Raw genomic sequence first — 56,493 nt, forward strand, 5'->3', positions numbered from 1 at the left:
GCCGACAGCTCCAGCGCGGCGTCGATGATCCGGTCCTTGGTGACCGCCGGCCGTCCGGAAGCCACGCGTGACCGCGGCCGGGAGCCCGTGTCTTCGGAGAAAGTCGGCATGCGGGCTACCGTATCCGCATTCCGGTGGTACTGAAGTGGGGGCTTCCGGCAGGATCGGGCCATGCCCCGCGCGCGTGTGAACGGTCTCGAACTCGAGTACGACACCTTCGGTTCCCCCGCGGACCCGCCGCTCGTCCTGGTGATGGGCCTCGGCGCCCAGATGGTCACCTGGGAGATCGGCTTCTGCGACCTGCTCGCCGAGGGCGGGTTCCACGTCGTGCGGTTCGACAACCGCGACATCGGTCTCTCGTCCTATCTGGACGACCTCCCCGCGCCGGATCTGGCCGCGCTCGCCGCGGGCGACCTGACCTCCGCGCCGTACCTGCTCTCGGATCTCGCGTCCGACATCACCGGCTTGTTCGACGCGCTCGGGTTCGTCCGCGCGCACGTCGTCGGCGCGTCGATGGGCGGGATGATCGTCCAGCAGCTCGCGATCGACTCGCCGGACCGGCTGCTCAGCCTCACCTCGATCATGTCGACCACCGGGGATCCCTCGGTCGGGCATCCGGAGCCCGCCGCGCTCGCCGGGCTGACCCGGCCGCCCGCCGCCACCCGCGAGCAGGCCATCGAGGACGGCATCGCGTGGTTCAAGCTCGTGGGCTCGCCGGGTCACCCCTCCGACGAGGAGTTCCTGCGGATGAAGGCCACCCGCAACTACGACCGGGCGAACCATCCGGCGGGCGCGTTGCGGCAGGCCGCCGCCGTCGTCGCTTCGGGTGACCGCACCGCGAAGCTGCGCGAGGTCCGCGTCCCGACGCTGGTCATCCACGGTGAGAGCGACCCGTTGATCAACGTCAGCGGCGGGAAGGCCACCGCGGAGGCGATCCCGGACGCCGAACTGCTGCTGTTCCCCGGAATGGGTCACGAACTGCCGAAACAGCTGTGGCCCGCGCTCGCCGAGGCCGTCGTCACGCACGCGCGCAAGGCCTGACGCGCCAGGATTTCGCCAAAGGTACCGGCCTTTCGCCGGCCGGTGGGTTCAGCGGGCGACGACCATCGCGACCACGGTCGTGAAGGATCCGCCGACGTTCAAGGTCAGCACGTTCCGCACACCGTCGATCTGAAGCGGCCCGGCGGTCCCCGCGACCTGGCGCGCGGCGTCGTGCACCATCCGCACCCCGGTCGCGCCGACCGGATGCCCGAGCCCGAGCAGCCCGCCGCCCGGGTTCACCGGGAGGACGCCGTCCCGCGCGATCCCGCCGGATTCGATCAGCCGTCCCGCCGCCCCCGGCGGGGCGGCACCGAGGTGTTCCAGCGCCACGAGCGCGGTGATGGTGAAACAGTCGTGCAGCTCGACGACGTCGATCTCCTCGGCGCTGGGGACCTTCGCGCGCCAGTACGCGTCGAGCACCGCGCCCCGCAGATGCGGGAACAGGTACTCGTGCCCTTCGGCGCGATCCAGCTTGCCCCGCAACGACAAATGCGCCGTCCGATGGCCGAAGCCCGCCAGCCGGGGGACGGTCGAGAGGTCACGGCCGACGCGTTTCGCCCAGTCGGCGGCGAATTCCGGTGAGGCGAGCACGATCGCGGCGGCCCCGTCGGAGATGCGGCCGCAGTCGTTCTTGCGCAGGACACCGGCCACGACCGGGTTCAGCCGGTCGTCCTGCTCGAACGAGCCGTCGGGAAAGCCCCAGTCCCGCGCCTGCGCCATCGGGTTGAGCGCGGCGTTCGCGAAAGCGTTGCGGGCGAACAGGCCGAGGTGCGCGGGATCGAGTCCGTACCGCCAGTCGTAGACGTCGGCGATGTCGGAGAACAAGGCGGGCCAAGGGAATTCGGCCGATCGAGCCTCCTCGCCGACCCAGGCCGCGGAGCCGAGATGACCGGCCGCGGACCGCGCGTCGGTGTTGCGCATGAGCTCCAGCCCGGTCACCAGCGCGACGTCGTACCGCCCGGACTCGATGTCCGAACTCGCGGCGAGCACCGCCGTCCCGCCCGAGGCGCACGCGGCCTCGTGCCGGACGCTCGGCACGCCGTCCAGATCGGGGATCGCCGCCACCAGCAGCCCGCCGAGGTGGGCCTGGCCCGCGAACAGCTCGGCGGCCAGGTTGGCGACGTGGGCGACACCGATGTCGCACGTCTCGACCTGCGCGTCCACCAGTGCGTCGGGCACGACTTCGGCGAGCATCTCGAAGAGCCCGCCGCCCTCTTTCGCGAAGTTCCGCGCGAAATCGGTCTGTGCCCCGCCCAGTACGAAGACCGTCATCGGCCCGTTCCGCCTTCTGCCTTCTGGTTCTGGTGCCGTGCCCGGGTCGCCCCACCCCCTGGAAGGGGCGACCCGGACGGCGGCTTTTCCGGCCCTTCGCCGCCTGCCCACACCCCTCTGGTGGGCGGGCGCGAAGGGGATCACTCAGTTACAGGAAGGTTCCAGCTGATCCGCCCGTACCCAGGTCGCGTGAAAACCGAGCGGGACACGCTGGGGCAACAGGACCCTGGCCACGGGTCCGGCAGTGAGATCGGCGGCGTCGAAGATGTCCAGCTCCGAGCGCCCCTCACGCTCGTCCTGGACGAAGGTCACCAGATAGCCGTCATCGGAATCGGCGGCCGCGCCGTCGCGGGGTGCGAACGGCGCCTCACTGCCCCACCGGCCCGGACCGAACCGATGTTCGGTCTTGGTGCCGGCACGATTGTCGTAACACACCAGGCCGTCGAACTTGAGCGTCGAGTCCGGCGAGATGTGCACCGCGTAGGAGAAGCGATTCCGGCCGCCGACCACCCTCGAGTCGACGGACGGAAATTCGGTGTTGTCGTCGTCGAGCTGGTTCTCCAGGCACTGCCCGGTCCGCAGGTTGAACCGGTAGCGGTGCAGCGAAGCGTCCAGCCGCAGGTACGAAAGCATCTTGGCGAGCGGTGTGTGCGCGTCTGCTCGTGGCTGCGGACGCTGGACGCGGCAGACGTCGAGGACGATCTCCTCGCCCTGCTCCCAGGCGTTGACGACGTGGTAGATGTAGCACGGGCCGGCTTCGAACCAGCGGATCTGGCTACCGTTGCCGTAGCGAGGCAGCACCCCGAACCGGCTCGGCAGCGAGCGGTCGAACAGCAGCTTGTGCCTGCCGTTGCGCGCCGCTTCCAGGTCCTGGATCAGCGGCAGGTCCATCAGGACGGCGTAGTTCTCGGTGATCGCCATGTCGTGCGGCAGCCGCGGTCCGGGGAGTTCGATCTCGGTCGTGCTCGCGACCTTGCCGTCCGCGCTGATCACGCCGTAGCGCAGGTACGGCGGCCGCGGCCCGTAGTCGAACCAGAACATCTCGCCGGTGCGCTCGTCGACCTTCGGGTGGGCCATCATGTCGCCGACCAGCGTGCCGAGGAAGTCTTCGGCGCCCAGCGTCTCCAAGGAGAGCGGGTCGACCGCGTACGGCGTGCCGCACATGTACCAGGTGGAGAGCACCTGGCCGCGATGGAAGATCAGGTCGGTGTTGGCGCTGTCCTTGGCTTTCAGCCCGTGCGTGTTGCCGAACGGGTTGCCTTTGGGCGACTCCATGACGCCCTTCCAGAGCGCCTTGCCCGCCTCGGATTCGGCCTCGAAGGCCTTGGTGCGGATCCAGCGGTTGCGGTAGCGGGCCTTGCCGTTCTCCAGGTGGACGGCGTGGATCATGCCGTCGCCGTCGAACCAGTGGTAGCGGCCCTCCGGCTCGAACCGGGGGTTGGGCCCGTTGCGCAGGTACACGCCGTTGAGGTCGTTGGGGATCTTGCCGATGACCTCGAGATCGCTCGCGTCGATCTCTTCGCCGACCGGGGCGTAGACGCCCATCAGGTACGGGTTGACCTCGGGTTCCCCGGTGGCGGCGGCCACCAGGATCGGCTGGTCGGAGGTGCTCGTCATCGGTTCTCCCCGGTTGGTTCGCGTTGACCGATTGGCTGAGACACTATGATTTCTGTAGTCAGCTGTCAATAGGCTTCTTTTGCTGTAGTCAGTAGTACGCTGACGGCGACACCACCCTCGGAAGGAACCACGTGACAGAGGCGACGGCGCACCGCGTCAGGCCGGCAGGCGATCCGCTGCGCCGGGCGCTCGAACTGCTCGGCGACCAGTGGACCCTGTTGATCCTGCAGAGCCTTTTCCTGCGCTTCCGCCGTTACGAGGAACTCCGGCTGCGGCTGGGCATCTCCCCCACCGCGCTGTCCGGGCGGCTGCGCGAAATGGTCGACGCGGGCATGCTCGTCCGCACGCCGTACCGCGACGCGCGGCGCACGCGGCACGAGTACCGGCTCACCGAACGCGGCCTCGAACTGTGGCCGCTGCTGATCTCGATCTGGGCGTGGGAACGGGAATGGGTCGAAGGACGGCGGGCCGTGCTGCCGACACTGATCCACCTCGACTGCGAACTGGCCACCTCGGCGCCGCTCGGCTGCGCCACCTGCGAACGCCGCGTCGACGCCCGCGACGTCCGCGCGCGACGGCTCGACGACACCGGCGTCGTCGAAGCGACCGCGACGAAACGCTTCCGCCGCAAAGACGCCGAGTCCCTCGCGGGCGATCCGCTGATGTTCTTCCCGGACACCATGGAACTCCTCGGCGACCGCTGGTCGACCGGCCTGGTCGTGAGCGCGCTGCTCGGGGCACGGCACTTCTCGGAGTTCGAACGCGAGCTCGGCATCGGGCCGAGCGTGCTCTCGGGCAGGCTGTCGAAACTCGTGGAGGTCGGCGTGCTGCGGACCGGGATCGCGAAGACCCGCACCGACGCGCACGACTACCGGCTGACGGCGAAAGGCCTCGCGTTCTTCCCCGCCCTGGCCTTCATCGCCGAGTGGTCACGGGGGTTCGAGGCGCCGGGGCAGGAACCCGACATCACGCTGGACCACGTGGACTGCGGCAACCGGCTGAAGCCGATCCTGCTGTGCGACCACTGCTGGCGGCCCCTGCGGCGGAACCGGATCCAGTTCGGCGGCCCGGTCCAGCTGCCCGCCCCGCCCAGGTGACGTAAATCGACTCGCCAAGCCGTTCCGTTCCTGACAGGCTGACGTGGTCACACGTCGTCACCTCGGAGGTAGCAATGACTGAACCGGCACCGTCCCCAGCGGATGGCGAAGAGGACGACACGAAGCGCAAGTTCCGTGAGGCCCTGGAGCGCAAGCAGGCTCAGGCCCGCTCCGGATCGGCCCACGAGAACGGCGGCGGGAAGAACCTGCACGCGCACGGCCCGGCCGCGAACAAGCGCACCTTCCGCCGGAAGAGCGGCTGAGTTCCCGGCCCGCAAGCGCAATGAAGGGGCCTTTCATAGCAAATTTTGCTATGAAAGGCCCCTTCATTGCGCTTGAGTGACCTACACCGTCAGGATCGACCGGAGGCCGCCGACCTCGGCCATCCGGCGCTCGGCCAGCCGGTCGGCCGCCGTCGACGGCGGGACCCCGTCGGCCTTGGCCAGCGCGAACACCGCCTTGGTGGTGTCGAAGATGGCCGTCGTCTTGCGCTTCGCCCGCGCGAAGTCGAAGCCGTGCCGCTCGTCGTCGACCTGGATCACGCCACCGGCGTTGACCAGGTAGTCCGGCGCGAAGAGGATGCCGCGATCGTCGAGCTGCTTGCCGACGCCGGGGTGCGCGAGCTGGTTGTTGGCCGCGCCGCAGACGATCTTGGCGCGGAGCAGGCCGACGGTCTCGTCGGTGAGCACCCCGCCCAGCGCGCACGGCGCGAAGACGTCGAGTTCGGTGCGGATCAGCGTGTCGAGGTCTTCGACGACCTCGACGGCGGGGTACGCCGCGCGGGTGCGTTCGATCGCCGCGGGCGAGACGTCGGTGATGACCACCTGCGCGCCCGCCTCGATCAGATGCCCGACGAGGATGTGCCCGACCTTGCCGACCCCGGCGACGCCGACCTTGCGGCCCGCGAGGTCCGGCACGCCCCAGACGGCGTCCGCGGAGGCGCGCATGCCCTGGTAGGTACCGAAAGCGGTGAGCACCGAGGAGTCGCCGGCGCCGCCGTTCTCCGGCGAGCGGCCCGTCACGAACTCCGATTCACGGGCGACGATGTCCATGTCCTGCACGTAGGTGCCCACGTCGCAGGCGGTGATGTAGCGGCCGCCCAGTGTCTGGACGAACCGGCCGAAGGCGCGAAGCAGTGCTTCGGTCTTGTGCTTCTGGGGGTCGCCGATGATGACGGCCTTGCCGCCACCGAGGTCGAGCCCGGCGAGCGCGTTCTTGTAAGCCATCCCCTTCGACAGCGCGAGGACGTCCGCGAGCGCGGCTTCCTCGGACTCGTACGGGTAGAACCGGGTCCCGCCCAGCGACGGCCCGAGCGCCGTCGAATAGATCCCGATGATGGCCTTCAGGCCGGTGGCCTGGTCCTGGCAGAAAACGACCTGTTCATGGCCGGTGCCATGGCCGAACACTTCGGTCACTGTGGTGACTCCTTGTCATGGAGTGCACGCTGCTTGTGGCTCACGTGCGAAGTTCCTGGAACAGGCACAGTCCCTGCACGAAGGTCATCCGGCGGCGACGGTGCCACATCCGCAAACCTAGATCGCCCCGGTCCGTTCGCCAAGCCGGGGGCGAGCCGTCTCAGCCGTTGACGACCTCACGGAGGACGCGGAGCGAGGAGTCGAGCTGGCTGTCGGACAGATACGGCGCCGGGCCGAACCTCAGATACGCGCCGCGGCTGTCGGTCCGGACGCCGCGTTCGGCGAGCGCGGCCTGCAGGGCGCCGGCGTCGGCGCACCGCAGCGACAAGAAGCCGCCGATGCGGTCCAGCGGGGTCTCCCGGTCCCGGGTGACGACGTCCTCGGGCAGTCCGAGCTTGTCGAAACCCTCCGCGAGGAAGCCGACCTGGTGCCGCGACACCTCCCGCAGGAACTCGGGGGTGAGGCCCTGTTCGGCGAAGAACCGGAAGACGCGGGCGCCCCGGTAATGGCTCGTCGGGTCGTAGGTCGCCCCGGCGAACCGGTCCGATCCCGCGGCGTAGGCCACCTGGCCGGGACGGCGCTCGTCCGCGAGCGCGCCGAATTCGGCGTACCAGCCGGTGACGACCGGCCGCAGTTCCTGCGCGTGCGCGGGCATCCGCAGGAAGCAGTTGCCCTCGCCGAGCTGGAGGTACTTGTAGCCGCCGCCGAGCACCCAGGCGTTGGTGAGCCCGAGGTCGTGCAGCGCGAACGGGACGACGCCGAGCGCGTGGTACGCGTCGACGACGAGGTTCACCGACTTCGAGAGGCAGACGTCGGCGAGATGGGCCAGCCCCGGCACGAGCCGGGAGGTCTCGAACAGCACCGCCGAGACGAGCACGGCGGCGGTGTCCTCGGTGACTTCGGCCGCGACGCGTTCGGCCAGCGTGCTGACCGGCGACGCGGGGACGCGGACGACCTCGACGCCTTCCTCGGCGAGCCTGCCGAGCTGGCGGCGCAGCGTGTGGAACTCCCCGTCGGTGGTGACCAGTCGCGGACGGCGAGGCAGGTCCATCGCCGACAGGAACCGGATCACCAGGTCGTGTGTGCTGGCGCCGAGCGCGATACCGCCGTGCGGGTCACCGAGCAGCGCCCGGAACCCGGCCCGCATCTCCTCGGCCTTGATGAACGCGCGGTCCCACTTCGTATCGACCTCTTCGGCCGCGTCGGCGAAGGCCTCGAGAATGCCTTCCCGTGCGACGTCCGGCCATGCCTGGTGCGAATGCCCCGTCAGCAGGATCCGGTCCGCCACACCGAATTCCGTGTAGTGCGCCGCGAGCGCGTTGGGGTCGCGGCGGAGTTCGTCGAGAGTCGTCACAGCCTGCTCCGCACCGCCCAGAGGTCCGGGAACATCGGGGAGAAAAGCGTCGTACGCAGGTAGTGCGCGCCCGACGAACCCCCCGTCCCGGTCTTGTCTCCGATGGTGCGCTCGACCATCTTCACGTGCCGATACCGCCACTCCTGCATCCCTTCGTCCAGATCGACCAGGTGCTCCGCCACGACGGACGGCCCGGTGTCGTCGCGGTAGACCCGCAACAGAACCTCTTGGAGCCCCGGAGAAGGTTCGAGTGGCTTGGTGACATCGCGCCCGGTCGGGACGTCGTACCCCTTCACCGCGAGGTAGGTGGTGAAGGAGTCGAAGAGCGACGGCCGTGACATCGCGTCCGCGATCTGCGCACGCTGGTCACCGCCCTCGGGGTAATGCGCGAACACCCGCTCGTCCCGGCGGCCGAGGACGGCCTCCAGTACGCGGAATTGAGCCGACTGGAACCCGCTCGAAGCGTCGAGTCGCGCACGGAAACTGGTGAACTGGCTCGGAGTCATCGTCTCGAGCACATCGATCTGCGCGACCACCACCTTGAAGATAGTCAGGATTCGGCGCAGTGTGCGGACAGCGTGAGCCGTGTTACCCGCTTCGAGTTGCTCCTGCAGGTAAAGCGCCTCGTGGAGAACTTGTTTGAACCAAAGTTCATACACTTGGTGGATCACGATGAAGAGCAATTCATCGTGTTCGTCGGACCGGGGATGCTGCGCGTCCAGCAATTCGCCCAGCGAAAGGTAGGACGTGTAACTCAATGCGGCCTGGGTGTCGTCGTTCATGATTCTGTCACTCCATCGAAATGGCGTTGGGCCGCCGGGGCCAGTGTCTGGTAGAGGTCGTGGAACAGCTCGACCGCGGCCGCCCGGCTCGGCGGAGCGGGCACCAGCTCGACCGGGAGCTCCGGATCGAGCGACGGGAAGGCGCGGAAGGTGTGCGTCAGCCAGGTTCGGGCCTGGAACGCCTCGGCGTCAGGCAAGTCGCCTGAATACCCGCCGAAATCTCGGACGAACGCGTCGTAGCGCGCGGCGAGGCCGTCGAGGTTCCAGGCCCGGCCGGCGAACCGCCGGACGTCGAGCGCGGCCGACGGTGTGCCGAGCATCAGCCCGGCGTGTTCGGAGACGTCGAGTTCGGTCAGCAGGGCGAGCACCTCGGCCTCGCGGTCGTGCGGCGCGATCCAGGTGCCGTCCTGCACCGGGCCGAAGCCGAGGAAGCGCAGCCGGCGCACGAGCCGTTCCCGTGCCTGGCGACGGCTTTCCGGGATGCTCTGCCACAACACGGTCCACTCCCCGACCTCGCGTTCGCGGCGGCCGAAGGAGAAGATCCGGCGGTCGCCGTCCTCCAGCAGCGCGATCGTGCGGCGGGTCAGCGAGTAGTGGACGAGCCTGCCCGCCTTGTGTCTGGCGAGCAGGTCGCGGCGAGCGAGCCTGGCCAGCGCGATGCGCGCGGCGCCGTCGGAGAAGCCGAGCCCGGCGAGCACGGCGACCAGGCCGCCGGACCAGACACGGCGGCTCTCGCGCGGCGACACGTAGGTGCCGAGCAGCGTCATCACCAGCTCCTGGGGACCTGGGTCGCCGTGGGGCGTGGCGGATTCGGGCATGCGCGCAACTCTATACACCTCAGGCCGCTGCGGTGTAGCTTGATTCGAGTGACGTACTTCGCGGATTTGAGCTCGCCCCAGGTGGCCGCGCTCGCGTCCGGCGCGCGCGTTCCCGTGCTTCTCCTGCCGGTGGGCGCCGTCGAACCGCATGGGCCGCACGCGCCGCTGGGCACCGATCCCCTGATCTCACGAGGGATGTGCGAACGCGCCGCCGCGCGGCTGGCGGGTGACGCGAGCGTTCGCGTGCTGATCCTGCCAGAGGTCCCCTACGGCGTGACCCGGTTCGCGGCGGGGTTCGCGGGCGGCGTCTCGATCGGCGAGGAGACGCTGTACGCGCTGCTCACCGAGATCTGCGGCGCGCTCGCCGAGCAAGGACTCCCCCGGATCCTGCTGGTCAACAACCACTTCGAACCCGCGCATCTGGCGGTGCTGCGGCGCGTGGCCGAGACCACCGGCGTCGGCTTGGTCGATCTGGTCCGCCGCCGGTACGCGGCCCGGCTCACCGACGAGTTCCGCTCCGGCGAATGTCACGCCGGGCAGTACGAGACGTCACTGGTGCTCGCCGACCGGCCGGACCTCGTCGACGCCGCCGTCCAGCGCGACCTGCCCGCGGTCCACGTCGACCTGGCGCGCGACGGGGTCACGGACTTCGCCTCGGCGGGGATGACCGAGGCCTACTGCGGGACCCCCGCCCAGGCGACCGCCGAAGAAGGCGAGAAGACCTTCTCGGTGCTCACCGACATCCTGGTCGAAGCGATCCGGGAGCTGGCATGACCTTCAACCTGGCCACCCATTTCGTCGACCGCCTCCCCGGCGAGCGGACGGCGTTGCTGTGCGGCGACGAGGAAGTCACGTACGCGGAACTGGCGGCACTGGTGAATCGCGCCGGGAACGTGCTGCGCGAACTCGGTGTCCGAAGTGGACAGCGGGTCTTGCTGGCACTGAACGACAGCGTCGAGTTCGTGGCCGTCTGGTACGCGGCGCAGAAGATCGGCGCGGTCACCGCCGAGGTCTATTCCTTCCTGCAGCCCAAGGATTACGCGTACTACCTGAAGTACACCGAGGCCGTCGTCGTCATCGCGGACGGCTCGACCCTGCCCGCGTTGCGCGAGGCGGGGGCGCGGAACCTGCTCGTGATCGGCGATGTCGACCTGGAGCCCGGCGAACACTCGTTCACGGCGCTGGTCGCGTCGGCCTCCGCCGAGCTGGAGGCCGCGCCGACCACTTCGGACGACGTCGCGATCTGGAAGTTCACCACCGGGAGCACCGGTTCGCCCAAGGCGTGTGTGCATCCGGCGCGCAGCGCGCTGGAGAGCTTCGACCGGTACGCGCTCGGCGTGCTCGGCCTCCGCGAGGACGACCGTGTGCTGGCCGTGCCGAAGCTGTTCTTCGGCTACGCGCGGGATCTGACAGCGTTGTTCCCGTTCGGCGTCGGCGCGTCGGGAATCGTGTTCCCGCAACGCAGCACCGCCGATCTCTTGTTCTCGCTGATCGAGCGTTACCGGCCGACGATCCTGGTCAACGTGCCGACCATGATGAGCGCGATGATCGCCCATCCTTCGGCGTCCACTGTGGACATGAGTTCACTACGGCTGGCGACGTCGGCGGGCGAGGCGCTGCCTTCGGAACTGCATCGCAAGTGGGACACCTTGTTCGGTGTCCCGGTGATCGACGGGATCGGCTCGTCGGAGGCGTACCACATCTATCTGTCCAATGTGCCCGGTGCGCAGCGGGTCGGCAGCCTCGGCCGCGAAGTCCCCGGCTACACCGCGCGGATCCTGGACGAGGGCGGCGACCCGTTGCCGGACGGCGAGATCGGCACCCTGGAGGTCACCGGTCCGACCATCGCGCGTGAGTACTACGGCGACGCGGAGAAGACCGCGCGGACGTTCCACGGCGACACCCTGCGCACCGGTGATCTGTTCAGCCGCGACACCGACGGGTTCTTCCACCACCACGGCCGCGCCGACGACCTGCTGAAGGTGTCCGGCGTGTTCGTCGCGCCGAGCGAGATCGAAGACTGTCTCATCGGCCATCCCGCCGTCGTCGACTGCGCGGTGCTGGGCGTGACCGTCGACGGCCTGGTGGTCCCGCGAGCGTGCGTCGTCCTGGCGGACGGCGCTTCAGTGACCGCGGAAGAACTGAAGGACCACGCGCGGGCGCAACTGGCGAAGCACAAATATCCGCGTGAGGTGGTGTTCGTGACCGAACTCCCCCGCACCGCCAACGGAAAACTCGATCGGCGCGCGTTGCGCCGGGTGGAGGCAGAGTGAGCAGGATCGTCGTCGTCACCGGCGGGACGCGCGGGATCGGCGCGGCCATCGCCGCCCGGTTCCGGGCCGCCGGGGACAAGGTGCACGCGCCCGGCCGGGCCGACTGCGACGTCACCGACGAGGACGCCGTCGCGCGGTACTTCGGCGGCCTCGGCCCGGTGGACGTCCTGGTGAACAACGCCGGGATCTCGGCGAGCGCACCGCTGGCGAAGACGTCGCTGGAGCAGTGGCGGACCCAGATCGAGGTCAACGCGACCGGCGCTTTCCTGTGCACCCGCGCGGTTCTGCCCGGCATGCGGTCACGCGACACCGGCCGGATCGTCACCGTCGCCTCGACGGCGTCACATATCGGCTACCGCTACACGGCCGGGTACACCGCGTCGAAGCACGCCGCCGTCGGCCTGATGCGCGCGACCGCCGCCGAGGTCACCGGCACCGGCGTCACCGCGAACGCCGTCTGCCCGGCCTTCGTGCGCACCGACATGACGGCCGCCTCGGTGGCCCGGATCCAGGAGCGGACCGGCCGCGACGAGGCCGACGCGGAAGCCGCCCTCGCCGCCGCGTCCCCGCTCGGCCGCCTGCTCGAACCCGACGAGGTCGCCCACGCGGTGACCTTCTTCGCGGCGGCCGAAGCCGCCGCGATCAACGGACAGACACTCGTCCTCGATGGAGGTGGGATCCAGTCATGAGCCCGTTCCGCGCCACGCCGCCGATCACGGCGAACTGGGAGCATTTCGAGTTCACCGTGGACGACGGCGTCGCCACGGTCACCTTGGACCGCCCCGAAAAGCTGAACGCGCTCACCTTCGACGTCTACGCCGACCTGCGCGACCTGCTGGCCGAACTGCCGCACCGCGGCGACGTCCGGGTGCTGGTCGTCACCGGCCGCGGGCGCGGGTTCTGCTCCGGCGGCGACGTCGAAGAGATCATCGGCGAACTCCAGAAAATGGAGTCGGCGGAGCTGCTCGAATTCACCCGCATGACCGGCGCGGTGGTGAAGGCACTGCGCGAGTGCCCCATCCCGGTGATCGCCGCGGTGAACGGTGTCGCGGCGGGCGCGGGTTCGGTGATCGCGCTCGCCAGCGACTTCCGGCTGCTGGCGTCGTCGGCGAAGTTCGCTTTCCTGTTCACGAAGGTCGGTCTGGCCGGGGCGGACATGGGCTCGGCCTACCTGCTGCCGCGGCTGGTCGGCTTGGGGCGGGCGACGGAACTGCTGATGCTGGGCGACAAGATCGACGCCGCGCGGGCCGAGGCCATCGGGCTGGCCTCGCAGGTCGTTCCCGATTCCTCGCTTCTTTCTGAGGCTTCTTCGTTGGCACGGCGTTTGGCCGATGGCCCGGCGCTGGCTTACGGGACGACGAAGGTGCTGCTGACGCGGGAGCTGGACATGGATCTGGGAAGTTCCATCGAGCTTGAAGCGATCACGCAGGCCTTGCTGATGACGGCGAAGGACCACGGGGAGTTCTACGCGGCCTGGACGGCCGGGCGGTCGCCGCAATGGACCGGCCGGTGACCCTTCACCGCAATTAGTCCTCTGAATGCGGCCGGTGCAGCCACGGTCCAGCCCGCGTTGTTGCCCCGGCCGGAATGCCTTGAACAGGAATCCGAGTGCGCCAGAAGGCTCCGCCCACAGGCATGCCGAGGGGCCCGTCGCCAGTGTGGCTGGCGGGCTCCTCGGGTCGTGCGGGGATGTCAGGCGTGGTGGAGGGTGTTGCGCCGGGATCGGCGTAGCGGGTCCAAATACTGGGGCGGGATGAACTCCGGTAAGCCATCGGCTGCCATCCGGACTTCCCAGTCGCCGTGATGGATCAGGCGGTGATGGAAGCTACAGAGCAACACCAGGTTCCGAAGATCGGTCAAGCCGCCGTCTGCCCAGTGCTCAATATGATGAGCGTGACAATTCTTGGGTCTCCCATGACACCCCGGGAATGCACAACCACCATCACGGATGTTCAATGCACGTCTCTGCCCTGGAGTGACGAACCGTCTCAGTCGCCCCATATCCAGCGGCTCACCCGACGCGCCCATCACCACCGGCAACATCAGGCAATCGCAGGCCGCTAGCCGAGCCTCCCGCGCCGTCATCGTTCCCACGAAATCCAGGCACGCGGTGCCGAGACCCGATTTGAGTTCCTCCAGCCCGATGGTGACGTGCACCAACGTCCGGTAACCGCTCGTTCCGGGCTGGTCGGGGCACGCGATCGCCAGGTCGAGCAGGTCGGCCCAGGCGTCTCCCATGCGCTCGCACTTCATCCGCAGATCCGCCTGACCGAACTCGTCCACCGGCCGCGGCTGGGCGTGCGCTTCCAGGGCGGCGGCGGTGCGGGCGCCGGTCTCGTCATCGAGGAGGCCGGTGAGTTTCCAGAACCCGTCCTTACGCCGCTCCAGGGTGATCTCGCGGCGCGGTTCCTTCGGCTCCGGCTCCTTGGGCTCGGTCCCGTCCGGGTCCAGCCAGGCGAGAATCTTCGCCTCGGCCTTCACCAGCTCACGAGGCCCAGCGCTTCTGGCGAGGTCGGCGAGGGTCTTCTCCGCGCTCTCCCGGTCCTCCACCGAGGTGTCCGCCGGGATCTTCTTCAGGATCTCCAAGATCTGCTCGATGCGGTGCTCACCGATCGCACCCTCGGCAGCCACCGCGGCGGTAGCGGGCGCGACGGCCGGAACTTCAGGGCCATCCAAAGCCCGGGTCGGGTTCAACGCGATCGCCCGATTCACGATCGGACTCGCCTCACCCCGCGACAACCCCGCCACATCAGCGAACCACGCCGCCGTCGACCCATACCCGAACAAGTCTTTCGCGCCCCGAGACTCAACCTCCGCCAAGTACCGCCCCAAACCAGCGGAAGCCACCCGCATCACCTGCAAGAACTGCTGCACACCATGCGCAAGCTCCAGCTTGCCGGCGCGCCACAGCTCCTGCGGCAACTCGGGGAGGAAGGTCTCGGACACCCCTCCAGAATACACGACCAATTCGAACACGTGTTCGCAATTTTAAGTCACTACAAACTTGCCCATTTCCCACTGACGGGTGACCGATAATCTCGCAATTAGTCCTCTAAATGCTTCACGCGAGCGTCCCGGGCGGCACTCGGGACCCGAGCAACGCACCGCATTTAGTCGACTAAATGCGGTGACCAGAAGCCCCTAACAAGCGGTCGGCCAGGATCCGGCACCGCTCTTCCAGCTCCACCGGCTCGATCACTTCGAACGAATGCCCCAGCAGCACCACGTGCATCAGCAGGAAATCCAGCTCCCCGGCCCCGCTCAAAACCTCGCACCGCGAACGTCCACGCGAGCGAACCACCGCCGCCGAAGCCGGGATCTGCGCTCGCACCACCGAAGCAGGCGCGTGCACCAGAAAACGCGCCTGATGCCGATAGACCCGGCTGGCCACGTTCTCCTGGACATAGGCCGCCGCGTCAGGCGCCGGACGCGGGCGGAAACGCCACGACCGCGCGGAAACCTCGGTCATCTTGTCGACACGGAACGTGCGCCAGTCGTCCCGGTCGAGGTCGTACGCGAGCAGGTACCACCGCGGCCCGGAAGCCACCAGACGGTACGGCTCGACCCTGCGCGGCGAAAAGCCGGAAGAGGACGGATACCCGAAGCCCGCCTCGACCTCGTCGCGGCACGCGCGGGCCAGCGTCATGAGCACGTCGGGGTCGATCGGCGCGCGGCTTCCGTCGAAGGCGACCACCGAGCCGGACAGGGCGCGGACCTCGCGCCGCAGCCTGGTCGGCAGCACCCGGTCGAGTTTCGTCAACGCCCGGAGCGCGGCCTCGCCGTTGCCCGCGCCGGCGAGCAGCGAGACCGCGGTGGCGATCGCCTCCTCGTCGTCCAGCAGCAGCGGCGGCATGTCGTGGCCGGGGCCGAGCTGGTAGCCGCCACCGACGCCGTTGCTGGCCTGCACCGGATAGCCGAGCGCGCGCAGCCGTTCGACGTCGCGCCGGATCGTGCGCGGGGTGACGCCGAGCCGGGCCCCCAGTTCGGGCCCGGTCCACACAGCGCGCTGCTGAAGCAGGCCGAGCAGGGTCAGCACCCGCTCGGTCGTCCCTCGCTCGTCCTCCACGTCCCCCATCGTGTCAGAGATAGCGGACCGATCCTGTCCGCTAGGCGTGTCAGGGTGGTCCCATGAACCGCAAGAGCCGCGAATTCCAGGTCAGCTTCGACGCCCACGACCCGAAGGCCCTGTCCATCTTCTGGCGCGACGCCCTGGGCTACGTTCACCCCGGCCCGCCCGGGGTGGAGGTACCCGAGGGCACCGACCCGCTGGACGCGTGGGACGAGTTCCTCGAACGTGTCGGAGTTCCCGAAGATCAGCGCAACACCCGCTCCGCCCTCGAAGACCCGGACGGCGTGGGACCGAGGATCTTCTTCCAGCAGGTCCCCGAAGACAAGGTCGCCAAGAACCGCGTCCACCTCGACATCCGGGCCGCGCCCGGCTTGGAGGGGGACGAGCGCATGGCGGCGTTCGAAGCCGAGTGCGACAGGCTCATCGCACTCGGGGCGACGCGAGTCCAGCGCTTCGAGCCCGAGCAGCCGCTGAGCCTCGGGTTCATCGTGATGCAGGACCCCGAGGGCAACGAGTTCTGTATCGACTGAGTCAGACTGACGTGACGGCGATCGCGTTGTCCTCCAGGGAGCCGAAATACAGCTTCCCGGCCCGTTCGCGGACCCCGACGAGCACGTGGAACCCGTCGATCTCCCCGCGCAGTTCGTGGACCTGCTTCCCGTCCGGAGTCACCCCGCGCACCCCGCACTCCCTCGCGGGTGCGGGCTGCAGGGCCGTCGGCAGCGCCCGGACGCCGGCCCGCAGCGGCGCGGGGAGCTTCTGCACCAAGGAAAGCGCGGGCACCTTCGGGCTGGCCACGGTGATCCAGATCAGCCCGTCGCTGCCGGTGGAGATGTTGTCGGGATAGCCCCACAGATCGTCGACGAGATAGTCCCGCGTGCCCGCCTTCTCGCCGGTGAGCCACACGCGCGACACCCGGTAGGCACCGGTCTCGGCGACGGCCACATAGGACTCGTCGGGCGGCAACGCGACGCCGTTGGCGAACTGGAAACCGTCGGCGAGCTGGTCGATCTTCCCGTCGGGCGTCCGGCGCAGCAGGCGACCGCCGCCGGTCTGCTCAATCAGGTCGTCACGCCACTTCTCGATGCCGAAGAGCCGCGACGAGTCGGTGAAGTACACGGTCCCGTCGGCGGCTACGGCGGCGTTGTTGCAGAACACGAAGTCCAGCCCCACCGCGGACGTCGCCAAAGTGGTGATGTCGCCGCCCGCCAGCGGCATGGTGAGCAGTCCGGCCTTGGCGTCGCAGATCAGGAGGTCGTCGCCGAAGAACTCCAGCCCCAGCGGGCGGCCGCCGGTGTCGCCGAGGACGTCGATCCGCTTGCCGTCCGGCGAGACGCGCAGGATCCGCCCGTCGTCGACACCGGTGTAGATCCGCCCTTGGTCGTCGACCACGACGTCCTCGGGACCGTGCCCGTTGACCGGGATGACCGTGACCTCGCCGAAAGCCATGGCTTGTCTCCTAGCGGTAGGTGAGCAGTTCCGCGGCTTCCGCCTCGAAATGCGGATGTTCGTTGAACGACAACAGGGTCACCCCGCCGCGGCCGGACACCAGTTTGGTGATGCCCGCGTTCACGGTGACCCGGTTCAGCTTCAGCAGCCCGGCCTCGGGCGTGCCCATGAGCGCGCCGCAGACCGTCGCGATCACGCCGCCGGAGCTGAACACGACGGCGTGCTCGCCCTTACCCAGCGACGCAACGACATCCGCCAGCGCGCCCTTGACCCGTTCCAAGAACTGAGGCCAGGTTTCGGCGCATGGACCGGAGGCTCCCGCCGCGACCCAAGCACTCAGCGCACCGTCCAAAGCGGCCTGATACGCCCGAGAGTCGTTCTGCTGCACACCGTCGGCGTGGTACTTCGCGATGTCGACGTGGTCGTACTCATTCCAGCGTTCGTCCTCGACGACGGCGATGCCGGAGCCGAGTGTCTTCAACGCCGTCGCGGCCGTGTCCCGTTGGCGGGCGAGAGAACCCGACCGCGCCTGGGTGAAGTCGACGCCGCGCCGCAGCAGTTCCTCACCGACCACAGTGGACTGTTCGAAGCCGCGCGGCGAGAGCTGGTCGTAGTTCTCCGCGCCGAACGACGCCTGCCCGTGCCGGACCAGGTAGATCGCTCCCATCTACGCGTGTCCTCCTCCGATGATCCGGCGGCAGCGTCCGTCCAGATAGCCGACGAACTGCCAGAGATCCTTCAGCGCCGGGTTGGTCGTCTGTCCCGCGTGGAAACGGTAGTAGATCTGCTGGATCACCACCGCGAGCCGGAACAGGCCGTAAACCTCGTAGAACGTCCAGTCGCCGATGGCGAGGCCGGATCGCTCCGCGTAGCGGCGGACGAATTCCTCTCGCGTGTACATCCCCGGCACATGCGTCGGCTGGCGGCGGCTGAGCTTCATGACGTCGTCATCGTCGTCCTGCACCCAGTACGCGAGGGTGCTGCCGAGTTCCATCAGCGGATCGCCGAGGGTGGCCATCTCCCAGTCCAGGACGCCGATGATGCCGAGGTCGTCGTCGAGCACCAGGTTGTCGAGCCGGTAATCGTTGTGGATCAGGCAGATCTTGACCTCGGACGGCTGGTTCTCCTTCAGCCACGCCATCACCTCGGCGCAGTCCGGGACGTTCTCCGTGCGCGCCTTGAGGAACCGCTCCGACCAGCCACGCACCTGGCGCTCGACGTACCCGGCACCCTTGCCGAGATCGGCCAGCCCGGCAGCCTCGACGTCGACGGCGTGCAGCTCGACCAGCCTGTCGACGACCTTGCCGCACAGCTCGCGCGCGCTCTCCGGCGGCAGGTCGAGATCCGCGGGCAGATCTCCGCGCAGGATCAGGCCTTCGAGGCGTTCCATCACGTAGAAGTCGCCGCCGAGCACGGATTCGTCGTCGCAGAAGGCGAGGACCTCGGGCACGTAAGGGAAGACGGGCCGCAGCGCCTGCTGGACCCGGAACTCGCGGCGCATGTCGTGCGCGGACGCGGCCTTGTGCCCCAGTGGCGGGCGGCGCAGGATCAGGTCCCGGTCCGGATAGGTCAGCAGGTACGTGAGATTCGAGGCACCGCCGGGGAATTGGCGGACCTCGGGCGGCGTGTCGCCGAGCCCGGGCACCCGTCCGGCCAGCCAGGCGTGCACCGCGGCGGGATCGAACGAGTCTTCGCCGCGTACCTCGACGGTCTTGTCCGCGGCCAGGGTCATGCGAACTTCTTCAGCACCGACACCGGGACGAACCGGAACACCTTCGCCAGCACGCTCCACGGCCACGACGGGACGAACGCCTTCGCGTTCTCGGACTCGATCGCCTTGACCAGCGCCTGCGCGCCCGCCTCCGCCTTGGTGGCGAGCGGGATCTTCGAGATGTCCACGTTCATCTCCGACTCGATGAACCCGGGCAGCAGCTGGGTGACCTTGATCGGCGTCTTCATCAGCTCGATCCGGGTGCCCTCGGTCAGCGCCGAGACGCCCGCCTTGGAGGCGGCGTACGCGGTCAGGTTGCCGGGGAAGGCGCGAAGCGCGGAGAAGGAGGAAACCACGACGAGGTGGCCTTCCTTCTGTTTGCGGAAGATGCCGACGGCGGCCTCGATCTGGGCGGCCGCGGCGAGGAAGTTCGTCTGCAGGGTCTGGCGGTTGGCGTCGAACCGGCCGGAGCCGATCGGCTGTCCCTTGCCGAGCCCCGCGTTCACGATCACGCGGTCGAGGGAGCCGAGTTCTTCGCGGAACTCCTCGAAGACGGTGAAGACCTGGTCGTGGTCGTTCACGTCCAGCTTCCGGGTGACCACGGTGATGCCGGGATAGGCCTTCTTGAGTTCCGCGGCGAGGGCGTCGAGCCGGTCGAGACGGCGGGCGGCCAGCGCCAGATTGCGGCCTCTGGCGGCGTACTGCCTGGCCATTCCTTCGCCGAGTCCGGAGCTCGCCCCGGTGATCAGGATGTTCTTCCGCAGGACCATGGCTGGAGCTTACCCGTTGGTAACAAGTCCGGCGTCCCCTCGGACGGATGGCTGCCCCCGGCGCCTGGAGTTCGCCGGGGGCAGCCTGTCCGCAAGGGTCTTACTTCACCTGGAGCAGCTTGTTCGCGGTGCCCCCGGTCGGGTTGCTGATCTTGCCGTCGGCAGCCGCGGCGACCAGGCCTTCGGCGACCTGGGCCGGGGTGGCGTCAGGGTGAGCCGAGAGGTACAGCGCGGCAGCGCCGGCGACGTGCGGCGAAGCCATCGAGGTACCGCTGATGGTGTTGGTGGCGTCGTCACCGGTGCCCCACGTCGAGGTGATGTCGACACCCGGCGCGTACAGGTCCACGACCGAACCGTAGTTCGAGAAGCTGGCCTGCTTGTCGGTCTTGTCGCTGGCGGCCACCGTGATGGCCTCCTTGACGCGAGCCGGGGAGGTGGTGCCGGCGTCGGAGGACTCGTTGCCCGCCGCGAGCGCGAAGGTCACGCCCTTCGAGATGGCTCCCTTGACCGCCTCGTCCAGGGCGTCGTCCGCGCCGCCGCCCAGGCTCATGTTGGCGACCGACGGGGCCTTGGCGTTCGCCGCGACCCAGTCGACACCGGCGACGACACCCTCGGTGGTGCCGCTGCCGTTGGCGTCCAGCACGCGGACGCCGACGATCTTGACGCCCTTGGCCAGACCGTGGTCCGTGCCGCCGATGGTGCCGGCGACGTGCGTGCCGTGGCCGTGCTCGTCGTTGGGGGTGTCGTCGTTGTCGACGAAGTCCTTGCCGCCGGTCGCGCGGTCACCGAAGTCCTTGTGCGAACCGCGGACACCGGTGTCGATGACGTAGGCGGTGACGTTGTCGGCCTTCGTCGGGTAGGTGTACTTGTTGTCGAGCGGCAGGTCCGCCTGGTCGACGCGGTCCTCGCCCCACGACGGCGGGTTGTCCTGGGTCTCGCTGATCTTGAACGTCTTGTTCTGGACGACGTACGCGACCTGCGGGTCGGCGGCGAGCCGCTTGGCGGCGGCCTCGTCGGCCTTGATCGAGAAGCCGTTCAGCGCCGAGCCGAACGTGCGGGAAAGCGTGGTGCCGTACTGACCGGTGAGGCCCTGGGCCTTCGAGGCGACGTTCGCGGTGACCTCGCTCGCCGCGGCCACGCCCTGGCCGACCGCGGTGGGCTTGAGGACGACGATGTAGCTGCCGCCGACCGCGTTGGCCACACCCGCGTCGCGGATCTCGCCCAGCTGCTCGGCGTTGGCCGCACCCGCGCCGAACGTGGCGACAGCCGCGGTCACACCGGCGAGCGCGACGCCCGCCACGAGTCCGCTACGGGTCTTTCGGGACTTCAGGTTCTTCCGGGACTTGCTCACTGGTTCCCTTCCTGCCGCGCCGTGCGGATCACCCGGGAGGATGATCGTTGCTGAGGCCATGCAAACCGGTGCGCCAGGTGGCGGGCAATGATTCACAGTTACCAGTACTAGGCCAAAAGGAGCAGCGACGCTCGTCCGGAAAGTCGTTTTTACCTGGCAGAAGGCGCCCCTGGAGTGTTACCACCGGCTGATAAAGTTATTCGTGTTGTTATCAACCGGACGGTGTCACGAAACGGCAGGCGGGGGCGGTCGGGCGGCATATGGTGGCGGGGAGCACGGCGGACCGGGTGACCACGGACGATGAAGAAGAACCGCGTACCGCCTTCGCCACGGCGCTGCGTTCGGCCATCGCCACCAGTGGGCTGAGTCTCGACCGTATCCAAGCGCGGCTCCTGGCTCGAGGCGCGTCGGTCAGTGTCACCGCATTGAGTTACTGGCAGTCCGGCAAACGCCAGCCGGAACGGCAGAGTTCGCTGTCCGCGGTCCGGGTCCTCGAGGAGGTCCTGGCGATTCCCGCCGGTTCGCTGCTCAGCCTGCTGCCGCCGCCGCGGCCGCGCGGGGCGTCGTCACGCCGGAGCCGGGCCACCACCGAGCAGCCGCTGACCTTCCCGCTCGAAGCGCTCCAGGCGCTGCTGGAGAAGGTCGGCGCGCCCAACGCGCTCGAACAACACCATCAGCTGAAGCTGGTCGGCCTGCACGACCTGTGCGAGATCGCCGAGGACGGCGGGCAGCGCGCGGTGACCGCGCGGGCGGTGTTCCAGGCGGGCGCGGACGGCCAGGACCGCTGGCTGCTGGTCTACGCCCAAGGCGACCCGGAAGCGGGCCCGCCGGTGCTGAACACCCTGCGCAACTGCCACGTCGGCCGCGCCGAGGTCGACGACGAGCACGGGCTCACCGTGGCCGAGCTGCTCTTCGACCGGCCCATCGACCGAGGCGAGACCCACCTGATCGAGTACTCCCTGACCAACCCCGGGCCGCCGTACCCGGAATGCCGGAACACGCATTACCGCGAGTTCCGGCGCCCCGTCCGCGAGTACCTGCTGGAGATCCGGTTCGACCCGGACACGATCCCCACGAAGTGCTGGCAGTACAGCGCACATGGGCCCTCGGCGGGAGCGAGCACCTCGGGCCTGGGCCAGGGTTCCTCCCCGCTGGACCGGAAGGAACTCACCCTGGACCAGGGCAGCGGCGTCCACGCCGTCGCGCTCGACTTCGGCCCCGGCGTGTTCGGCATCGACTGGGAGTACTAGTGCAACTTGTTCCGCAGCACCTTCCCGGTCGCGTTGCGCGGTAGCTCGTCGAGGAATTCCACGTCGCGCGGCACCTTGTAGCGGGCGAGGTTGGCCTTGACGTACTCGCGCACGCCGTCGACGTCCAGATCCGACTTCTCGGCCCGCACGACGAACGCCTTCAGGCGCTGCCCGAACTCGGGATCCTCGACGCCGACGACCGCGGCCTCGAGCACGTCCTCGCGTTCGACCAGGAGGTTCTCCACCTCGATCGGGAAGACGTTCTCACCGCCGGAGACGATCATCTCGTCGTCACGGCCGTCGATGAACAGCAGCCCGTCCTCGTCGAAGTGGCCGACGTCGCCGCTGGAGAGCAGGCCGTCGATGATCTCCTTGTTCCGGCCGTCGGTGTAGCCCTGGAAGCTCAGCCCGCTGCCGACGAACACCCGGCCGGTGACGTGCGGCTCGGTGATCTTGCCGCCCTTCTCGTCGTACAGCGCGACCTTGCAGCCCACCGGCGCGCGGCCGACGGTGCCCGGCGCCTTGCGCCAGTCCTCGGGGGTCGCGACCGTCGCGACCGCGACCTCGGTCGAGCCGTAGAGGTTGTGCACGACGTCGCCGAACGCGGCGGTCGCACGGTTCCCCAGGTCCGGGGACAGCGCGGAGCCGGCGACGAAGATGATCCGCAGGGACGAGGTGTCGTACTTGGCGCGGACCTCTTCGGGCAGGTCGACGATCCGCTGCAGCATCGTCGGCACGAGGACCAGCGTGGTGCACCGGTTCTCCGCGACCCCGCGCAGCGTCTCCTCCGGCACGAACTTGCGCCGCATGACGACCTTCGAGCCGAGCGCGAAGGACAGGATGAACTGTGACAACCCGGTGCCGTGGAACAGCGGCGCGCCCATGTAGGTCGCTTCGCCGGTGCGCAGCGGGATGCGGTCGAGGAACTGCGCGGAGGCCAGTGCGGAGGTGTGCGGACGCGGCGCGCCCTTCGGCGTCCCGGTGGTGCCGCTGGTCAGCAGGATGAAGCCGCCCGGTTTGGCGGGCGCGGGCCACGGACGGTCGTCGGTGCTGGCCACCAGTTCGGTGACGACCGGGATGTCGCGGGGGCGGGCGGTGTCCGAATCGACCCAGGCGAGGTAGTGGTCGACCTCGCCCTCGACCGCGTCCAGCAGGTCGGTGAACTCCTGGTCGTACACGAGCGCGGTGACACCTTCGCGCTTCGCGACGTCCGCGAGCTGCGGTTTCGCGAACCCGGTGTTCATCAGCAGCAGCTTCGCGCCGAGCTTGCCGGAGGCGAGCATCGTCAGCACGAGACCACGGTGGTCGCGGCACAGCGCGGCGATCACCGAACCCGGGCCGAGTCCGCGTTCGGCCCACGCCCTGGCCAGCGCGTTCGACTGGGTGTCGAGCTGCTTGAAGGTCAGGGGGCCGAGCTCGTCGATGATGCCGGTCGCGGTCGGGTCGCGGCGGGCGGCGATCATGTTCGCCCCGGCGAAGGGGCCCCACTTCCGCACCATGACCAGCGAACGCAGGCCCTCGTCGACCCGCGGGATCGGGAGCAGGCCCGCTTGGCGCATCACGTCGATGCTGCGCACGGTCTCGGTCACCTTGCCCGCCACCAGGGTGGCGAGGCCGGTGGGGTTTCTCATCCGGGCACCTCCGTTGCTGCTGCGGCGAGACACCATGCCGACGGCGTTCGCGTACCGGCGGTATGGGGTTGCTACTCGACAGTAGCCGACCGATAGCGCAGGCGCACTAGCCGTCTGATGACAGAATTGTCGGTGGGAACCACCACAATGTGAGTGTGCAGGCGATCGCAGGTCAAGAGGAAGACGGCGACTTCGCGATCTCGATTTCCGGACAGCCGCCGCGGCTCGGGCTGAAGATCCCGGAGTTCGTGGACGAAGTACGGAGAGTGGAGGCCGAGCACTCACCCCGATGGGTGTTCCCGTCGGTCGAACAGGCGTACCCGGCGCTGATCAAGGCCGGCGTCCGGGTGCGGCGCTGTCACGACCTGGCGCTGACCGAGGGGCTGCTGCTGGCCCACGAGGGTCGCCCCCAGGAGTCACGAAGCCTGCGCGCGGCGCTGGCCAGGGCGAACGGCGAGGAGCCGCCCGCCGACGAGCCGCCGCTGTGGGCCGAGGACGACCAGCCGACGCTGTTCGAGACGCGCGGCCCGCGCCTGCCGTCCGGCGTCACGCTGGTCGAGGCGGCCCGCCGGGTGCTGGCCGAGCAGGAGAAGCGGGTCGCGCTCACCGAGCATCCGGAGCGGCTTCGGCTGCTCTTCGCGGCGGAGTCGGCGAGCGCGCTGGCGGCCGCGGAGATGTCCGCCGACGGGCTGCCGTGGCGGGCGGACCTACACCTCGAACTGCTCGCCGACCAGCTCGGCCCCCGCGTCCCCGCCGGGCACCGGCCGAAGAAGCTGGTCGAGCTGGCGGCGAAGATCAGCGACGCGTTCGGCGGACGCCCGGTCAACCCGGACGCCCCGGCCAGCGTCGTCCGCGCGCTCGGCCGGGAGGGCATCGAGGTCACGTCGGCCAGGAAGTACCTGCTGCGCGACATCGACCACCCCGCCGTCCCGCCGCTGCTGGAGTACAAGGAACTCGCGCGGCTGCATTCGGCCAACGGCTGGACCTGGCTCGACGAATGGGTGCACGACGGCCGGTTCCGGCCGCATTACGTCGTCGGCGGGGTCGTTTCCGGACGCTGGGCGAGCCGGGGCGGGGGCGCGCTGCAGATCCCGAAGGTCCTGCGGACCTGCGTCCGGGCCGATCCGGGCTGGAAACTGGTGGTCGCCGACGCCGCTCAGCTGGAGCCACGCGTGCTGACCGCGTTGTCGGGCGATCGCAAGCTGGCCGACGTCGCCGCCGCCACGGATCTGTACGCGAGCCTCGCCGAGGCGATGTTCTCCGGGGTGCGCCGCGTGCCGGTGCCCGCGTGGGACGACAGGGACGACCGGGACAGGGCGAAGATCGCGATGCTGTCGGCGATGTACGGCGGCACGTCCGGGGAGGCGGGACCGCTGCTGGCGTTGCTGCGGACCAGGTTCCCGGACGCGGTGTCCTATGTGGAGCGTGCCGCGCAGGCCGGGGAACGCGGCGAGCGTGTCCGCTCCCGGCTGGGCCGGACCTCCCCAGCGCCGTCGGAGGCCTGGCGCGCGCTGACCGGCGGCGTCGCGGAGGACGAGGCCGGCGAGCTCAAGGCGCGGCAGGCGTCGCGCAACTGGGGCCGGTTCACCCGCAACTTCGTCGTGCAGGCGAGCGCGGCGGACATGACCGCGGTCCTGCTGGCGACCCTGCGCGGCAAGCTCCCCACCCCGGCGCATCTGGTGTTCTTCCAGCACGACGAGGTCCTGGTGCACACGCCCGCCGAGTTCGCCGACGAGGTCTCGCAGTCCATTGTGGACAGCATGACCGAGGCGGCGCGGATGCTGTTCGGGGAAGCCTGCCCGGTCCGGTTCCCGCTGCACATCGCCGCCGTGGACACCTACGCCGACGCGAAGTGACTGCATTTCGTCCTCTAAATGCGAGCCACGGCCGCGACGCTCATCCGGGCGGTGAGGGTCCTCGCATTCAGAGGACGAAATGCGGTAGTTGGCGGCACGAACTACCGCATCCAGAGGACTAAATGCGGGCAGCGGCGGCGTCGTCGAGGGCCTTGATCACGCGCTTCAGCGAGACAGGGTGGGCGGTCCCCAGCGTCTGGGCGAAGAAGCTCACCCGCAGTTCCTCGATCATCCACCGGATCTCTTGTAGCGCAGGCGACGAAGTCCCGGGCGGCAGCGCGTCCAGCGCCGCCTGGTACTCGTTGCGGAGCCAAGCGATGTCGCCGGTCCGCTGGATGTCGCGGGTCGGCTCGGTCGGGAGCTTCTCCAGCCGCCGTTCGATCCCGCGCAGGTACCGGACGACGTGCTTCAGCCTGTCCTGCCCGGTTTCAGTGACGAAACCCTTGTGCACCAAACCATCCAGCTGCGCCCGGACGTCCATGAGCGAGTCCTTCGGGCCGCGGGTGTCGGCAAGCCGCGTCTCGACGTCGTTCGCCGCGCGCAGGATCTTCTCGACGTTGGTCAGCACGTCGAGCACTCCGGCGTTCAGCCCGGCCCGCACCTTTTCCAGCAGGACGGCGAAACCGGCCTCGTCCCAGCGCGGGCCGCCGTTGTCGGCCACGAGTTTGTCGACCGCGCAGTCGACGCAGTCTTCGAGCAGCGCCGCCACCGAACCGTGCGGATTCCGGTTCAGCACGAGCTTCGAGGAGTTGCCGAGGTTGCGGGTGATGAACTTCATCGGCGACGGGATGTTCAGCCGCAGCATCCGCCGCGTGCCCGCCCACATCGACCGCTCCTGCTGCCCCGGCGTGTCCAGCAGCCGCACCGCGACGGTGCCGCCCTCGTCGACCAGCGCCGGGTACGCCTTGACGTCGTGCCCGCGCTGCTTGCTCGCGAACACCTTCGGTAGCTCGCCGAACGCGGGCGTCGTCAGGCCTTGGCGCTCGATGCTGTCCGCGGCCTTCGAGATCGTCGCGCGCACCTGGCCGCTCAGATCCCGCTTGAGTGCCTCGACGTCCTTGCCCTCGGACACCTTCTTGCCGCGGACGTCGACCACGCGGAAGGTCATCTTCAGGTGTTCGGGGACCGCTGGCAGCTGCCAGGCGTCGTCGGGGATCACGACCCCGCGCAGTGCTTCGAGCTCGTCGGCGACGACGTGCAGCAGCGGCCCGTCGGCCGGGCCGACCCGCGACAGCACCAGTTTCGCGTGATCCGGCGCCGGCACGAAGTTCCGCCGGATCGCCTTGGGCAGCGATTTGATCAGCTGCGTCACCAGTTCTTCGCGCAGGCCGGGGACCTGCCAGTCGAAGCCGTCCGGGGTGACCTGGTTCAGCACGGGCAGCGGGATGTGCACGGTGACGCCGTCCGCGTCCGCCCCCGGCTCGAACTGGTACGTGAGCTTGAAGGTCTGGCTGCCCTGGGTCCAGAAATCGGGGTAGTCGGCCTCGCGCACGCCGCCCGCGGTCTCGTTGATGAGCATCGTCTTCTCGAAGCTCAGCAGATCAGGCTCGGTGTGCCGCGCCTTCTTCCACCAGCTGTCGAAATGCCGCGCGGAGACGACGTCGGCCGGGACGCGCTGGTCGTAGAACTCGAAGAGCGTCTCGTCGTCCACCAGGATGTCGCGGCGCCGGGCCCGGTTCTCCAGGTCCTCGACCTCGTCGAGCAGCGCCCGGTTCTCGCGGAAGAAGTGGTGCCTGGTCTCCCAGTCGCCCTCGACGAGCGCGTGCCGGATGAACAGCTCGCGGCTCATCTCGGGGTCGATCCGCCCGTAGTTGACGCGGCGGTCGGCCACCAGTGGCACGCCGTACAGCGTCACCTTCTCCAGGGCCATCACCGCGCCCTGCTTGCGTTCCCAGTGCGGCTCCGAGTAGTTCCGCTTCACCACGTGCCCGGCGAGCGGCTCGACCCATTCCGGCTCGATGCGCGCGTTGACCCGGCCCCACAGGCGCGAGGTCTCGACCAGTTCGGCCGACATCACGAACCGCGGCTGCTTCTTGAACAGCGCCGACCCCGGGAACACCGAGAACCGCGCCCCGCGCGCGCCGAGGTAGTCGCCCTTGGCCGGGTCCTTGAGCCCCACATGCGACAACAGCCCGGCGATCAGCGACGTGTGCACACGTTGCGGATCGGCCGGGCCGGTGGTCACGGTGGCGAGGGTGATGCCGAGCGGTTTGGCCAGCTGACGCAGCTGGCTGAAGATGTCCTGCCATTCGCGGATGCGCAGGTAGTTCAGGTACTCGTTGCGGCACAGGCGGCGGAACTGGTTGCTGGACAACGCCTTCTGCTGCTCGCTGACGTACTCCCACAGATTCAGGTACGCCAGGAAGTCGGACGTCTTGTCCGCGAACCGAGCGTGCTGCTCGTCCGCTGCCTGCTGTTTCTCCGCAGGCCGCTCACGCGGGTCCTGAATGGACAGTGCGGCGGCGATGATCATCACTTCGCGGACGCAGCCGTTGCGTGAGGCCTCCAGCACCATCCGCGCCATCCGCGGGTCGACCGGGAGCTGCGCGAGCTTGCGGCCGGTCTCGGTGAGCTTCTTGCCGTCCGACATCTCGAACGCGCCGAGTTCCTGCAGCAGCTGGACGCCGTCGGTGACCTGGCGGCGGTCCGGCGGCTCGACGAACGGGAACGCCGCGATGTCGCCGAGGCCGAGCGAGGTCATCTGCAGGATGACCGACGCGAGGTTGGTCCGCAGGATCTCCGGATCGGTGAACTCGGGCCGCGCGTCGAAGTCGTCCTCGGAGTACAGCCGGATGCAGATTCCGTCGGAGGTCCGGCCGCACCGGCCCTTGCGCTGGTTCGCCGACGCCTGGGAGACCGGCTCGATCGGCAGCCGCTGGACCTTGGTGCGATGGCTGTACCGCGAGATCCGGGCGGTGCCGGGGTCGACGACGTACTTGATGCCCGGCACGGTCAGCGACGTCTCGGCGACGTTGGTGGCGAGCACGACGCGGCGCCCGGTGTGGCGCTGGAACACCCGATGCTGGTCCGACGACGAGAGCCGCGCGTACAGCGGCAGGATCTCGGTGTTCCTGAGGTCCTGTTTGGACAGCGCGTCCGCGGCGTCGCGGATCTCCCGCTCGCCGGAGAGGAACACCAGGATGTCGCCGGGGCCCTCGTGCTGGAGCTCGTCGACGGCGTCGCAGATGGCCTGCGTCTGGTCTCGGTCCTGATCGGCGTCCGGATCGTCGGGATCGATGATCGGCCGGTAGCGGACCTCGACCGGATACGTGCGGCCGGAGACCTCGACGATCGGCGCGTCGCCGAAGTGCTTGGAGAACCGCTCCGGATCGATCGTGGCCGAGGTGATGATCACCTTGAGGTCGGGGCGGCGCGGCAGGAGCTGTTTGACGTAGCCGAGGATGAAGTCGATGTTGAGGCTGCGCTCGTGCGCCTCGTCGATGATCAGCGTGTCGTACTGCCGCAGCATGCGGTCGGTCTGGATCTCGGCCAGCAGGATGCCGTCGGTCATCAGCTTGACCAGCGTGTCCTGGCCGGACTGGTCGGTGAACCGGACCTTGTAGCCGACGGCCTCGCCGAGTTCGGTGTTCAGCTCGGAGGCGATGCGGTCGGCGACCGTGCGCGCCGCCAGCCGCCTCGGCTGCGTGTGCCCGATCTGACCCCGGATCCCGCGGCCGAGTTCGAGGCAGATCTTCGGCAGCTGGGTCGTCTTCCCGGACCCGGTCTCGCCCGCGACGATCACCACCTGGTGGTCGCGGATGGCGTCGGCGATCTCGTCCTTGCGCTGGCTGACCGGCAGCTCTTCGGGATAGGAGATCTTCGGGACGCCGTCGCGGCGGCGGGTGACCCGCAGCTCCGCGGCCTCGATGTCGGCCTCGATCTGCGCGGCGATCGACTCGGCGTTACGCGCTTTCCGGGCACCGTCGAGCCGGCGCCGGAGGCGGTGCTCGTCGCGCGACATCAATTCGGGCAGGCGAGCGCGCAGGGCGCCGAGCGGGGAAGGTTGAGAAGCCATGACCGGCACCAGGATAGCCGTGCGTGACGATCAGGGCCTCCGAATATCCCCCACGTCACCGCCACGCCACGTCCACCCCGCGCGTTTCGTCCTCTGGATGCGGTGGTTCGCGCTGCCAACTACCGCATCCAGAGGACGAAACGCGGGGTCAGGCGTGCCGGAGGGAGGCGGGCGTGAGATCGGCCAGGGTGCGGTGCCCGGACAGGCCCATGGTCAGGTCGAGGTCGGCGAGCAGGCTCCGCAGCACGTGCCGGACGCCGTCCTCCCCCGCGTGCGCCAGGCCGTAGACCCACGGCCGCCCCACCAGGACGGCCTTCGCCCCGAGGGCGATCGCCTTGGCGATGTCGGCGCCGGTGCGGATCCCGGAGTCGAACAGGACCTCCAGCCGGTCACCGACCGCGGCCACGATCTCCGGGAGCACGTCGAGCGAGGCGACGGCGCCGTCGACCTGGCGGCCGCCGTGGTTGGACACGACGATCCCGTCCATCCCGGCCTCGACGGCGCGGCGCGCGTCGTCGGGATGCTGGATGCCCTTGAGCACGATCGGCCCGTCCCAGTGCTCGCGCAGGAACGGCAGCCGGTCCCAGGTGCTGTCGGTGCCGGTGATCATCGAGATCCAGCGCAGGATCGCGGTGGGCGCGTCCTCCTCCGGCGTCTTCTCCAGCAGGCCGCGGAACACCGGGTCGCTCAGCGGGACACCGAGCCCCTCGCCCTTGATGAAGGGCAGGTACGCGTGGTCGAGATCGTTCGGGCGCCAGGCGAGGGTCCAGGTGTCGAGCGTGACCACGAGCGTCGTGAAGCCCGCGGCCTTCGCCCGCGCCAGGATGCTCGCGCAGACGTCGTTGTCGGTGGGCCAGTACAGCTGGAACCAGCGCGGCCCCTCGCCACTGGCCGCGGCGACGTCCTCGATGCTCGTGGAGGACGCCGTCGACATGACGTAGGGCAGGCCGACCGACGCCGCCGCGCGGGCCGCGGCCGGTTCGGCGCCCTCGTGCACGATCGACTGGACGCCGACCGGCGCCAGCAGCACCGGCGCCGGCATCGGCGTCCCGAGGACGGTCGTCGACAGATCGCGTTCGGTGGCGCCGGTGAGCATCCTGGGCACCAGGCGCCAGCGGTCGAACGCCTCCCGGTTGGCGCGGGCGGTGGCGCCCGAACCGGCCGCCCCGGCGACGTACCAGAACGGCCCGGGCTCCAGGATCTCCCGCGCCGACTCCTCCAGCTTCGTGGCGTCGGTGGAGCACGGCGGGAAGGTCCCGCCGAGCCCCTGCAGGTAGATCTCGTTCTGGTAGCCGCCGAACCGCTCGGTCACCCGGGCCTCCTCGTCACGTCACCGGTGCCGGCTCTTCGCGGTCCCGGGTGGTCGAATCCTCCCGGACGATACTCGCCGGTAGCAGCCAGGTGAGTTTCTCCGAGCGGATGACCGCCACTGGACCGATCACGGCCAGCAGCAGGACGTAACCCGCGACGAACGGCGCGACCCGCGAGTCCAGTCCGGCCGCGGTCGCCATCGCGGCGAGCACGAGCGAGAACTCGCCCCGGGTGAGCACGGTCAGCCCGATGTTCACCCCGGCCTGGCGGCCGAACCCGTTCAGCCGCGCGGCCAGCGCGCCCGCGCCCAGGTTCAGCAGGATCGTCAGCGCCACCGCGATCAGCACCGGCACGACCACCGAACCGACCGCGTTCGGGTCGATGCTGAGCCCGAAGATGAAGAAGAACAGCGCGCCGAACGCGTCCCGCAGCGGGAGCACCAGCTTGTGGATCCGCGGCGCGACCTTGGACCCGCCGAGCATCATGCCGACCATGAACGCGCCGATGGCGTCGGACACCCCGACCTCCTCGGCGACGGCGGCGCCCATGACGGCGACCCCGACGAAGCAGACGGTCAGCAGTTCGTCGTCGGCCGAGCCGAACAGTTTCGACACCACCCGGCCGCCCCAGCGGGCGAGCGCGACCATCACGATCAGGAACAGGAACGCCTTGCCGAAGTCGGCGGCCGCCGAGCCGAAGCTCCCGGCGCCGGACAGCACCGGCTGCAGCAACGCCAGGTACAGCGCGAGGAAGATGTCCTCGATCACGATGATGCCCATGATCAGCCGGGATTCGGGGTTGTTCATCCGGCGGGATTCGAGCAGGAGTTTGGTGACGATCGCCGACGACGAGATGCCGATGGCACCGGCGATGACCAGCGCTTCCCTGGTCCCCCAGCCCAGCAGGAAGCCGAAGGCGAGCCCGCCGCCGATGTTGAGGATCAGGTAGATCAGCCCGGACCAGACGAGTTTGCGCCCGCCCTTGGCGAGGTCGTCGAGGGAGAACTCGAGGCCGAGGTAGAACAGGAGGAAGACGAGACCGAGCCCGGCGAGGACACCGAGTTCCTTCGGATCGTCCACAAGGGACAGTCCGGGGGTGTTGGGGCCGAAGACGAATCCGGCCAGCATGAACAGGGGGATCGTGGGCAGCCCGATACGGGCGCCGGCTCTGGCGATGACACCGGCGGCGAGGAAAGCCCCGCCGACGGCCAGCAGGGCATGACCGGAACTCATGGAGACCTCCGATGGTGGCTGATGCGGGAGTGAGGACCGGATCAGCCAGGAGGCGCCCGTGCGGGGGCCTGGGGCACCGCACGGGTGACGACGACGGGTTCGCCCTGTTCAGGGGCGCGACCGGCGTCGGGAAGGTCGACGGTCGCCGTTTCGGCGGGCACGTCGGCCAGGGGAACGGCTTGGCCGCCATGGAAGGCGGGCAGCGGATGGGTCGCGAAGACGGCGACGGGGTCTTCCTTCGCCGTGCGACCGTGCCCAGGGGGAACGGTCGGCGTCACGAAGGCGAAGACGAGCAAGATCAGCAGGAAGAAGACGGAACGATGCCGTGTCGCGGGGGCACGGTTCGTCGTCATCTACCGCCGACTTTACCATTCCTTTATAGACATATCGACGAGAGATCTGTCACGGTTCGCGCCACATGGGCAGCATCGGCGGCCCGCCCTCGACCGCGAAAGCAGGGCCGTGGTCACGGAAACCCAGGCGCCGGTACAACTTCGCGCTCTCCGGGCCACTGGCCTCCAGGTACGCGGGCACGGCGCCGTTGCGGTCGAGTCCGTGCCGCATCAGCCGCGCGCCGATCCCCTGCCGCTGCGCGCTCCTGCGGACGCCGATGAACAGCGCGTGGTGGTACTCGCCGCCGGGGGCGTGTTCGGTCATCGACTCGAACACCGCCGCGAGCCTGCCGATTTCTTCCCCGGTGAGCCCGGCGAACGCGTCGTCGTCCGTGTCCTCCTCGCCACTGGGCGTCCACAGGACGGCGGCGGACAGGTCGTCGGTGACGTCGACGTGGCCACCCGCGGCCAGGGTTCCGCGCACGATCGCCCGGTGGAAGATCGTCAGCGCCGCCGGACGGCGCTCTTCGCCGGGAAAGACCCACGCGCTGACCGGGTCTTCGTGGAAGGCCTCGGTCAGCACGTCGGCCACGGTGTCCATTTCGGACGGTCGAGCGGAGCGGACGATCATCGTCCCGCCCGGAGTTTCGCGGGTTCTTCGTCTTCACCTTCGAGCGGGCCGCCGATCGCGGCATAGGTCTCGGGATCCCGTGTCCGCAGCACTTCCGCGCGCAGGAACCCGGCCAGCGCCGCGACGACCACGAGCCCGGGCAGTCCCCAGCGCAACAGGAAGTTGCCCGCCGGGCCGAGCAGCAGATCGAAGTTGAGCAGGATCAGGGCGAGGACGGCCGACAGCGCGAGGATCGCCAGGCCGGGCGCGATCCAGCGCCGCCAAGCGTTTTCGGCCTGGCGGCGGCGTTTGAAAAAGCCGATCACCGAAAGCGAGACGGCGATCATGATCACCACGACCCCGGTCGACGCCGTCGTGCCGAGCCAGGTGAACAGTTCGGTCACCGGGTCGCGGCCCGCGATCGCGAACAGGGCGACGACGACGAGCGCGAGCGCCGTCTGCGTGAGCGAGCCGGCGGCAGGCGCGCCGGTGCGTTTGCTCGTCTTGGCCAGCGAACGCGGCAGCAGCCCTTCCCTGCCCAGCGCGAAGAAGTAGCGCGCGACGGCGTTGTGGAAGCTCAGCAGCGCCGCGCACTGGCCCGTCACGAAAAGCGTGTACGCGACGGCGGAGAACGTCTCGCCGAGATGCTGACCTGCCAGGTTGAACAGCAGATCCGGGCCCTGCGCGGCCGCGGTGGTGACGATAACGTCGGGTCCGGCGCCCACGGCCAGCGCGAGCGACGAAACGACGTAGAGCACCGCGGTGAGACCGATCGCGGCGAACGTCGCCCGGCCGACCGTGCGGCTGGGTTCGCGCGTCTCCTCGCCGTAGGTCGCCGCGCCCTCGAAACCGATGAACGCGGCGGCGGAGAAGGCGAACACCGCGCCCACCCCGGTGGTGAACAGGCTCGACGGTTCCAGCGGGACCCAGGAAACGCTGCCACCGGCGGGATTCGCGAACAACGCGATGTCGACGATCGCGACGACGGCGACTTCGAGGCACAGCGCCACCCCGAGCACCTTTGCGTTGAGGTCGACCCGCAGGACGCCGAGCGCGCCGACGACCAGCACCATCACCAGCGCGCACAGCCACCACGGCGGCGGCGATCCGGTGAGCGTGCCCAGCCAGGTCGACACCGACCAGCCGAACAGGCCGTAGATGCTGATCTGGATGGCGTTGTAGGAGATCAGCGTGACGAACGCGATGCCGGCGCCGGTGGATTTGCCGACCCCGTTGGCGACGTAGGGATAGAAGGCGCCCGCGTTGGTGATGTAGCGGCTCATCGCCGCGTACCCGACCGCGAACAGCCCCAGGATCGGGGCGAGCAGGAGGAACGACAGCGGAACGCCGACGCTGCCGGTGACCGCGTAATTCGTCGGGACCCCGCCCGCGATGGCGAAGAGCGGACCCGCCGCCGCCACCACGAAGAAGACGATATGAGCGGCTCCGAGCCGCCGTTGGCCGAGGCCGCGCCGCGGCCTGTGCGTACCCATGAACCGTCCCCCCGGACGTCGGTTTGTCGGCGAACACGGTCGGTTCGCGTTCTTGATCTTGCGAAAGCCATCCCACCCTAGGGCCGGGCACCCCGGCGAGGTACGTCCGTTCAGGCTAAAAACGGACCTCGGGTCGCAGTGGTACGCGGGCTACCGCTACTTTGGCCGTCCCGCACTACAACGCCGGAGGGCGTGCCATTCATGCGTCGGCTGACGTTGGTCGATTCCCTGTTCTTCCTCGCCCACGACGAGTTCACCGGAAAACCCGCGCTGCGCCGCACGGGACTCGGCATCGGAATGGCCGGTGCCACGCTCTGCGATCTCCTCCTCGCCGAGCGGATCACCGTGGAACGCAAGCGAATCCGGCCGCTGACCCGCCGCGGCCTCGCCCATCCCCCGCTGGATCGGGTGTTCTCGGAAATCCTCGGCGAACGCGAGTGGCACACCGCGCGGGAATGGGTCGACCATCTCCGCCAGGATCTCGGGGAAACGGTCGCGGACAATCTGCTCGCCGCGGGAGTGATCGACCGCGAGACCGACCGGGTGCTCATGCGGAAGAATCACCGGTACCCGCCACGGGATCTGCTGATGTCGACGGCCGCGCGCAGCAAGGCGAGGACGGCCGTCCTCGGCACCGAACGACCGGATCCGCATTCGGTCTGCCTGGCCCTGCTGGCCTGGACCATCGGCCTCGACGACCTCTGCGAACCAGAGCTCGACCGCGCTGGGTTGCGGACCTGGGCCGAGGCCACGCACCGGGAACTCCCGAGGGCGCTCGCCGAGCTGATCTCGGGGGTGGACGCGGTGGGCGCCGCCGTCGTCTACACCGGCGACAGGCGGTGACCCCTTGCCGGAAACTGTCACCCATGGTTATGGTGTGCCCACGCCGCAGTTACACCGATGAGAAAATGACAATTCTCTGTGGAAAGGGACACCTTTCATGAGTGACACCCTGCGGCCCGCGATGCGTCGTGCTCTCGGCGCGCTTTCCGTCCTCGCCCTCGCCGTTTCCGGCCCCGTCGCGATCTCCTCACTCGCCTCCGCCGAGCCCGCCCCGGCGTCGGCGTCGATCTTCGTCTCCGGCGGCGACCTCGCCTCGCCGGAGAAGAAAGAGATCGCGATGCAGATCGTCTCCAGCGCGGAAAACTCTTCGCTGGACTGGAAAGCGCAGTACTCCTACATCGAGGACATCGGCGACGGACGCGGGTACACCGCCGGCATCATCGGGTTCTGCTCCGGCACCGGCGACATGCTCGAACTCGTCGAGCGCTATACGAACTCGGTCCCGGACAACCCGCTCGCGGAATACCTCCCGGCGCTGCGAAAGGTCGACGGCAGCGATTCGCACGAAGGTCTCGGCAGCGGTTTCGAAAACGCGTGGCGGGAGGCCGCCGGGCGTTCGGACTTCAAGGAAGCGCAGAACGGCGAGCGCGACCGCGTCTATTTCGACCCGGCGGTGAACCAGGCCAAAGCGGACGGACTGGGCACGCTGGGACAATTCATCTATTACGACGCCATCGTGATGCACGGGCCGGGCACCAGCCAGGACAGCTTCGGCGGCATCCGCTCGGCCGCGATCCAGCAGGCGAAGCCGCCGTCCCAGGGCGGTGACGAGAAGGCGTACCTGAAGGCGTTCCTCGACGCGCGGCGCGTGGTCATGAAACAGGAAGAAGCGCACGCGGACACGTCGCGGATCGACACGGCCCAGCTGGTGTGGCTCAACGACGGCAACCTGGACCTGCACACCCCGCTGAAGTGGAAGGTCTACGGGGACCCGTACGAGATCAATTAGCTCCCGGCACGCGTCCGCCGGATGTCATGAAAGGGCCGTTCAGGACGAAATATGTCCTGAACGGCCCTTTCATGACACACACCGGGCGGGCAGCCGAGACCTGCTAGCGCGAGGCCAGCAGGTCTTCGGCGGTCCGCGTGTTGATCACCCGGTCCGGCTCGATCCCCAGCTCGGTGGCCCGCACGCAGCCGTAGACCAGCCAGTCCAGCTGCCCCGGCGCGTGCGCGTCGCTGTCGATCGCGAAATCGCAGCCCAGGTCCACGGCCAGGTTCAGCAGCCGCGTCGGCGGGTCCCGGCGTTCGGGACGCGAGTTGATCTCGACGGCGACGCCGTTGTCCCGGCAAGCGGTGAACACCGCCTCCGCGTCGAACTCCGACTCGGGCCGCTTCCCGCGTGCCCCCATCACCAGCCGCCCGGTGCAGTGCCCCAGTACCCGGACCCGCGGATGCCGGACGGCGGCGATCATCCGCGGTGTCATCTCCCTGGCGGGCATCCGCAGCTTCGAGTGCACGCTCGCGACGACGAAATCCAGCTGTTCCAACAGGTCTTCCTCTTGGTCCAGCGTGCCGTCGAGGTGGATGTCGACCTCGATGCCGTGCAGGATCCGGAACGGTGCCATCGTCTCGTTCAGTTCCGCGACGACGTCCATCTGCCGTCGCAGCCGTTCCGGCGAGAGTCCGTTGGCGACGGTCAGCCGCGGCGAATGATCGGTCAGCACCATCCATTCGTGCCCGAGCGCGCGGGCGGCCTCGGCCATCTCCTCGATCGGGCTCCCGCCGTCGGACCAGTCCGAATGGGTGTGGCAGTCGCCGCGCAGCGCCGCCCGCATCGGGCCGCCGTCGGGCAGCTTCGGCTCGCCGATCTTCTCGAAGTACGCGGGACGGCGTCCGGCGAGGACGTCCTCGACGACGGCCGCGGTCGCCTTGCCGATGTTCGGCAACGCGGTCAGCGTGCCGGCCTCGGCGCGTTTGCGCAGGTCATCGGGCTTGACCTTGGCGATCACCGAGGCCGCCTGCCGGAAGGCCCGCACCCGGTAGCTCGGTTCGCCCGCGCGCTCCAGCCGGAACGCGATCTCCCTCAACGCCTGCGCCGGTTCCATGGCTCCTGTCTACCCCGTCAGCGGCGAAGAGGCAGCTCATGCAGAGCGACATCGCCCAGCTCGCCGTCCCGGATCTCGGCGGTCTGATACGTGCAGAACGGCTGCCGCCGCCGGTCGGTCGGCGAACCGGGGTTCAGCAGCCGCAGCCCGTTCGGCGTGACCGTGTCCCAGGGGATGTGACTGTGGCCGAACACGAGGACGTCGGTGTCCGGGAACCGGTCGTCGCAACGCCGCTCGCGTCCCTGTTTGCCGCCTGTCTCGTGAATGACCGCCAGGCGGACCCCGTCGAGGTCGGCCCGCGCGATCTCCGGGAGCCGCGCCCGCAGGTCCGCCCCGTCGTTGTTGCCCCACACCCCGATGAGCCGCTTGCTCCGGGCCTCGAGTTCGTCCAGCAGGGCGACCTCGACCCAGTCCCCGGCGTGGACGACGACGTCCGCCGCGTCGACCTCGCGCCAGACCTGATCCGGCAGTTTCTTCGCGCGCGGCGGCAGATGCGTGTCGGCGATCAGCAGCAGGCGCATCACTTGTCTCCGATGGCCCCGAGGATCCGGTCCAGGAAGTCGCCGATGTGGGCGCGCAGCAGCCCGGCCGCGCCGTCGGCGTCACCTTTCTTCGCCGCCGCCAGTACCGCCTTGTGCTCGTTCCATTCCTTGCGCCAGCTGGGATTCGCCTCCCAGCCGACCACGCTGATCAGCGCGGCACGATCTTTGAGGTCGTCCAGCATCGAGACCATCAGCGGATTGCCGCAGCCGCTGTAGAGCGCACGGTGGAACCGGCGGTTGAGCAGGCTGAGCGCGGCCTGGTCCTTGTCCGCGATCGCCGCGGACGCCTCCTTCAGCGCCTCCGCGGCGTCTTCGAGCAGATCCGGCGAGCGGCGTTCCACCGACCGGCGCACGGCTTCGGGCTCCAGCACCATGCGGACGTCGTAGACCGACTTCGCCAGCTCCGCGTCCACCACGCACACCGACGCGCCCTTGTACGGGCTGAACGTCACGAGCCCCGAGTTGGACAGCACCTTGAGCGCCTCGCGGACCGGCGTCTTCGACACCCCGAGCCGGGCGGCGAGCTCGGCTTCGACCAGTGGCTGCCCTGGCTTGAGCTCGCGGGTGAGGATGCCGCGGCGGATCTCTTCGAGCACCACTTCGGTGCGGGAAGCGGGCAGGTTGAAGGTCGATGACATGGGTCAATCATATATGAGATGCCATACTCGGAGCATGAAAGCCCCCAAGGACCTCCGCAGCCACCGCTGGTTCGGCGGCGACGAACTACGCGGTTTCAGCCACCGAGCCCGGAGTAGGCAACTCGGCTACAACCCGGAGGAGCACCTCCCGCTGGAATTCCCGGTCGCGACGCTTTCGGAGACCTTCCAGAAGCCGACGCCGATGCTCTACCGCAACCTGCTTTCGATGGAGACCGAAGAGATCCTGCGGTCCTATCCGATCGACGGCGCCGTCCTCATGGGCGGCTGCGACAAGTCGACGCCGGCGTTGCTGATGGGCGCGGCGAGCGCGGGCCTCCCCGCGATCTTCGTGCCCGCGGGCCCGATGCTGCGCGGGCACTGGCGGAACGAGGTGCTCGGCAGCGGCACGGACATGTGGAAGTACTGGGACGACAAGCGTGCCGGGCTGATCGGCGACGCGGAACTGTCCGAATTGGAGCGTGGGCTCGCCCGCTCCCCGGGAACCTGCATGACGATGGGCACCGCGTCCACGATGATGTCGGTCGCCGAGGTGCTCGGGCTGACCCTGCCCGGCGCGGCGTCGATCCCCGCCGTGGATTCGGCGCACCACCGGATGGCCGCGGCGAGCGGCGCGCGCGTGGTGGACATGGTGTGGGAGGACCTCACCATCACGAAGATCCTCGACGAGCGCGCGTACGCCGACGCGATCACCACCGTGCTCGCGCTCGGCGGGTCCACGAACGCCGTCATCCACCTGATCGCGATGGCGGGCCGGGGGCGGATCCCGTTGTCCGTCGACGATTTCGACGCGATCGCGCGCCGGGTCCCGGTGCTGGCGAACATCCGGCCCGGCGGGGACCGGCTGATGGAGGACTTCTATTACGCAGGCGGGCTTCCCGGCCTGTTGTCCCGGCTGACCGATCTTCTGCACACTGATCGTGTCACGGTCACCGGGCGAACCCTCGGCGAGACACTGGAAACGGCGCGGGTGCACGACGACGACGTCATCCGAACGCGGGACAACCCCGTCGCCGCGGAAGGCGGAGTCGCGGTGCTGCGCGGCAATCTCGCCCCTTCGGGCGCGGTCATCAAACACCTCGCCGCGGAGCCTCACCTGCTCGTCCACACTGGACCCGCGGTGGTCTTCGACGACTACCAGGACTTGAAGAAGCGCATCAACGACCCCTCACTCGGGATCACCGAGGATTCCGTCCTGGTGCTGCGCGGATCCGGTCCGCTCGGCGGCCCCGGCATGCCCGAGTACGGGATGCTGCCGCTGCCCGATCACCTGCTGGCCAAGGGGGTCCGGGACATGGTCCGCGTGTCCGACGCCCGGATGAGCGGCACCAGTTACGGCGCGTGCGTGCTGCACGTCGCGCCGGAATCCCACGTGGGCGGGCCGCTCGCGCTGGTGCGCGACGGCGATCCGATCACTTTGGACGTCCCCTCGCGACGGCTGAGCCTCGACGTCGATGATGCGGAATTGCAACACCGCCGGGAACAGTGGACCACACCGTCCCCGCGGTACGAACGGGGTTACGGCGCGTTGTACGCCGAACACATCACGCAAGCCGACGAAGGCTGTGACTTCGACTTTCTCGCGAGAGTGGGTGAAAACCCGGAGCCTGACGCCCAGTGACCACCCGACGGAGTGACCGGCTCACCCAACCGGGCGAGTTGCAGGCTCACAAAACGCCCCCCGTATCTTGAAGGTACGTCCGGAACGTGTGGAAGGCCCGGATGTTCGATCACGACGTCCGGCCTCACCGGACCGTGGAGGGTGGAGAGTTGCCGCAGGAACCGCGCTGGCCCGAGTCCCACGCTGAGCAGACGGACATTCTCCCGGTCGTCACGCCCGGGTTCGCGGAGTCTGCCACGCCTCAGGAGCCCACGCCACCGAAGCGCCGTCGCAGCTATCGCAAGGCCGCCTTCATCGGCGGCGGCGTGTTCGGCCTGCTGGTCGTCGCGTACGCCCTCGACGTGCTGGTCTCCCAGGGCAGCGTCCCCCGCGGCGTCACCGTCGCCGGGGTCGACGTCGGCGGGATGGACCGCACGGCGGCCGAGAAGGAGCTCAAAGGCACCATCGAGCCGCGGCTGACCCGGCCGGTCAAGGTCGTCGCGGGCGACGCCGAGGAGTCGCTGGCGCCGAACAACGCCGGCCTGCGCCTCGACTGGCCCGCGACCCTGGACCAGGCGGGCGACCAGCCGCTGAACCCGTTCACGCGGATCGCGTCGTTCTTCTCGACCACCGAGGTCGGCGTCGTCACGCAGACCGACGACGGGAAGCTCACCGGGGCGCTGGAGAACCTGCGCGACAAGGTCGACCGCGACCCGGTCGAGGGCACCGTCCGCTTCGAGGAGGCCAAGCCGGTCGCGGTCGAGCCGAAGACCGGGCAGAAGCTCGACGTCGACGCCGCCCAGCAGACCATCCTGGACCGCTGGGCCACCGGCGAGCCGCTCACGCTCGCGGTCACCCAGACCCCGGTCAAGGTCTCGCCGGAGGCCGTCCACGCCGCCCTCGACCAGATCGCGAAGCCCGCCGTGGCGGCGCCGATGGTGATCAAGGGCGAGGGCAAGGACGCGGTCGTCGAGCCCAAGGCGATCGCGGCCGCGCTGACCTTCGAACCCGCCGACGGCGGCGTGCTGAACCCGAAGGTCGACAACGCCAAGATCATCGAGGCCGCGGGTCCGCAGCTGAAGTCCACCGAGAAGGAGGGCAAGGACGCGCAGATCGTCTTCGAAGGCGGCAAGCCGACCGTCCAGCCCTCCGAGGACGCCAACGTCGTCGACTGGGAGCCGAGCCTCAAGCCGGTGCTCGACGTGCTCAAGCGCGCCGCGCCCCGCGAGCTGCCGGTGACCTACAAGAAGACCCCCGCCAAGGTGACCACCGAGCAGGCGAACCAGCTCGGCATCAAGGAGGTCGTCAGCGAGTTCAAGACCGCCGGGTTCGCGGCGGACTCGGGGACGAACATCCGGGTCGTGGCGCAGAAGGTCAACGGCGCCATCGTGAAGCCGGGCGAGACGTTCAGCCTCAACGGGTTCACCGGGCCGCGCGGCGCCGCGCAGGGCTACGTCGAGGCCGGTGTCATCAAGGACGGCGCGCCCGGCCGCGAGGTCGGCGGCGGGATCTCGCAGTTCGCGACCACGCTGTACAACGCCTCGTACTTCGCCGGCATGAAGGACACCGAGCACAAGGAACACAGCTACTACATCAGCCGCTACCCCGCCGCGCGCGAGGCGACCGTGTTCCAGAACCACAACGGCGGCAGCGTGATCGACCTGAAGTTCACCAACGACGGTGACACCGGCGTCGCGATCCAGACGGTCTGGACCCCTTCGGACATCACGATCCGCCTGTGGGGCACCAAGAAGTACACCGTCGAGTCGGTCGCGGGCGGCCGCACCAACCCGTCCGAGCCGCCGACGAAGCCCGGCCCGGCCGAGAACTGCAAGCCCAGCAACGGCGCGCCCGGCTTCACCACTTCGGACACCCGGATCATCAAGGACGCCGCGAGCGGCCGCGAGATCCGGCGCCACACCCGGAACGTGCACTACAACCCGCAGCCGAAGATCACCTGCGGCACGGAGTAGCCCTCGCAAGTACATGAAGGCCCCCTTCGCTGCGTCTAGCGCAGTGAAGGGGGCCTTCATGTACCTACAAGCCTGAGTGAGCAGAGCACCGGCACGGGCAACGGCGAGTGCGTTGGGCTGTGGTTAGAGCCCGATCTGATGAAGATTCGGTCAGTAAGGCGCCGAAGGGTCCAAGCTGATCTTGCGTGGCGCAAGTGCTCCAGGTTCAGTACCTGAGCGACGTGCACAGGTCAGACACCAAACCGACAGCGGCTGGGCATCTAGGTACATCCGAGCTCCCCGCTTTCTGACCCACCCGCTGTCAGCCCCAGTGCCATGCTCCACAGCTGGGGACGAAGGGGATGGTGGATTGAGCGATGCCGAAGTGGTCGCCGCAGCACTCGGCGCCGCCGTCATATCCCTTGAGCAGGCAGAACAGGCAACGCAGGAGGCCGCTGAGGGCTTCCGCGATTCCGCCTTGCGTCTTGGACAGGCTGTCCACGGAACCGGTGATCCTGAAATAGGCGCCTTGCCGGGGCTGTACGACGAGCTACGCCGCTCCGCTGAACAGGCGGTCAGCGGCTTCAGGATCGTGAAGGCGAGAATCTCGGCATATCTGGGCGCGATCGGCTTGTCGGCGACACCGACGAGCATCGAGGTCACAGGGCCGAAGCGGGAGGATGGAGCGCGCAGTCGACCTGGTGTGCACACCACGACCGCGCCGGAGAAACCCATTCCGGTCTCGCAAGGCCGAGTTGGCGAACTGAAGCGAGATCTTCCGCCGCGCGTCGACCGTGGAGAGGGGCAGAAGACACACGGGCTGTGGGTCACGGGCTCGGGTGCAGGAGACGCCGGGCGCATCGTGAGCGGCCGTGACGACATGGAAACCGCAGCGGTCCAGTTCTTCAAGGACCAGGGTGCCCGGCGGATGCCTTCCACCACTGCCGACGTCGAGGTCAAGCTGGCCGTTCACATGCAGAACGAGGGCATCACCAATGCAACCGTCGCCGTGAACAACGAGGTGTGCAAAGGCCCGTTCGGCTGTGAGACCTTGGTCCCTAAGATCCTTCCCCAAGGAAGTGCGCTCACCGTGTATGGCACCACGCCGGACGGAACACCGATCGGGACCACCTACCTCGGACAGAGAAAGAAGCCATGATCGAAGCTTGGTACGACGGTAACGCGACCGAAGCGACCACGATCACGACAGCAGCCGATCTCGACCACGTTCTGGACGCCTTGGCGGCCTTGAATGGACCGACGCTCGCCGAGCTGTATACGGACGGCGACCCGGAAAAGTCGTGGCTCGAGATCGGCCTGCACGGCGAACGGGCGAGCCTGCGGTACGTCGGTGACGACGCACCGAACGGTGCGTACTCGAAGGGCGGGACCTTTTCGCTGCCGACGGGCGGCGAGGTTCTCTACTACTTCATGAACAACCCTCGGGAGTACCCGGACGACGCCGAGATCGCCGTGGACACCGCCCGGCGGGCCGCTCACGACTTCCTGACCTCCGGCGGGCAACGGCCGTCCGGTGTGCAATGGACCGAGCAGGATGGCCCGCTGTAGCACTTGGCCACGCGTGGCTGTGTTACGGGGTCAGAACTTTGTACGCGCTCCTTCTCGGGCTTCCGTGCCTAACTTTGATCATGTTGGTGTGGCTCACCTACAGATACGATCGACCGGTCTCGATCTCTGTAGGACGGTGGCTCAAGGTCATCGCACCGCGCCGTAACGACCGGTCGTTGCACCCCAGCCTGGAGGGGCAACCTCGTCCGTCGTGTCCCGCCCGGGTTGACCTCGGGGTCGTCTACCAAGTCATGAGGACGGCCTCTGCCGATACGGAAGGGCTCGAACTGGCGACGGCCAGGCCTGACGAGCACGGGGAGAGTGGCAGCGATGGGCCAATAAGGGTTCACTGAACGCTTCCGAAAGCGTACTGTGCGTGGTGAACCCGAGCGAGCGGGGGTGGCCACCTCATGACCTCGACGGCGACCTTCCGGCAGATCTTCGCGGTCGGCGAACTGCGGGCGATCTGGTTCGCGGAACTCCAGTCGATCCTCGGCGATCAGGTGGCCAGGGTCGCGCTGTCGGTCCTGGTGTTCCAGCGGACCGGTTCGGCGACCTGGCCCGCGCTGACCTACGCGCTCACCTATCTGCCCGATCTGATCGGCGGGCCGCTGCTCGGCGGGCTGGCCGACCGGTTCCCGCGCCGCGCGGTGATGGTCTGCTCCGACGTCGTCCGGGCGCTCCTGGTCGCGGTGCTCGCCGTCCCCGGCATCCCGTTGCCCGTGCTCGCCGCCGTGCTCGTGGCGGTGCAACTGGCGAACGCGCCGTTCACCGCCGCGCAGGCCGCGGTCCTTCCCTCGGTGCTGACCGGGGATCAGTACGTGCTCGGCCAGTCGCTGCTGAAGATCACCAATCAGGTCGGCCAGCTCGCCGGATTCGCCTTGGGCGGCGCGGTGATCGCCGCGATCGGACCGGGCCGCGGGCTGGCCATCGACGCGGCGACGTTCGGCGTCTCGGCGATCGTCCTGCGGCTGGGTGTCCGCGCCCGGGCCGCTTCGGGTCCCGGCGGACCGGCGACGTCGACCCTGCGACGGCTTTCGGCGGGCGCCCGCACGATCTGGCGCGACCGCCGGTTGCGCGCGCTGGTCGGCCTGGCGTGGCTGGCGGGCTTCGTGATCGTGCCGGAAGGTCTCGCGGTGCCCTACGCCGCGGAGATCGGCGGCGGGGCGGCGACGGCGGGACTGCTGCTCGCCGCGCATCCGGCGGGGATCGTGCTCGGCGTGTTCGTGCAGGGCCGCTTGGTACGGCCCGAAATCCGGCTGCGGCTGGTCGGGATCCTCGCGCTCGGCGCGATCGTGCCACTCGCGGCGTTCTGGTTCCGGCCGTCGCTCCCCTACGCCGCCGGACTGCTGGTGCTGTCCGGGATGTGCGCGGCCTACCAGGTCACCGCGAGCACCACGTTCATGCGGTTGGTGCCCGACACCGAGCGAGGCCAGGCCTTCGGCCTCGCCGGGTCGGGACTCATCGCCGTGCAGGGAATCGGGCTGATCGCCGGCGGCCTGCTCGTCGGCGTGCTCGGTTCACCGGCGACGACGGTCTCGGTCATCGCCTTGGCCGGTCTCGTAGTGGCTGTTCCGGCCACCCGGGCTTGGCGCCACGTGGCCCCACCGCACCCCCTTTAGACCGGAACCCGGTACTCACCAGTTCTGCCCGCGCATAGGGCTCACCCCCTCCGCCTACCCGATCCCGGTCACGCGTGGTGCACCCACGCCTACCCATACAGCGTAGTGACACCTAGTATCCAACCGATTACGTTCGTCACCGTGGCGCTAACGAATTGGGCGCTGTGGCGGCTACCCAACCGCGGTTTGATCGGCTTCGTCCTCATGGTGGACGTCGCGGCGATCGCCGGATCCGCCTGGTCTTTTCTCCGGATCCCGTTCACTCAGGGCGACGCCATCCCGTTCGCGGTCCTGATCACCAGTGTCGTTCTTTACACAGAATTGTCGCGGCCGGTGGAGCGGGTGCGGGAACGGTTCGCAGGAACGCCGCACATCTCGCTCGACAGCGTCTGGACCTTCGCCGCCGTACTGCTGGTGCATCCCGGACTGGCCGCGCTGGTCATCGCCGTGTCCTTCTTCTACCGCTGGTTCCGCGGGCAGCCGAACCCGCTGTTCCGGCGGACGTTCTCCATGTCGGCGACCGTGCTCTCGGGCTTCGCGGCCGCCGCCTTCCTCTCCCGGTACGCGGTCCCGTTCGACGAACTCCCCCGCGACGTCTCGTCGTTCGGCTCGGTGGTCGTGGCGGGCGGGGTGTTCATGCTGGTCAACACCGCGCTGATGACGGTCGCGGTGTACTACGGCACCCCGCACGACAGGCTGCGCGACGCGCTGGCGAAACCGTTCGAGTACGCGCTCGAAGCGGCGACGATCGCGCTCGGCGTCATCGTGGCGTGGGCGCTGCGAGACTGGCCGGTGGTGCTGCTGATGGTCGTCGGGATCACGCTCGTGCTGCACCGCGGAGTCCTTTTACGGCAGCTGAAACGGCAAGCGAGCAGTGACGCCAAGACCGGGCTGCTCAACGCCAAGGCGTGGCGCGAGGCCGCGGCCGACGAACTCGACCGCGCACGGCGCGCGGGACGGCACACCAGCCTGCTGATGGTCGACGTCGACCGGTTCAAACTGATCAACGACCGGCACGGGCACCTCGTCGGCGACCGGTATCTCGCGGCGATCGCGGAAACGCTGCGCGCCGAGGTGCGCGGCACGGATCTGGTCGGGCGGTTCGGTGGCGAGGAGTTCGTCGTCCTGCTGCCCGGCACGCCCGCCGTGCACGCGCACGCGATCGCGGAACGGATCCGGTCCAGTGTGGCCACCCGGCACGGTGACCTGCCGGAGCACGTCACCGTGTCGATCGGGCTGGCCGACCGGCCCGGGGTCACCGACCTGGACACGGTGATCTCCGTCGCGGACCGGGCGCTTTACGAGGCGAAGAACACCGGGCGGAACCGGACGTCGGGCTACCAGGTGACCGGCTGACCCCTCCTCGCCGCTTGCGTTTCGTCCTCTGAATGCGGTCCTTGCGCGTGCAACTACCGCGTTCAGAGGACGAATTGCGCTCAGGGGAGGCCGGCGAGCGACTTCTCCAGGGCCTCATCCGGCAGCGCGTGATCGGAGATGTCGCCCGCCAGGTAGGCGCCGTACGCCGGGAGGTCGAGGTGCGCGTGCCCGCACAGCGCGGTCAGTATCACCTTCTCCTCACCGGTTTCCTTGCACCGCAACGCTTCCTGAATGCACGCGGCGAGCGCGTGCGTCGGCTCCGGCGCGGGGATGATGCCCTCGGTCCGCGCGAACCGCACACCCGCGGCGAAGCAGTCCTCCTGCCCGATGGCGAGCGCCTCGATGAGGCCGAGTTCGTAGATGTGCGAGATCAGCGGTGACATCCCGTGGTAGCGCAGGCCGCCGGCGTGGATGGGGTCGGGGATGAAATCGTGACCGAGGGTGTGCATCTTCAGCAACGGTGTCAGCCCGGCGGTGTCCCCGAAGTCGTACGCGTACTTCCCGCGGGTGAGTGTCGGGCAGGCGGCCGGTTCGACGGCGCGGATCACCGGGTCCATCCGTCCGGCGAGTTTCTCGCGCAGGAACGGGAAGGCGAGCCCGCCGAAATTGGAACCGCCGCCAGTGCAGCCGACGAGGACGTCCGGGGTGTCCCCGGCGAGTTCGAACTGCTTGAGCGCCTCTTCGCCGATGATCGTCTGATGCAGCAGCACGTGGTTGAGCACGCTGCCGAGCGCGTAACGGGTGTTGTCCGCCTGCGCCGCCTGCTCGACGGCCTCACTGATCGCGATGCCGAGGCTCCCGGTCGATCCCGGGTCGGCGGCCAGGATCGCGCGGCCGGATTCGGTCAGCTCGGACGGGCTCGGGTGCACCGTCGCGCCGAAGGTCTCCATCATCAGCTTGCGATATGGCTTCTGGTCGTACGAAGCGCGGACCTGCCACACCTCGCATTCGAGTCCGAAGGTGGCGCAGGCGAACGCGAGCGCGCTCCCCCACTGTCCGGCCCCGGTCTCCGTCGTCAGCCTCGTGACCCCCTCGGCCGCGTTGTAGAACGCCTGCGGCACGGCGGTGTTGGGCTTGTGCGAGCCGACCGGGCTGACACCCTCGTACTTGTAGTAGATCCGGGCGGGCGTGCCGAGCGCCTTCTCCAGCCGCCGCGCGCGGAACAACGGCGACGGACGCCAGAGCCGGTAGACGTCCAGGACCTCTTCGGGGATGTCGACGTAGCGTTCGGTGGTGACCTCTTGGGCGATCAGCGCCTGCGGGAACAGCGGCGCGAGATCGTCCGGGCCGACCGGCTCGCGGGTGCCCGGATGCAGGGGCGGCGGCGGTGGCTCCGGCAGATCCGGGACGACGTTGTACCACCTCGTCGGCATGTCCGCTTCGTCGAGGATGAATTTCGTCCGCTCCGCCATTGAGCCTCCTCCGTCCGTCTCTTCAACCTAAAGGGACGGACGGCGCGGCACCAGGGACGACTACTACGGTGTGGTGATGGGGAATCTCGTACTGCTGGACGCACCGTCCAACCTCGGCCTGCGACCGCCCGCCGAAGGGGTCGTCCCGGGCTGCTACAAAGCGCCGGGCGCGCTGCGTGACCACGGCCTGCTCACCCGTTTGGACGCGACCGACGGCGGCGTGGTCACACCGCCGCGATATCTGCCCGCGTGGTCGCCCGGCAGCGGCGTCCGGAACGCGGACGGCATCGCGACCTACACGGCCACCCTCGCCGAGCGTCTCGCGAAGATCCGCGCGGACGGTGGCTTCCCGGTCGTGCTCGGCGGCGACTGCTCGATCGCGCTCGCCGCGATGCTGACCCTGCGTCGCGAAGGACGCTTCGGCATCGTCTACTTCGACGGGCACGACGACTTCCGGCACCTCGGCAATTCCGACCACGTCGGTGCGGTCGGCGGCGAAGCCCTCGCCGTCGTGACCGGCCGCGGCGCCCCGGAACTGGCCGATGTGGACGGCCTGTCGCCGTACGTCCGCGACGAAGACGTCCTCGTGCTCGGTGTCCGCGCGGAAGAATCCGCCGAGGCGCGCGAAGCCGGGCTTCGCGTCGTGACCAGCCAGGAGATCATGGCGTCCGGCACCGACGGCGCGCTCGCCGCGGCCCGCGAGATCTTCACGCCGCTGGACGGTTTCTGGATCCACATCGACATCGACACCCTCGACCCGGAGTTCGTGTCCGCTGTGGACAGTCCCGATCCCGGCGGGCTCAGCCCGGACAAGCTCGTCGAACTGCTGCGCGGCCTCGTCGCGCTCCCCGGCGCGGCCGGGCTGGAACTGACCATCTTCGATCCCGACCTCGACCCCGACGGCACCCAGGCCGCCCTGGTGGCGGACTGTCTCGTGCGCGCACTGGAAGGAACCCGATGACCCAGGTGACCGTCGCCGACGGCTCGTTCGACGCCCCGCTCTGGCTGCCCGAATCCGGCTCCGGCCCGGGTCTGGTGCTGATCCAGGAGATCTTCGGCCTCGACGACTACCTCAAGTCGGTCGCCGCCGACCTCGCGAAGCTGGGCTACGTCGTCGCCGTGCCCGAACTGTTCTGGCGGATCGCCCCCGGCTGGTCGGCCACGCACGATGAAGCCGGGATCTCGGCGTCGATGGAGGTCTCCGGCAAACTCGACCCGGCGCGCGCCGTCACCGACATCCTCGCGACCCTGGCGATGCTGCGGGCGCTGCCCGGGACCGGTGGCCGCGCCGGTGTCTTCGGCTTCTGCCTCGGCGGCTCGATGGCCTACGCCTCGGCCGCCGAGGGCGATCCGGACGTCGCCGTCTCGTACTACGGTTCGACCGTGCCGGGGCAGGTTCCGTTGCTGGACAAGATCACCTGCCCGATCCAGTTCCAGTTCGGCGGCGCCGATCCCTACATTCCCGTCGAGGGCGTGCGTCGCCTGGCCGACGCGGTCGCTTCTCACGACGGTGCGGAGATCCACATCCACGAGGGCGCCGGGCACGCGTTCCACAACCACGTGGCGCCGATGTTCCACCAGCCGGAGCCTGCCGCGGCGGCGTGGGAACTGACGCTGGAGTTCCTGCGGCGGGTGTTCCCGGCGTAGGTGAGTGGTGGGTCGGGGTGGTCGTGAGTGGTAAGTGTCGTTAGAACGTCACTTACCACTCACGACCACCCCGACCCAGGCCGTCGCGCCGGAATATGTCGGTGCCTCGCGATAGTTTCCCCACCATGGCCACATTGGTGAGTTTTCACGCCCACCCCGACGACGAGTGCATCGTCGCGGGCGGCGTCATGCGCAAGGCTTTCGAGGAAGGCCACCGTGTCGTGCTCGTCGTCGCGACCAGGGGCGAGGTCGGCGAGGTCCCGGACGGGTTCCTCGACGAGGGAGAGGAGTTGTGGCAGCGCCGCGTGCAGGAGACGCACGCTTCCGCCGAGGTCCTGGGGGCCAAGCGCGTGGAGTTCCTGGGGTACACCGACTCCGGCATGATGGGCGAGCCGCGCAACGACGTGCCCGGCACGTTCTGGCAGGCCGACGTCGAGGAGGCCGCCCAGCGGCTGGCCGAGATCCTGCGCGAAGAGCAGGCGGAGGTCCTGACCGTCTACGACGACAACGGCGGCTACGGGCATCCGGACCACATCCAGGTGCACCGCGTCGGCATGCGCGCGGCCGAGCTGGCGGGCACGCCGCGGGTCTACGAGGCGACGAGCAACAGTGACGAGATGCGCCGCGGCATGGAGGAGGCCGTGCGGACCGGGCAGATGAAGGCCGAGGACCTCCCCGACTTCGAAGACGGTTCCGAGTTCGGCAAGCCGGAGGCGATCCTGACGGCGAGGGTCGACGTCACCGCGTACCTGCCGCACAAACGGGCCGCGATGCGCGCGCACGCCAGTCAGATCAGCGAGGACTCGTTCTTCCTCGCGATGCCCGACGAGGGTTTCGCGCAGGCGTTCGGCGTCGAGTGGTTCATCCGCGCGGGCCAGGGTCCGGGCATCACCGAAACCGATCTGATGGCGGGGCTCTGACCGAATGGGCATGTGCGGCGCGTACCTGCGCGTCACCTCCGGTGACCTGCGCGAGCTGATCGAAGAACCCGATCGGTACTGGGAGTACGCGGAGAAGGCCGACGGCACCGAGCGCGCGGTGGACGTCGACAAGGCTTGGAACGCGCTTTGGTACCTGATCGGGCGGGCCGGGTTCGAGGTCGACTTCGTGCTGGGCGGAACACTGCTGGGGGAAGCCGACAGTGACGGGCCGCCGCGATACTTCGACGCGGGCGAGGTGCGGACGATCTCGGCGGAGCTGTCGCGGACCGGATTCGACGAGCTTTCGCAGGGCGTCACACTCTCGGACCTCGAGGCCGAGGGGATCTACCCGTCGATCTGGGACGAGCCCGACGCGCTGGACTACGTGCGCGAGTACTACGACGTGCTCGTGCCGTTCTTCGCCGATGCCGCGAAGGCCGGGGACCCGGTCGTCACGATCATCACCTGACGGGCGCAAGTCCGTGAAGGACTCCTTGAGGGACCCAGAGTCCCTCAAGGAGTCCTTCACGGACACCCAGGACGACGCCAGGTCAGGCCGTGGCGGCGGTGACGTCGAGTTCGACGAGCTGCCCGGGGTAGCCGAGCTGCGCGACACCGAGCAGGGTGCTCGCGGTCGTGAAGGCCTCTCCGATCTCCGACTCGACGAACCGGTCCCACACCGCCGAGAGCACCTCGGCGTCCGGCGTCACCACGTAGATCACGGTGCGCACGACGTCGGCCGGGGTCGCCTCGGCGAAGGCGAGTGCGGCGGCGGTGTTCGCGACGACCTGGTCGACCTGCGCGAGCACGTCGCCGTCGACGACCTTGCCGTCTTCGGTGAGCGGGCACTGACCGGCGAGGTGGACGTCCCGGCGCCCTTCGACGACGGTCACGTGGTGGTAGGTGGGCGTGGGGTGCAGACCGGGCGGATGGTGGCGTTGAATGGTCACGATCCGCATCTTCATCGACCCGGTCACGACCGGCCAACTGGATTTCCGGGGGAACCTCGCCATGCGCAGGACGATCGACTGGACCGGCGACGCGGTCACGATCATCGACCAGACCGCGTTGCCCGCCGAGTACCGCGTGCTCGAACTGCGCACGGTCGGCGATCTCGTCGGCGCGATCCAGCGGCTCGCGGTCCGCGGGGCGCCGGCGCTCGGCGCGGCGGGCGCGCTCGGCGTGGTGCTCGCGATCCGCGCGAAGGGTGACGTCGAGGCCGACGCGCGCCGGGTCGCCGAGGCCAGGCCGACGGCGGTCAACCTGAGCTGGGGCGTCTCCCGCGCGCTCGCGAAGCTTCCGGAAGGGCCGGAAGCCGTCCTCGCCGAAGCGCTGGCGATCCTCGACGAGGACGAGCGGATCAATCACGAAGCCTCACGGCTGGCGGCCGAAGTGGTGCTCGCGCACTGCGGGCAGCGGCCGTTGCGGCTGCTCAGCCACTGCAACGCCGGACATCTCGCGACGGTCGCCTGGGGCAGCGCGCTCGGCGTCGTCTGGCATCTGCAGACCCGTGGCCTGGTCGAATCCGTGCTGGTCGACGAGACCCGGCCGCTGCTGCAGGGCGCCCGTCTGACCGCCTGGGAACTGGCCGAAGCCGGTGTCCCGTACCGGATCCAGCCCGACGGCGCGGCCGCCGCCGCGATGAGCCGCGGCCTGGTCGACTGCGTGCTCGTCGGCGCCGACCGGATCGCCGCCAACGGCGACGTCGCCAACAAGATCGGCACCTACGGTCTCGCCATCGCGGCGAAGCACCACGGGATCCCCTTCGTGGTCGTCGCCCCTTCGTCCACTGTGGACACCACGATGCCGGACGGCGCCGGGATCGTGATCGAGGAACGCGATCCCGGCGAGGTCCTGAGCTTCGGCGGTACGACGGTCGCGCCCGAAGGCGCGGAGGTGTTCAACCCCGCCTTCGACGTGACGCCGCACGAGCTGATCACCGCGGTCGTCACCGAGCAGGGCGTGCTGCGCCCGTGAGCAGCTTGGTGAACAAGGCGGCCGTCTCGGCGTCGTCGTAGCTCAGCGGGAGCGTGTCGAAGTAGTACCGGACCAGGCCGGGCCGGGTGCTCACGATGAGCCCGAAGTCGATCGTCCGCCCCTTCGCCCGCACGGTCCCGCGGTACTCCTGGAACTTCGTGTGCGGGCCGGCGGCCGACTGATCGGCCGTCAGCCGGACGTCAGTCATCGCACCCGACAGCCTGCCGAGGTAGGCGGCGTGGCAGCCCGGATCCGTCACCGGTGCCGTCAAACCCGGCCCGGTGAAGGCCGGTCCTTTCCGGGGACAGTCGACGGCGACACCGGCGAACAGTTCACGGAGCGCTTCCTTTTCGAGGGGGCGGAACCATTCCGTCCGATCGTGGTAGCGGCGCCCCTGGGTGACTTCGCCGTCCTTGAGCACCACCCGGTAGACGGCCGGGTACCGCACCGTCCGCCCGGCGATCACCGCTTCGTTGGCCGCTTCGTAGAAGACCGCGTCCCCGTTCACCACGATCTTCACCGGGGTGAACCGGAACGTCGGAAAGGCTCCCAGCAGGGTCCGCAGGTTGTTCTCGATGTTCGCCCTGCCCGCCACCGGCGCGGCGCTGCCCGATTCGGCCAGTGTCCCGTCGGCGGCGAAGATGGTGCCGTACAGCCGGACCCGGGCTTCCCGCGCTTCGGGCGTGTCCGAAAGCATGGCGCCGAATTCCGTCTGTTTCGTGATGAAGGCGCAGGCGGACGGCGAAACCGTGCCTTCGACCCGGTCACCCAGCCGCTCCAGGATCGGGCAGCCCTCCTCCGCCTGCGCCATTCCGCTTCCCATCACCGTCGCGCCGAGCAGAACCGCCGCGATACCAAGGAATCTCTTCACTTTTCGCACTCGGCCACCTTGGCAAGGGCGACCGGGCGAAGTCGATTACCCGCCAGGTAATGCCGGGCTAGAAGGATTCCAGGCAGGAAGGCTCGCGGTCGGTGGCGAACGCCGCCGTCGCGCGCGAAACAGCTCCCTCGGTTCGCTCCTTGATCCGGCCCGCCGCGGCGAGGGTGCTCGGCCGGGTGCCGCCGAGGAAGATCGCGCCGAGGTCGATCACGTCCAGTTCGAGATCCGGCGCGTCCTCCACTCGCGTCACCGCGGCGTTCCCGTCGGCGCCGGCGGTGAGCCGCCAGTTCCCGGTGTTCCACGGGCAGAAGGCGTCGTGCACGCCGAACACCAGGTCCACCGGACCGCGGTAGCGGCGGGTGACCAGGGCGCGATCGACGTCGACGAGCCGCACCCACAGCGAGTCCCCACCGGACCGGCTCATCTTGCGGGGGTCGGCGAGCATGTGGATGAGCGGTTCGTCGAGGGCGGCGTTCACCTCGATGGTGCCGATCAGGTCGTAGTCGAGCAGAAAGCGATACAGAGTCGCGTACGCCCGGGGTGTGGTCGCGACGAGTTCCTGCAGGCTCAGCGTCCCGCGCGGCCCTTCCTCGTCCCAGTCGCTCTTCACCCGGTAGATCGCGTAACCGTCCGGCAGGACGGCGAACTTCATCGCCGACGCGCCCTTGTGCCGGACCTCCCGGTCGTCGAGGTTGAACTCCCACGCCGATTCGGGCCGGTCGAGCGCGCCGACCCGCAGCGGCGCCTCCTTCTCGTAGATCGCCTTGATCAGCGGGATCGCCTCCTCCCGCGCGACTTCCCGGACCCGTTCGGCTTCGAGTTCGACACCCGGCCGGAAAGCGGCCTTGGACCGGAGCTTCGCCCGGAAGAACTGCGCCCCGAGGCCGTAGCCGAAGCGGGGATAGATGACCGATTCGGACGCCCACAGCGCGGCGATCGGTTCGCCGCCGTCCTCGTGCAGGCCGTGCAACTGCGCCCGCATGACCCGGGTGAGCACGCCGCGCCTGCGGTGCCCTGGTGCGACCCCGACCGAAGTCACCGCGGCGAGCGGTGTCTGCCCGGCCCCGGGAACGGTGATCTTGCGGGTGAGCAGTTCACCCGCTCCGATGAGCTCGTCTCCGTCGAAGACGGCGTGCGAACGCTCGGGCTCGAACACCAGCCCTTCGCGGAACTGAAGGCCTTCCTCGTTGTCGGAGAGGAACGCCCTCGCGAGCATGGAGGAGAACGCGGGCAGGTCGTCGGTGGTCAGGGTCCGGATGGCCAGGCTGTCATCGCTCACCCAGCCGTCCTACGCCGTTTCACCGACGACCGCCACGCATTAAAGAGCGGACTTCAGGGCCGCGGCCCGATCACCGCACCGTTCTCCACCACTTCGATGGCCATGGCGGGGCAGGAATCCGCCGCGTCCAGCACCATCTCGTCCGGATTCACCTCCCCCTCGACCACCGTCGCCGTCGCGCCTTCGAGCTCGAAGACCTCCGGCATCAGCGCGGCACACATCCCCGAGCCGATGCACGTGTTGCCATCGACCTCGACTTTCCAGCTCATGCTCACCATCCGATCGGCATGGAGCGGGGCCCCCGCACCAGCATCTGCGTCTTCCACACGATATCGCCGCCGAGGCGCAGTCCGGGAAGATCTCGCAGCAAGGCCCGCAACGCCTCCTGCAGTTCCAGCCTGGCGAGCGGAGCGCCGAGGCAGTGGTGCACGCCGTGCCCGAAACCGAGGTGGGGGTTGGCTTCCCGGCCGAATTCGAGGGTTTCCGCCGAGGTGAACTGGAGCGCGTCCCGGTTGGCGGCACCGATCGCGACCATCACCGGCTCGCCCTCCTTCACCAGCACGTCACCCACCTGGATGTCTTCGGTGGCGTAGCGGGCGAACCCGGCTCCGGCACCCAGCGGGATGAAGCGCAGCAGTTCCTCGACCGCGGCCGGGATCAGGTCCAGGTCGGCGCGCAGGCGAGCGAGCTGCTCCGGCTGTTCGAGCAGGGCGTAGACGAAGTTGGGGATCTGGCTGGCGGTGGTCTCGTGCCCGGCGACGAGGATGCCGATGCACATGTCGACCAGTTCCAGCTCGCTCAGCTTGTCGTGGACGTCGCGCGCTTCGATCAGCGCGGTCATCAGGTCGTCCTGGGGCTCGGCCCGGTGCTGCTCGACGAGCACGTGCATGTACGCCCGCAGCTCGTCCTGGTTGGCCATCATCTCTTCGGTGGTCAGCGGGCTGGTCGACAGCGCGGCGTCGCTCCAGACGCGGAACTTCGGCCGGTCCTCGACCGGGACGCCGAGCAGCTCGCAGATGACCGCGACCGGGATCGGCAGCGCGTAGTCCTCGACCAGGTCGGCGGGCTGCCCCTTGGCCTTCATGTCCTCGATCAGGCTCGCCGCCAGCTCGGCGACCCGCGGCCGCAGCGTTTCGACGCGGCGCATGGTGAACGCCTTCGCGACCAGCGTGCGCAGCCGGGTGTGGTCGGGCGGGTCCATGCTCAGGATCCCGCCGGGCCGCCTGCCGGGCGCCATCCGCGGCTCGTCCTTGTCCACGGCCATCGCGCGGGAGAACCGCCGGTCGCCCAGCACCAGGCGCGCGTCGGCGTAGCGCACGGCGAGCCACGCCGGCTCACCGTGCGGGAGCCGGACCCTGAGCATGCCCTCGGCCTCGCGGGCGGCGGCGTAGGCCGCGTCGAGTTCGAGACCCGCTTCCTG

General features: G+C 69.1%; 53 protein-coding genes (2 of these 53 only partly in view). 23 read left to right on the plus strand and 30 right to left on the minus strand.

Features of this window, described 5'->3' with window-relative positions; all coding sequences use genetic code 11:
* A protein-coding gene (locus IE302_RS30345; RefSeq protein ID WP_191257865.1) for a TetR/AcrR family transcriptional regulator crosses the window boundary here: on the minus strand, positions 1 to 110 show its 5' portion. The gene continues 628 nt to the left of window position 1, outside the view; only the first 110 of its 738 coding nucleotides appear in the window; its start codon is at positions 108 to 110; the stop codon falls past the left edge of the window.
* Positions 111 to 171: 61 nt separating this feature from the next.
* On the opposite strand from IE302_RS30345, the gene IE302_RS30350 reads away from it, so the two are divergent.
* Positions 172 to 1,041, plus strand: a complete 870-nt coding sequence (locus IE302_RS30350) for an alpha/beta fold hydrolase (protein WP_191257866.1) — start codon at positions 172 to 174, stop codon at positions 1,039 to 1,041.
* A 48-nt stretch (positions 1,042 to 1,089) separates the two neighbouring features.
* On the opposite strand, the gene IE302_RS30355 is transcribed toward IE302_RS30350, so the two are convergent.
* Complete coding sequence (locus IE302_RS30355; RefSeq protein ID WP_191257867.1) at positions 1,090 to 2,313, minus strand: acetyl-CoA acetyltransferase; 1,224 nt, start codon at positions 2,311 to 2,313, stop codon at positions 1,090 to 1,092.
* A gap of 144 nt (positions 2,314 to 2,457) precedes the next feature.
* On the minus strand, positions 2,458 to 3,930 hold the full coding sequence (locus tag IE302_RS30360) for a carotenoid oxygenase family protein (RefSeq protein ID WP_191257868.1): 1,473 nt from the start codon (positions 3,928 to 3,930) through the stop codon (positions 2,458 to 2,460).
* A 131-nt stretch (positions 3,931 to 4,061) separates the two neighbouring features.
* Between IE302_RS30360 and IE302_RS30365 the strand changes: the two genes are divergently transcribed.
* The gene (locus IE302_RS30365; protein WP_191257869.1) at positions 4,062 to 5,027 is read left to right on the plus strand and encodes a winged helix-turn-helix transcriptional regulator; all 966 of its coding nucleotides are present in this window, start codon (positions 4,062 to 4,064) and stop codon (positions 5,025 to 5,027) included.
* 74 nt (positions 5,028 to 5,101) lie between these two features.
* Positions 5,102 to 5,290, plus strand: coding sequence for a DUF5302 domain-containing protein (locus IE302_RS30370; RefSeq protein ID WP_005162443.1), 189 nt, complete (start codon positions 5,102 to 5,104; stop codon positions 5,288 to 5,290).
* Between the two features lie 81 nt (positions 5,291 to 5,371).
* Here the strand turns inward: IE302_RS30370 and IE302_RS30375 are convergent, their stop codons facing one another.
* From IE302_RS30375 to IE302_RS30390, 4 genes are all read right to left on the minus strand, one after another.
* Positions 5,372 to 6,442 carry a Glu/Leu/Phe/Val family dehydrogenase gene (locus IE302_RS30375; protein ID WP_191257870.1) on the minus strand — a complete coding sequence of 357 codons (1,071 nt, stop codon included), beginning with the start codon at positions 6,440 to 6,442 and terminating at the stop codon, positions 5,372 to 5,374.
* A gap of 160 nt (positions 6,443 to 6,602) precedes the next feature.
* Positions 6,603 to 7,796 (minus strand): PLP-dependent aminotransferase family protein, encoded by a 1,194-nt coding sequence (locus IE302_RS30380; RefSeq protein WP_191257871.1) that lies wholly within the window; start codon positions 7,794 to 7,796, stop codon positions 6,603 to 6,605.
* On the minus strand, positions 7,793 to 8,578 hold the full coding sequence (locus IE302_RS30385; RefSeq protein ID WP_191257872.1) for a tryptophan 2,3-dioxygenase: 786 nt from the start codon (positions 8,576 to 8,578) through the stop codon (positions 7,793 to 7,795). Before IE302_RS30385 ends, IE302_RS30380 begins: the two co-directional genes overlap by 4 nt.
* Positions 8,575 to 9,396 (minus strand): PaaX family transcriptional regulator, encoded by an 822-nt coding sequence (locus IE302_RS30390; RefSeq protein WP_191257873.1) that lies wholly within the window; start codon positions 9,394 to 9,396, stop codon positions 8,575 to 8,577. Before IE302_RS30390 ends, IE302_RS30385 begins: the two co-directional genes overlap by 4 nt.
* Positions 9,397 to 9,444: 48 nt before the next feature.
* Here IE302_RS30390 and IE302_RS30395 point away from each other — a divergent pair, with 48 nt between their 5' ends.
* Genes IE302_RS30395 through IE302_RS30410 form a run of 4 tightly spaced genes read left to right on the plus strand, consistent with a single transcriptional unit; the run spans position 9,445 to position 13,182 of the window.
* On the plus strand, positions 9,445 to 10,170 hold the full coding sequence (locus IE302_RS30395) for a creatininase family protein (RefSeq protein ID WP_191257874.1): 726 nt from the start codon (positions 9,445 to 9,447) through the stop codon (positions 10,168 to 10,170).
* Positions 10,167 to 11,669: a benzoate-CoA ligase family protein gene (locus IE302_RS30400; RefSeq protein ID WP_191257875.1), complete on the plus strand. Its 1,503-nt coding sequence runs from the start codon at positions 10,167 to 10,169 to the stop codon at positions 11,667 to 11,669. Before IE302_RS30395 ends, IE302_RS30400 begins: the two co-directional genes overlap by 4 nt.
* Positions 11,666 to 12,358, plus strand: a complete 693-nt coding sequence (locus tag IE302_RS30405) for an SDR family NAD(P)-dependent oxidoreductase (protein WP_191257876.1) — start codon at positions 11,666 to 11,668, stop codon at positions 12,356 to 12,358. The genes IE302_RS30400 and IE302_RS30405 overlap by 4 nt, the downstream gene beginning before the upstream one ends.
* Positions 12,355 to 13,182, plus strand: coding sequence for an enoyl-CoA hydratase family protein (locus tag IE302_RS30410; protein WP_191257877.1), 828 nt, complete (start codon positions 12,355 to 12,357; stop codon positions 13,180 to 13,182). The genes IE302_RS30405 and IE302_RS30410 overlap by 4 nt, the downstream gene beginning before the upstream one ends.
* A 179-nt stretch (positions 13,183 to 13,361) precedes the next feature.
* Here the strand turns inward: IE302_RS30410 and IE302_RS30415 are convergent, their stop codons facing one another.
* Positions 13,362 to 14,615, minus strand: a complete 1,254-nt coding sequence (locus IE302_RS30415) for an HNH endonuclease signature motif containing protein (protein WP_191257878.1) — start codon at positions 14,613 to 14,615, stop codon at positions 13,362 to 13,364.
* A gap of 172 nt (positions 14,616 to 14,787) precedes the next feature.
* Complete coding sequence (locus IE302_RS30420; protein WP_191257879.1) at positions 14,788 to 15,744, minus strand: helix-turn-helix transcriptional regulator; 957 nt, start codon at positions 15,742 to 15,744, stop codon at positions 14,788 to 14,790.
* A gap of 53 nt (positions 15,745 to 15,797) precedes the next feature.
* Between IE302_RS30420 and IE302_RS30425 the strand changes: the two genes are divergently transcribed.
* Entirely contained in the window at positions 15,798 to 16,268 is a 471-nt protein-coding gene (locus tag IE302_RS30425; protein ID WP_191257880.1) for a VOC family protein, read from the plus strand.
* 1 nt (position 16,269) lies between these two features.
* Here the strand turns inward: IE302_RS30425 and IE302_RS30430 are convergent, their stop codons facing one another.
* From IE302_RS30430 to IE302_RS30450, 5 genes are all read right to left on the minus strand, one after another.
* Entirely contained in the window at positions 16,270 to 17,187 is a 918-nt protein-coding gene (locus tag IE302_RS30430; protein ID WP_191257881.1) for an SMP-30/gluconolactonase/LRE family protein, read from the minus strand.
* A gap of 10 nt (positions 17,188 to 17,197) precedes the next feature.
* A complete protein-coding gene (locus IE302_RS30435; RefSeq protein WP_191257882.1) occupies positions 17,198 to 17,854 on the minus strand; it encodes a histidine phosphatase family protein in 657 nt (218 codons plus the stop codon).
* Positions 17,855 to 18,919, minus strand: a complete 1,065-nt coding sequence (locus IE302_RS30440) for a phosphotransferase family protein (RefSeq protein ID WP_191257883.1) — start codon at positions 18,917 to 18,919, stop codon at positions 17,855 to 17,857. It lies immediately after the preceding gene.
* The gene (locus tag IE302_RS30445; protein ID WP_191257884.1) at positions 18,916 to 19,668 is read right to left on the minus strand and encodes an SDR family oxidoreductase; all 753 of its coding nucleotides are present in this window, start codon (positions 19,666 to 19,668) and stop codon (positions 18,916 to 18,918) included. Before IE302_RS30445 ends, IE302_RS30440 begins: the two co-directional genes overlap by 4 nt.
* 100 nt (positions 19,669 to 19,768) lie before the next feature.
* Positions 19,769 to 21,019 (minus strand): S8 family peptidase, encoded by a 1,251-nt coding sequence (locus tag IE302_RS30450; protein ID WP_191257885.1) that lies wholly within the window; start codon positions 21,017 to 21,019, stop codon positions 19,769 to 19,771.
* Between the two features lie 260 nt (positions 21,020 to 21,279).
* On the opposite strand from IE302_RS30450, the gene IE302_RS30455 reads away from it, so the two are divergent.
* Positions 21,280 to 22,269, plus strand: coding sequence for a hypothetical protein (locus tag IE302_RS30455; protein ID WP_191257886.1), 990 nt, complete (start codon positions 21,280 to 21,282; stop codon positions 22,267 to 22,269).
* Here the strand turns inward: IE302_RS30455 and IE302_RS30460 are convergent.
* Positions 22,266 to 23,900 (minus strand): acyl-CoA synthetase, encoded by a 1,635-nt coding sequence (locus IE302_RS30460; RefSeq protein ID WP_191257887.1) that lies wholly within the window; start codon positions 23,898 to 23,900, stop codon positions 22,266 to 22,268. The two genes, IE302_RS30455 and IE302_RS30460, sit on opposite strands and share 4 nt — an antisense overlap.
* 149 nt (positions 23,901 to 24,049) lie before the next feature.
* Between IE302_RS30460 and IE302_RS30465 the strand changes: the two genes are divergently transcribed.
* Positions 24,050 to 25,756, plus strand: coding sequence for a bifunctional 3'-5' exonuclease/DNA polymerase (locus IE302_RS30465; RefSeq protein WP_191257888.1), 1,707 nt, complete (start codon positions 24,050 to 24,052; stop codon positions 25,754 to 25,756).
* 118 nt (positions 25,757 to 25,874) lie between these two features.
* Here IE302_RS30465 and hrpA read toward each other — a convergent pair whose 3' ends face one another.
* The 6 genes from hrpA to IE302_RS30495 form a co-directional block, all read right to left on the minus strand.
* Complete coding sequence (hrpA, locus tag IE302_RS30470) at positions 25,875 to 29,771, minus strand: ATP-dependent RNA helicase HrpA (RefSeq protein ID WP_191257889.1); 3,897 nt, start codon at positions 29,769 to 29,771, stop codon at positions 25,875 to 25,877.
* A 148-nt stretch (positions 29,772 to 29,919) separates the two neighbouring features.
* A complete protein-coding gene (locus tag IE302_RS30475) occupies positions 29,920 to 31,083 on the minus strand; it encodes a lactate 2-monooxygenase (protein WP_191257890.1) in 1,164 nt (387 codons plus the stop codon).
* 13 nt (positions 31,084 to 31,096) lie between these two features.
* On the minus strand, positions 31,097 to 32,314 hold the full coding sequence (locus IE302_RS30480) for a cation:proton antiporter (protein WP_191257891.1): 1,218 nt from the start codon (positions 32,312 to 32,314) through the stop codon (positions 31,097 to 31,099).
* A 41-nt stretch (positions 32,315 to 32,355) separates the two neighbouring features.
* On the minus strand, positions 32,356 to 32,667 hold the full coding sequence (locus IE302_RS30485) for a hypothetical protein (protein WP_191257892.1): 312 nt from the start codon (positions 32,665 to 32,667) through the stop codon (positions 32,356 to 32,358).
* Between the two features lie 49 nt (positions 32,668 to 32,716).
* Positions 32,717 to 33,247: a GNAT family N-acetyltransferase gene (locus tag IE302_RS30490; protein WP_229908027.1), complete on the minus strand. Its 531-nt coding sequence runs from the start codon at positions 33,245 to 33,247 to the stop codon at positions 32,717 to 32,719.
* A gap of 26 nt (positions 33,248 to 33,273) precedes the next feature.
* On the minus strand, positions 33,274 to 34,749 hold the full coding sequence (locus tag IE302_RS30495) for an APC family permease (RefSeq protein WP_191257894.1): 1,476 nt from the start codon (positions 34,747 to 34,749) through the stop codon (positions 33,274 to 33,276).
* Between the two features lie 201 nt (positions 34,750 to 34,950).
* Here IE302_RS30495 and IE302_RS30500 point away from each other — a divergent pair, with 201 nt between their 5' ends.
* Both IE302_RS30500 and IE302_RS30505 read left to right on the plus strand, forming a co-directional pair.
* Positions 34,951 to 35,592: a GOLPH3/VPS74 family protein gene (locus tag IE302_RS30500; RefSeq protein ID WP_191257895.1), complete on the plus strand. Its 642-nt coding sequence runs from the start codon at positions 34,951 to 34,953 to the stop codon at positions 35,590 to 35,592.
* Positions 35,593 to 35,689: 97 nt separating this feature from the next.
* Positions 35,690 to 36,541, plus strand: coding sequence for a chitosanase (locus IE302_RS30505; RefSeq protein WP_191257896.1), 852 nt, complete (start codon positions 35,690 to 35,692; stop codon positions 36,539 to 36,541).
* A 103-nt stretch (positions 36,542 to 36,644) separates the two neighbouring features.
* On the opposite strand, the gene IE302_RS30510 is transcribed toward IE302_RS30505, so the two are convergent.
* Genes IE302_RS30510 through IE302_RS30520 form a run of 3 tightly spaced genes read right to left on the minus strand, consistent with a single transcriptional unit; the run spans position 36,645 to position 38,820 of the window.
* Positions 36,645 to 37,640: a PHP domain-containing protein gene (locus IE302_RS30510; RefSeq protein ID WP_191257897.1), complete on the minus strand. Its 996-nt coding sequence runs from the start codon at positions 37,638 to 37,640 to the stop codon at positions 36,645 to 36,647.
* Between the two features lie 17 nt (positions 37,641 to 37,657).
* Complete coding sequence (locus tag IE302_RS30515) at positions 37,658 to 38,161, minus strand: metallophosphoesterase family protein (protein ID WP_191257898.1); 504 nt, start codon at positions 38,159 to 38,161, stop codon at positions 37,658 to 37,660.
* Positions 38,161 to 38,820: a GntR family transcriptional regulator gene (locus IE302_RS30520; RefSeq protein ID WP_191257899.1), complete on the minus strand. Its 660-nt coding sequence runs from the start codon at positions 38,818 to 38,820 to the stop codon at positions 38,161 to 38,163. The genes IE302_RS30515 and IE302_RS30520 overlap by 1 nt, the downstream gene beginning before the upstream one ends.
* A gap of 34 nt (positions 38,821 to 38,854) precedes the next feature.
* Here IE302_RS30520 and IE302_RS30525 point away from each other — a divergent pair, with 34 nt between their 5' ends.
* From IE302_RS30525 to IE302_RS30550, 6 genes are all read left to right on the plus strand, one after another.
* Entirely contained in the window at positions 38,855 to 40,459 is a 1,605-nt protein-coding gene (locus tag IE302_RS30525; RefSeq protein WP_191257900.1) for an IlvD/Edd family dehydratase, read from the plus strand.
* 149 nt (positions 40,460 to 40,608) lie between these two features.
* Positions 40,609 to 42,411 carry a VanW family protein gene (locus IE302_RS30530; protein ID WP_191257901.1) on the plus strand — a complete coding sequence of 601 codons (1,803 nt, stop codon included), beginning with the start codon at positions 40,609 to 40,611 and terminating at the stop codon, positions 42,409 to 42,411.
* Between the two features lie 349 nt (positions 42,412 to 42,760).
* Complete coding sequence (locus IE302_RS30535) at positions 42,761 to 43,549, plus strand: DddA-like double-stranded DNA deaminase toxin (protein ID WP_191257902.1); 789 nt, start codon at positions 42,761 to 42,763, stop codon at positions 43,547 to 43,549.
* The gene (locus IE302_RS30540) at positions 43,546 to 43,959 is read left to right on the plus strand and encodes an Imm1 family immunity protein (RefSeq protein WP_191257903.1); all 414 of its coding nucleotides are present in this window, start codon (positions 43,546 to 43,548) and stop codon (positions 43,957 to 43,959) included. Before IE302_RS30535 ends, IE302_RS30540 begins: the two co-directional genes overlap by 4 nt.
* Positions 43,960 to 44,369: 410 nt before the next feature.
* A complete protein-coding gene (locus IE302_RS30545) occupies positions 44,370 to 45,581 on the plus strand; it encodes an MFS transporter (protein WP_191257904.1) in 1,212 nt (403 codons plus the stop codon).
* Positions 45,582 to 45,722: 141 nt separating this feature from the next.
* Positions 45,723 to 46,937: a GGDEF domain-containing protein gene (locus IE302_RS30550; protein WP_229908028.1), complete on the plus strand. Its 1,215-nt coding sequence runs from the start codon at positions 45,723 to 45,725 to the stop codon at positions 46,935 to 46,937.
* 80 nt (positions 46,938 to 47,017) lie between these two features.
* Here the strand turns inward: IE302_RS30550 and IE302_RS30555 are convergent, their stop codons facing one another.
* Complete coding sequence (locus IE302_RS30555) at positions 47,018 to 48,370, minus strand: TrpB-like pyridoxal phosphate-dependent enzyme (protein WP_191257905.1); 1,353 nt, start codon at positions 48,368 to 48,370, stop codon at positions 47,018 to 47,020.
* Positions 48,371 to 48,446: 76 nt separating this feature from the next.
* Here IE302_RS30555 and IE302_RS30560 point away from each other — a divergent pair, with 76 nt between their 5' ends.
* From IE302_RS30560 to IE302_RS30575, 4 genes are all read left to right on the plus strand, one after another.
* Positions 48,447 to 49,331, plus strand: coding sequence for an arginase family protein (locus tag IE302_RS30560; RefSeq protein WP_191257906.1), 885 nt, complete (start codon positions 48,447 to 48,449; stop codon positions 49,329 to 49,331).
* Entirely contained in the window at positions 49,328 to 50,017 is a 690-nt protein-coding gene (locus tag IE302_RS30565; protein ID WP_191257907.1) for a dienelactone hydrolase family protein, read from the plus strand. The genes IE302_RS30560 and IE302_RS30565 overlap by 4 nt, the downstream gene beginning before the upstream one ends.
* Positions 50,018 to 50,142: 125 nt before the next feature.
* Entirely contained in the window at positions 50,143 to 50,937 is a 795-nt protein-coding gene (locus tag IE302_RS30570) for a PIG-L family deacetylase (RefSeq protein ID WP_191257908.1), read from the plus strand.
* 10 nt (positions 50,938 to 50,947) lie between these two features.
* Positions 50,948 to 51,406 (plus strand): YfbM family protein, encoded by a 459-nt coding sequence (locus IE302_RS30575; RefSeq protein WP_229908029.1) that lies wholly within the window; start codon positions 50,948 to 50,950, stop codon positions 51,404 to 51,406.
* Positions 51,407 to 51,488: 82 nt separating this feature from the next.
* Here the strand turns inward: IE302_RS30575 and IE302_RS30580 are convergent, their stop codons facing one another.
* Positions 51,489 to 51,887 (minus strand): RidA family protein, encoded by a 399-nt coding sequence (locus IE302_RS30580; protein WP_191257910.1) that lies wholly within the window; start codon positions 51,885 to 51,887, stop codon positions 51,489 to 51,491.
* Between the two features lie 61 nt (positions 51,888 to 51,948).
* On the opposite strand from IE302_RS30580, the gene mtnA reads away from it, so the two are divergent.
* Positions 51,949 to 52,914, plus strand: coding sequence for an S-methyl-5-thioribose-1-phosphate isomerase (mtnA, locus tag IE302_RS30585; protein WP_191258202.1), 966 nt, complete (start codon positions 51,949 to 51,951; stop codon positions 52,912 to 52,914).
* Here mtnA and IE302_RS42860 read toward each other — a convergent pair.
* From IE302_RS42860 to IE302_RS30610, 4 genes are all read right to left on the minus strand, one after another.
* Complete coding sequence (locus tag IE302_RS42860; RefSeq protein ID WP_229908030.1) at positions 52,886 to 53,785, minus strand: nuclear transport factor 2 family protein; 900 nt, start codon at positions 53,783 to 53,785, stop codon at positions 52,886 to 52,888. The two genes, mtnA and IE302_RS42860, sit on opposite strands and share 29 nt — an antisense overlap.
* A 67-nt stretch (positions 53,786 to 53,852) precedes the next feature.
* Complete coding sequence (locus IE302_RS30600) at positions 53,853 to 55,073, minus strand: GNAT family N-acetyltransferase (RefSeq protein ID WP_191257911.1); 1,221 nt, start codon at positions 55,071 to 55,073, stop codon at positions 53,853 to 53,855.
* A 53-nt stretch (positions 55,074 to 55,126) separates the two neighbouring features.
* Positions 55,127 to 55,342 carry a ferredoxin gene (locus IE302_RS30605; RefSeq protein ID WP_191257912.1) on the minus strand — a complete coding sequence of 72 codons (216 nt, stop codon included), beginning with the start codon at positions 55,340 to 55,342 and terminating at the stop codon, positions 55,127 to 55,129.
* A gap of 2 nt (positions 55,343 to 55,344) precedes the next feature.
* Positions 55,345 to 56,493, minus strand: the 3' portion of a protein-coding gene (locus IE302_RS30610) for a cytochrome P450 (RefSeq protein WP_191257913.1). Its footprint extends 42 nt past the window's final position; only the last 1,149 of its 1,191 coding nucleotides appear in the window; the start codon falls outside the window, past its right edge; its stop codon occupies positions 55,345 to 55,347.

It is taken from the genome of Amycolatopsis oliviviridis, assembly GCF_014654365.1.
Classification (GTDB): Bacteria; Actinomycetota; Actinomycetes; order Mycobacteriales; family Pseudonocardiaceae; genus Amycolatopsis; species Amycolatopsis oliviviridis.

Bases quoted from the DNA above. Each gene is read 5' to 3' on its own strand.
- IE302_RS30440 (WP_191257883.1), bottom strand. From the start codon at position 18,919: ATGACCCTGGCCGCGGACAAGACCGTCGAGGTACGCGGCGAAGACTCG.
- IE302_RS30505 (WP_191257896.1), top strand. From the start codon at position 35,690: ATGAGTGACACCCTGCGGCCCGCGATGCGTCGTGCTCTCGGCGCGCTT.
- IE302_RS30400 (WP_191257875.1), top strand. From the start codon at position 10,167: ATGACCTTCAACCTGGCCACCCATTTCGTCGACCGCCTCCCCGGCGAG.
- IE302_RS30430 (WP_191257881.1), bottom strand. From the start codon at position 17,187: ATGGCTTTCGGCGAGGTCACGGTCATCCCGGTCAACGGGCACGGTCCC.
- IE302_RS30575 (WP_229908029.1), top strand. From the start codon at position 50,948: ATGTGCGGCGCGTACCTGCGCGTCACCTCCGGTGACCTGCGCGAGCTG.
- mtnA (WP_191258202.1), top strand. From the start codon at position 51,949: ATGCGCAGGACGATCGACTGGACCGGCGACGCGGTCACGATCATCGAC.
- IE302_RS30420 (WP_191257879.1), bottom strand. From the start codon at position 15,744: ATGGGGGACGTGGAGGACGAGCGAGGGACGACCGAGCGGGTGCTGACC.
- IE302_RS30390 (WP_191257873.1), bottom strand. From the start codon at position 9,396: ATGCCCGAATCCGCCACGCCCCACGGCGACCCAGGTCCCCAGGAGCTG.
- IE302_RS30555 (WP_191257905.1), bottom strand. From the start codon at position 48,370: ATGGCGGAGCGGACGAAATTCATCCTCGACGAAGCGGACATGCCGACG.
- IE302_RS30495 (WP_191257894.1), bottom strand. From the start codon at position 34,749: ATGGGTACGCACAGGCCGCGGCGCGGCCTCGGCCAACGGCGGCTCGGA.
- IE302_RS30455 (WP_191257886.1), top strand. From the start codon at position 21,280: ATGGTGGCGGGGAGCACGGCGGACCGGGTGACCACGGACGATGAAGAA.
- IE302_RS30565 (WP_191257907.1), top strand. From the start codon at position 49,328: ATGACCCAGGTGACCGTCGCCGACGGCTCGTTCGACGCCCCGCTCTGG.
- IE302_RS30360 (WP_191257868.1), bottom strand. From the start codon at position 3,930: ATGACGAGCACCTCCGACCAGCCGATCCTGGTGGCCGCCGCCACCGGG.
- IE302_RS30370 (WP_005162443.1), top strand. From the start codon at position 5,102: ATGACTGAACCGGCACCGTCCCCAGCGGATGGCGAAGAGGACGACACG.
- IE302_RS30500 (WP_191257895.1), top strand. From the start codon at position 34,951: ATGCGTCGGCTGACGTTGGTCGATTCCCTGTTCTTCCTCGCCCACGAC.
- IE302_RS30540 (WP_191257903.1), top strand. From the start codon at position 43,546: ATGATCGAAGCTTGGTACGACGGTAACGCGACCGAAGCGACCACGATC.
- IE302_RS30445 (WP_191257884.1), bottom strand. From the start codon at position 19,668: ATGGTCCTGCGGAAGAACATCCTGATCACCGGGGCGAGCTCCGGACTC.
- IE302_RS30410 (WP_191257877.1), top strand. From the start codon at position 12,355: ATGAGCCCGTTCCGCGCCACGCCGCCGATCACGGCGAACTGGGAGCAT.
- IE302_RS30355 (WP_191257867.1), bottom strand. From the start codon at position 2,313: ATGACGGTCTTCGTACTGGGCGGGGCACAGACCGATTTCGCGCGGAAC.
- IE302_RS30480 (WP_191257891.1), bottom strand. From the start codon at position 32,314: ATGAGTTCCGGTCATGCCCTGCTGGCCGTCGGCGGGGCTTTCCTCGCC.
- IE302_RS30385 (WP_191257872.1), bottom strand. From the start codon at position 8,578: ATGAACGACGACACCCAGGCCGCATTGAGTTACACGTCCTACCTTTCG.
- IE302_RS30485 (WP_191257892.1), bottom strand. From the start codon at position 32,667: ATGACGACGAACCGTGCCCCCGCGACACGGCATCGTTCCGTCTTCTTC.
- IE302_RS30525 (WP_191257900.1), top strand. From the start codon at position 38,855: ATGAAAGCCCCCAAGGACCTCCGCAGCCACCGCTGGTTCGGCGGCGAC.
- IE302_RS30460 (WP_191257887.1), bottom strand. From the start codon at position 23,900: ATGAGAAACCCCACCGGCCTCGCCACCCTGGTGGCGGGCAAGGTGACC.
- IE302_RS30545 (WP_191257904.1), top strand. From the start codon at position 44,370: ATGACCTCGACGGCGACCTTCCGGCAGATCTTCGCGGTCGGCGAACTG.
- IE302_RS30435 (WP_191257882.1), bottom strand. From the start codon at position 17,854: ATGGGAGCGATCTACCTGGTCCGGCACGGGCAGGCGTCGTTCGGCGCG.
- IE302_RS30425 (WP_191257880.1), top strand. From the start codon at position 15,798: ATGAACCGCAAGAGCCGCGAATTCCAGGTCAGCTTCGACGCCCACGAC.
- hrpA (WP_191257889.1), bottom strand. From the start codon at position 29,771: ATGGCTTCTCAACCTTCCCCGCTCGGCGCCCTGCGCGCTCGCCTGCCC.
- IE302_RS30570 (WP_191257908.1), top strand. From the start codon at position 50,143: ATGGCCACATTGGTGAGTTTTCACGCCCACCCCGACGACGAGTGCATC.
- IE302_RS30510 (WP_191257897.1), bottom strand. From the start codon at position 37,640: ATGGAACCGGCGCAGGCGTTGAGGGAGATCGCGTTCCGGCTGGAGCGC.
- IE302_RS30350 (WP_191257866.1), top strand. From the start codon at position 172: ATGCCCCGCGCGCGTGTGAACGGTCTCGAACTCGAGTACGACACCTTC.
- IE302_RS30490 (WP_229908027.1), bottom strand. From the start codon at position 33,247: ATGGACACCGTGGCCGACGTGCTGACCGAGGCCTTCCACGAAGACCCG.
- IE302_RS30520 (WP_191257899.1), bottom strand. From the start codon at position 38,820: ATGTCATCGACCTTCAACCTGCCCGCTTCCCGCACCGAAGTGGTGCTC.
- IE302_RS30605 (WP_191257912.1), bottom strand. From the start codon at position 55,342: ATGAGCTGGAAAGTCGAGGTCGATGGCAACACGTGCATCGGCTCGGGG.
- IE302_RS30560 (WP_191257906.1), top strand. From the start codon at position 48,447: ATGGGGAATCTCGTACTGCTGGACGCACCGTCCAACCTCGGCCTGCGA.
- IE302_RS30515 (WP_191257898.1), bottom strand. From the start codon at position 38,161: ATGCGCCTGCTGCTGATCGCCGACACGCATCTGCCGCCGCGCGCGAAG.